Here is a 57,671-nt window from a genome sequence, read left to right on the forward strand (position 1 = left end):
CTTCCCCCTGACTTTATACAGATTCGAACGGAAGTGGAATGACTGCCGTTACTGTCGTTCCCTTACGGGAAGAACTCACTATTTCTAAGCTGCCTCCGAGCGATTGAGCCCGTTCCTTCATAATGGACAGGCCAAGGGAGCTTCCAGACGACGCTTTTGGCCTGTTCGCACCACCTTTTCCCCGATCTGTGACAGTGAGCACCACTTCATGATTACTTAACTTGAGGGTGACCTCAGCAGAAGGAACATCCGCGTGTTTCCGTACATTATTTAGCGCTTCCTGTCCGATTCGCCACAATGCTTCTTCTATATTACGTGGTAAAGACCGCATTCCCGTCCGATTCGTCACCACTTGAAGCCCCTGGCTTGTGCCGTATTCCTGTAGTGCATGGAGCAGCCCTGCTTCCAGTCCCGCGGGACGGAGTTGCATAATCAATGCGCGCATTTCCTTGAGAGCCTCCTGAGACAAAGCCCGAATATCCTTCAACGCTTCCGTTGCCGGGAGCAACTGCTCGGAGCCAGATAACATACTTTCCGCGCCTTTAGCCGTTAACGATAGTGAAAATAAAATCTGATTAACCGAATCATGCAGATCGCGAGCCAACCGGTTTCTCTCTTCCATTCGTGCAAGTTCGCGGCGATTCTCCGCCAGCTTCAGACTCTCCCATGAGGCCGCAATATGTTCGGCCAATGCCTCCAGCACTTCACGGTCCGCCTGCGCAGGACCTGATGTTCCTATTCCGATCACCAGAATTCCCGTTTCCCCTGGCGTATGGTATGGAAGGGGAGCAGCAATTCCCGAGGCAATGGAATTCGTAGTCTGGTCAGGCTTGCACAGAGTAAATATTTCAGCGATCTCTGTCCCAGACAGAGATGTTACACGATGACTATTGATTACATGGTTAATGTGGCTCGTCACTTCGGTAGATAACGGAGTACTTAATAACGTTCGAACCGTATCATTTGCATAGGCTGCCTGCAAAACGAACATTCCGCTTTTCTGCTGAATGATTGTAGCAAAAGGCCAATCATAATGCTGCCCAAGCAGCTCTACAACTTTTAAACAAAAAGCCTCAGAATTGGTGCATTCGTTCACTGCAAGACCCAAGGCCGTGCTGAACTCCCCCAGCTTGGCATACAGATCAGCTCGTCGCTGCTCCGTGCGATACAATCTCATCCGCTCTACCGCACTACCAATCTGGTACGCCACGCCCTGTAACAGCGCCAGTTCACTGTCGCTGAAATGTTCCTTGGCTGGCGCAGCCACGTTGAGCAGGCCAAGCATCTTCTCACCTGACCTTAACGGGACGGTTGCATGGTGGGTAATATCATGGGTATCTCCCCATTGGAATTCCACCGCATCCTCCAGCCGTTTACAGTTAATGATGTTAACCGCATGATTGAGTTGACCATCCTTAAAGCGATTCACACACCAGCAGGTACCCGTTCGCATGGGCTCCTTATCTTTACGCAGTAATGCCGGGGGCAGATTGTAATCCGAAACACAGGTGTATTCTCCACGTTCATTAATCAGAAACATCCAGCCTGCCGTTAATCCGGTCAACTCCAGTAATTTGCCGACCACGGTATCCAGCATTAAGTTCAGATCATTGGACGTATTGAGCGTTTCCGCGATTGTCTTCAACGTGATCATTTCCTGCATTCCAACTTCTTCCGACATGGCAGACTTCTCTCCTTTGGGTAGGGCGAGTCTGGAAACTCCGAAGGAGGCAGATTTTGCCGAATTTTCGTTCCAAGCAAGGAAATTTTTCGCAGGCGTGCCGGGGCACGTCAAGGAAAAGTGACGCAGCAGGGGGCGAAAAGGCGGTAAAAGATGCACTTCAGCGAGTTTTCAGACACGACCTAATGCCAACTGTGGTTTGTTCAACTATTGTAACCAATCCACCTTGGATATTAAAGGATCAACTTCTTACTCGTTTCGCTTAGCCCAGCTTCTGCCGCTCTTTACGGGACACGGACAAAGGCTCCATATTAATCAAACCTCGGTCCGACAGAGCTAGCGCCATTTTGTAGAAAGCACGCGTACGAATCTTCGTGTACGTATCCTTGCTGACAGGCGGATCAAATACATGGTTATACACTTTATAGTCAAACACATCATCGTCTTTCAAATATCGTTCACAGACGAGTACACGTTCCTTTTCACTCAACCGGGACACAACAAAATCAATCGTATCGCAGTATGCCTGACGCGCGCGCTGCACGTCCACATTATAGATCGCCGTTCTGGCCGTGGAATCCCCTGTCACATTGGTTGCACCGTGGAAACGCTCGGCATAACTTGCCGTCACCATAACCTCTCGTTCTTCAAATGCAATGGTCTTATAAATGCGGTATTTTTCCAGCGCAGCCTCAACAGCTGTTTGCGTTTTACGTCGGTCCAATTCGGGCAGCATCAATTCCATATTTATCTTCCTCCTTTAGTATTCTTTATAAAATAAATTTCTAATAGTTTCGCATGATCACTCCGATGACAGAACAGCCTTCCGATCACTGTTATCCCCCTTTTTTTTGATTCACTTAATCTGGGGATAAAGGCGAAGCTTATTCTTCCGATGCAGCTTTCTTTCAGAAAGTTTGTAGCTTCGCTTATTCAGGTTATTTCTGTCCTCTACGTTTTCGTGTAACTATATCGTTCACATCATATTGTTTTGCCATCGTTCTTTGCACGATAGCAAAATGCTCTTAATCATAGAGTTGTCCAGTTTTCTAAAAAAGTAACGACATTTCTTCATATTTCCCCTGTTGCCTTTTGGAATCACTCCAAACCGCTATAATCCGGGAAATTCCATTGTTCATAGGTTAATTCCCCAAACTATAAGCTGTATCAAGTTTACATTTTGTTCGTATAGTGTTCGTATTTCTATTTGAGGATACCACTTTCTGGAGATCGGAGTAAACCTCCATTTTGGTTCATTTTGACGATAAAATAAAACCTTCGCTCTCATTTCCTATGCCTTTTGGCATAATTGTTTCATATCTCTTTACCTAATGGTATATATACGTTATAGTACTGTTTAATTAATGAACTTCCGTACAAGTCATTTGATTTTTAATATTAAGAAGCTCCCCTTCTCCTTAATGCCGTTAAGGTACATATCAAGCGCATACGTAGTGAAGGAGACGGAATCGATTCTGAAGAAGCAAAGCGTTCGCCTTTATCAACGGATTTCACCCTTTAGGAAAGGGAAACAGGAAATCCGGGGATAACAGCGATCAAAAGAACGATCCGAATCCGGAACGGCGCACCCGCAGAGGTTTAGGAGTTGTCGCATTCAACTTTCTTCTTAATATTAATTCAAGCACTTGTACGAATCGAAGGAGTTGGCATAAATTGTGGAGCACGCTTTTGGTCCTTATATGAAACAACTGCGCGAGCAACAAGGATACAGCATCAATCAGCTCGCCGAAGCAGCCGGAATAAGCAACTCACAGATTTCACGCATTGAGAATGGGGTACGGGGTGTGCCCAAACCTGCAACCATTCGCAAGATTGCAGATGCACTCTCGGTTCCCTATACAGAGATGATGAAGCAAGCCGGCTATATTGAACCAGGGAGTTCAACTGAACTTCAGGACGTACCGGAATGGGCTACATACAAAGACCGTCGTGATTTTAAAAAGATGCTGGAGGACGATGATGATCTGATGTTTGACGGCATTCCACTCGATGAAGATGACAAGAAACGAATCAAGGATGTGCTGACAGGTCTGTTCTGGGAAGCCAAACAGATGAACAAACGTAAAAAGACAGATGAATCGGACAAGCGCCCATGAGGCACGACGAACTGAATTTAATGAGGCAGCAGGTGAGATCATATGGATGACATCGTAACAAAGCTGATTCGAAAACACCGGACCAACTGCCCGTTCAGCATTGCCCGCGCGGTTGGAATACAGATTCGCTTCACCAATTTGGGGAAATCCACCAAAGGACTGTACTTTCGCAAGCTCCGGCGCAGGTTTATCGTCATACACAATGATTTGCCGCCGGAATGGCAGCGGTTCGTGTGCGCCCATGAGCTTGGCCATGACCGGCTTCACAAAGGAATCAATCGATTCTTTCTGGAGGAGCATTCCTATTTTGCTCCAGGCAAGCTGGAAAGACAGGCCAATCGTTTTGCCATTCAGTTGTTAACGTCAGGAGTGATGCCTGAACCGGATGAATCTCTGGAGAAATTCTGTTTACGTACCGGACTGCCGCGTGAAGCGCAGCATTTTTTTTACACCATTTAAGAACATATGTTCTTTCTAAGGATTATTTTTTCTCTATTTTCCAATAGCATAATCACATGTCACTTTCAGGTTACTTATTTTTACGTAAATCGCGAGATTTCCTAATAATAGTCTGTTAAAATACTATTTGAGCTGTATAAACGCTCAAGTAGATTATTATTTTGGGAGGTTTCGGATTCATATGAAAATCTGGAAGAATTATGTTTCACTTCTGCTAACGGTCTGTTTGCTGTTTGGCAGTGTAGGTATTGCCGCGGCTGCAACGGACACCACTCCGGGCACAGGCAAACACATTACCATTCTACATACGAATGATACGCATGCCCGTGCAGTTGAATCTTCACCTGCTATGGGTTTTGCCAAAGTAGCTGGAATCGCTGACAAATATCGTAGCGAAAACCCGAACACGCTCTTGCTCGATGCTGGAGATGCTGTGCATGGTACAACATTTGCCACTCTTGTGAATGGTGAGAGCATCGTGAAAGTCATGAATGAAATGGGATACCAAGCCATCGTACCGGGTAACCACGAATTCAACTATGGTTCGGATCGCCTGATCGAACTGGCAGACATGATGAACTTCCCAATGCTGAGTGCCAACGTGAAGAAAAAAGACGGAACACGTCTCTTCGATCCTTATCTCATTAAGGAAGTCGATGGCGTGAAGATTGGTATCATCGCTTTGACTACACCGGAAACGTTGTACAAAACGAATCCGAAAAACGTAGAAGGTCTTGATATTACAGATCCATCTGCGGAAGCTAAAGTTCTGGTGAACGAAATCCGCAGCAAAGTAGATGTTGTTGTTGTTCTCGGACACCTTGGACAAGACGCGTCCAGCACCGATACTAGCTTTAAAGTCGTTAAAGAAGTTCCTGGCATCGACGTATTCATCGATGGTCACAGTCACACAGTACTGCAAGATGGCCTTGTATCCGATAACGGAACATTGATCGCAAGTGCAGGAGAATACACCAACTATGTAGGTGTCATCGATCTGTGGGTAGATGGTGGTAAAGTAACGAAGAAACAAGCAACATTGATTGATGAAACTGAAGCAAAAGACATCAAACCGAATGAGAAAGTTGCGACTCTCGTGAACTCCATTCAAAAAGAACAAGAGCCTATCTTGAAAGAAGAAGTAGCCAACACAGCTATTCTGCTGGATGGTAAACGTGAACAGGTACGTGCAGGTGAAACCAACCTGGGTGACCTGCTTGCAGATGCAATTCGTGATATCAGCAACGCAGATATCGCACTGACTAACGGTGGTGGTATCCGTGCTTCCATTGAAAAAGGTATCGTAACCAAAGGTGATATCATCACAGTGCTTCCTTTTGGTAACCAAGTTGTAACGCTTGAAGTGAAAGGGTCCGATATTCTGGCAGCCCTTGAAGTCGGTGTAGCTTCCTATCCGGAACCAAGCGGTGGATTCCCGCAAGTATCTGGAATCAAGTTCAAAATCGATACTTCCGCTGCTGAAGGTAGCCGTGTACATTCCGTAATCGTTGGCGATAAAGCCCTTGATCCGGAAGCAACATACACGCTGGCAACCAATGATTTCACTGCTGTTGGCGGTGACGAATACACCATGTTCACCAAATATGCTACAACAGGTATGTACGGCGCATTGGATGAAGCGTTGATCAACTACATGCAAAAGCTTGGCGCTGTAGACATCAAAACAGATGGTCGGATCAGTGAAGCGAAGAAACCTGCAGTAGAGCCGGAAACTCCGGCAACCGAAACACCAGCTCCAACTACGCCAAAACCAGAAACACCAAAACCGGAAAAACCGGTTAAACCAACACCAAGCAAACCAGCTCCAGCCAAACTGCATGTTGTGAAATCCGGAGATTCCCTGTACTCCATCTCCAAACAATACGGCACAACTTGGCAAGCATTGCAAAAGCTGAACAATATTAAAAATCCACACTGGATCTATCCGGGTCAACAATTGAAATTGCCTGCAGCTTCTTAAGATCAATACAGAGCAGCAGCATAACGGATCTATCTTGTCATAACAAAAAGGGTGTCCCCGTAACCAGTAAACTGGTTACGGGGACACCCTTTTGTATGTTATTCTTACACGACAATCCACATCAGGTACATGAACATTCCCTGTGGACATATCCTGCTGATCTTGGCAATCATCTGAGATAAAAATAAATCCCAGTGAGGGCTTCATGGACCAACTTTATCATGAGCCTTCGACAACGAACTATATAAAAACTCTCTGGAATTACCGTGTTCATGCGGTTATTGTACATTTAATTTCGACATCTCTGTCTTCTCAAAATTGCATACTTGCACATAAATCTGCCTGAGTATGCTCATCTTCAAATCCTTAATCATAAAATCATTTGTATACTGAATACAAATATTCCAATTTAGTTATTTCGTATGATATTACTCTTATAATCCTACCAATTTGTATGCCTATAGCCCTCTTTTTCATGCTCTCATTGGAATTTCAGCAATCAAAATCAGTTACCGCATCATATTCGGTACTATTATATGAACTCATATAATTAACGAATCCCCTGAATTTAGGAAGTAAGCTGTTCCTTCACATAAAGCACAGCCTCCTGTGCCGTCAACCCGATTCGTTTCGATTCACCTGATGCTGCAAGTGCGTGTGATCCCAGTTCGACCTGCCCTTCTGCAGCTCCTCTGCCAACAACGATCTGTACAGGCAATCCGATCAGCTCGGCATCCTTGAACTTCACACCTGGACGTTCATCCCGGTCATCCACCAATACCGTGTAACCGCCATCGACTAATTGTTGTTCCAGTTCGAGGGTAAGCTGACGTTGCTGCTCATCCTTCCAGCTCACTGTAATCAGATGCACATCGTAAGGCGCAACAGCCGCCGGCCAGCGAATGCCTTCATCTCCTGCATATTGTTCAGCTATCGCAGCCATCAGGCGGGATACGCCAATTCCGTAACATCCCATGACTGGCGCACACTGGCGACCATTGCGATCCAGGAATGAAGCACCCATGGCATCACTGTATTTCGTTCCCAATTTGAAAATATGTCCAACCTCAATACCTTTGGTAAACACAAGTGGCGATGCACACGTTGGGCAAGCATCCCCTTCGGCAGCAAAACGAATGCGCTCTACTCGCTCCAATGCAAAATCAATGCCTGGACGTACGCCGGAAACATGCATATCCACTTCATTGGCTCCTGTAATTGCACTCTTCATCCCTGCCACGTCAGCGTCCACTACCATCGGTACATTCAGTCCAATCGGACCCAGAAAACCTACCTTCAGACTCGGATGTGCCGCAATGGCTGCATCGTCTGCAAGGATCAGTTCCTCTGCACCCAACACCTGCTTCAATGCGATGTCATTCAGTTCATGATCTCCACGTACAAGGGCAGCGACGAGCTCACCATCTGCCACATAAAGCAACGTTTTGATCATATGTTCAGCACCTTCGCCCACAAAGGAACTTAACTCTGCAATCGTACGAACACCAGGTGTCGAAATTCGTACTACGCTTTCCACTCCTGGCTGCTCTTCCAATTGAAACGCAGAGTCTGCGTTCACAGAAACAGCCGAAACTTCAGAGCTTCCTTCTTTTTTCCCAATATCTACGGAAGTCTGATAATCAGCTTTCTCCAGATTTGCAGCATATCCACAATGTTTGCAGGTTACAATCGTGTCCTCACCCACGTCAGCAAGAGCCATGAACTCATGCGTTTCCCCTTGACCGCCAATCGTTCCCGCGTCCGCCTCAACACGGATATAGTCGAGACCACAACGTTCCAGAATGCGGCTATACGCTGTGTTCATCGCCTGATAAGTACGATCGAGCTCTTCCCAATCCGAAGCAAAAGAGTACGCATCCTTCATGATGAACTCACGACCGCGCAGTAATCCAAATCGAGGACGGCGTTCATCCCTGAATTTAGTTCCGATCTGATACAAGGTGAATGGCAGCTTACGGTACGAACTCACCTCGTCCCGCGCTAACGCAGTTACGACTTCCTCATGTGTTGGTCCAAGAGCAAATTCCCGTGCATGACGATCCTTCAGACGCATCAATTCAGGACCATACTGTGTGTATCTTCCGGATTCTTCCCACAGCTCAGCAGGCTGCATAATCGGTAGCAACACTTCCTGACATCCGGCACGATCCATCTCTTCACGAACGATCCGTTCAACGTTCAACAATATGCGCCGTCCGAGGGGCAGGTAACTGTAGATCCCCGCCGCCAGTTGGCGAATCATACCGGAACGTAGTAACCAGCGATGTCCCGCTGCATCTGCCTCCGCTGGCGCTTCACGTAATGTTGGAACAAGCATTTCACTTTGACGCATCTGAACACACTCCTAATCTTCCTCATATTTATGATCTTGAGTTATAAACAGCAAAAAGACACATCCGTCAAGGGACGAATGTGTCGTGGTACCACCCTTGTTTAACTGCAATTTATATCGTTCGCTCGCAATCTATGCGATCTGTGAAATGCAGTCCTACGGGGCATAACGGGCCCTTCCGGCGGAGGTTGCAACCCTGGATGGGTATTCTCTTCCGCAGCTCGCGAGGTAGGAATTACGAAGCAGCCACAGGAACCTTGCACCACACTGTTCCCTCTCTGTTGAAGCTGACCAACACAATCATGTCCTCGTTATAACGCTGTTATCATTTTTGATCACATTAGTTCATTTACAAGAAATTGTCAACCATACCGAGTTAACATAAAGTACAATGAATTCCGTAACGATGGCTGACATGACAGCGCGTTCCCTGTAATATAGAGGAATAGAAATATACCCTTGGTATTAATCGATAAAGGAGCTTGTCCTATGCCATATATTATATATGATCTTGAATTCACAGTAAGCCGTAATACTCGCTATTCTTCTGAAATTATCGATATCGGCGCCGTCAAAGTTACGGAAAATGCGGATGGATTGACCGTTACAGATACATTCCATACGTATGTTCGTCCTTCCAACAAGTCCGTTCTGTCCACCGACACGATTCAGTTTACAGGTATCACGCAGAAAGATATTGATGCAGCACCTCTTTTTCCGGCAGCACTGAATCAATTCATCGCCTGGATGGGAACCGAATCCTATTACATGTGTTCCTGGGGACCCGACGACCGCAGCAAATTAATCTCTCATTGTCGTACCCATGAGCTCGATGTAGCCTGGATCACCAATCATAACGATCTCCAGCAGCAATGGTCCCGCACCGTTCGCAAAGAAGGCAAGTTCCGTCAACTCGGACTCGCGCAGGCTCTTGAAATCTGTGGCATCGAATTCGATGGTACCCAGCACCGCGCATTGGATGATGCCATCAATACAGCCAAGGTGTTCATGCATCAATTTGACCGATTCATGCTGGAAAACAACTGTGCAGCGGATGATGAGGGCATTGCATCCAAGGTCGTCTATTCCAGCTCCACAGAAGATGAAGAGAAAGAATCACCTTTTGGCAATCTGGCGACCCTTTTCAAAACCAAAGAGTAGCCGTCTACAGCATGGAATTTATTGGATTTCTAGCTTCTGTGTTCTAGCATCCGTGTTTTTGATTCAGATTGCATGCAAATCTCAACTTCTATCGTACATTTGTTGCCAACAGTTCAGGCGTTCTTTCATCTTGATGCGGCAGATCTCAGGTTCAAGGATCTCCGCATCAGGTCCATATTTAGAAATCCATACGAGAAATTCCTCAACATCACTTAATATGGCTTCAAATAACAGGCTACCTTCTGGCTCTATGGTCAAGATGGGGCGTATAAAGAATTGCTCCTGCATCACACGCTCCACAGCATGGGGTGCAAATCGAATTTTGAACGCTGTCCACTCCGTACTTCCCTCGTATGCCCAAGGAATACGGAAGTGCGATTGGATCAGATAATCCTCTTTGCGAAACGTGCGTGGCAATATCCGTATCTTTTGCAGCCGGCTCACCTGAAATATTCGAAGTTTCTCCGACAGGTGACAATACGCTAACAGCTCAAATCTGTATTCACGAGGGATAAGACAGTAAGGATCTATACGTACGATCCCTTTTTTACCTTGAGACAGATACTCCCCTTCAATGGTGTTCTGTGAAATGCCAGCCTGAAGCAAAGTAATCAGGGATTGATTCTGTAGATCGTTGCTCTCATTTTGCCATGCAGGCAACCCCATTCTAAACAACCCACTAATCTGCTCCGACCATTCCACTCGTTCTGTTTTGTTTTTCTGACTCGAAGCAACCACTTTCTCATAAGCGCTCTCAAAAGCAGGTTTCAGCAAAGGACGAATGTTCTCCATAACTTCAGCAAGATGCATGAAAGCTTGGGCTTCTTCATCAGACCAATTTAGCGGATACATGGCAAAATGGCTGATGAACATGTACCCTTGCCCGTGTCCCATATTGGCGATTGGGATATGCATTGCACTGAGGGCCTCCATATCGCGGTATATCGTCCTTTCCGTCGTCTCGCATCGCTGGGCGAGCTCACGTGCCAAAATACCAGGCTTGGCCTGCACCAGCGTTATAATGCGCATTAATCGGATTAGTCGGTCTGTCATTTTGCCGGACCCTCCACGATGTTGTTTCAATAAATTTGATACAACTCCATCCATTGTTTAATATGATATTGATACATACATTCGACCTTCTCCTAAACTTCACCTTCAAAATATATGTAGACTCGTTCTCTCTATACCGTTACCATCTGAAATCAACCCTATTCGCCTAATATCTTTTTTTTACGATCATGATATCCGGTTGTAAACGTGATCTCATAGTGATAACGAAGCTTTTCAATGATCTCGGCTTCCGCGTAATAATCCAGATCCTGCTTCCTCGCAGCTTCAATTAACAGCGCATCGGCATGACGACGCAACATATTACTTCCCTCTTGAACCCGGCCTCTTTCATAAGCGCGCAGGGCTTGTTTGATCAGCGGTACGGTTTCACTTAATTTGATCGTCTTCTCCACCTTGGGATCTTCCGGCTGTCGCAGCATGCCGAGATGACTGGTGTATTGAATATACAGCTGTTCTCTTCGTAACAATACGCGTTGACTTTGTTTCAACTTCCTTGTGCTCCAGTAGGCTGAACATACGGCTGCTTTTCCAGATACACGGGGTCCCATGACGAATTCAAGCAAAATTTGTTTGCTTTCCCCCTTGTACATATCGCCAAGCCTCAGTAACCAGCCAATATCCGTTTCTTTGGAACGACATCCATAAATGCCTTTTAGCTGTACTCCAAATTCCGGTTTGAGCAAAAGTTCCAAATCTCTTGATACAATTTTGGGTGCTATTTTCCTAAGTCTTTTGGCAGGGGCACCGTTACGCCACTCTACCATCATATATACGGGGTCGGCTCCCCCTGTCGGTATGGCCTCTTTATTCCACGAATAAGATACTTCAAAGACTGAGTTCACTGGTAGTCTCTCCCCCGATTTATATGTATTATCTTCTAAGTTATCAGGGTGAATGGACACTATATTGTCACGGAACGCATGTTCGTATTAAATTTTTCCAATATATTAGTTTTATACCCCTAAATCCGTCTCAATACGACAATAAACGACGAAAAAGCCTGGCGTTATGCCAAGCTTTTCAATCACTTCTCTATGACAAGGCCTAAATTAAACAGTAGGATGATCGATTCCCATTTTGTGTAAAAAATGTGTACCATCTGCTTCGGTTACCGGAGCATAGGTGACACTGTCAATGACCAGCTTCCGTCCCACTGGCTCTCCGTTAACAGTGATCATAATGGTTTTGGTTGATGTGTTCTGATCTGCTGTATACATATGTTTCTACTCCTTCATGTTCACGATCTTATATTCAATCGGATATATTAGTATCGTTCATTAAATTGCGTATTTGTGAATAGCATGCACCCGGAACTGAAGTTAAAGATCTGTAAGAACGGTCCGGTGTGCTTGCCTATCGTACTATTACCCCACAGTTTTATAAGCTAAACAGCTCTTACTATAAATAATTTTAAATATTTCGGGTAATAAAACGATATCATGTTGAACCCATCGTCCCGGTTTTGACGTATAATGTAAGAGCGTATTTCAACAATAGACGACGAATTCGGCGATCTATATTATTTACCGAAGAAAGAGGTGTTAACAATGCCAAAATCCATTCAGGGTTATTTCATTCGGGTGTTATTCACCACATGCATTCTATTTACCGTTTTAATAGCTTCCACAGTAAGTGCAGCCAGTGCCAATATTTTCACGGATATATACAGCGGATGGGAGCGAGTCTCCGAACTGCCCGGAGAAGTGAACGCTCTGCAGGAAAGCTATAAGCAAACGATGGAGCAACTAAATCAAACGTCCGCCCAGTTGGGACAAGCCCAGGCTAATGTCGAAGCATTCAAGACCCAGAACGAACAGTTACTGGCTCAGAACCAGAAACTTACTGAGATGGTAAGCAAGTTGCAGGATGACCAGAATGCCAAAGCAGCTACCACCAAACGAATTCAGACGATGATCATCACTGTCGTTTCTCTCATATTAGGTTACTTTATTCTGATTCGTGTGATGCGCTGGGGAATGCGTCGCCGTTCGGGCCGAGTATAAAAGAACAGGAGCAACTGCATGAACATACACCTGAACAATGCTGAAGCAGGCGGAGCTGGACAAGTCGTCACATTCTCGCTGATTAAAGACGACCGCCTTCATATTTTGCATCCGCAGCAAATTGTGGCCTTCCGCGGTCCAAGTGGTAGTCGCAATGATAAATTCATGAATATCACGGGCATATATCGCAAAAAAAAGCTGATTAAATCCGAAATTACCGGACCTTGCCAATTTGTGGCCGCCCTGCCTCCCGGATTCACCATGAAAGAAGTAGAGCTCACGGAGGACAGTGATCTGCTCTATGACTTCCGCCACCTCTTCTTCTACTCTGATGGTGTAACCATGCATACCAAAATTCAGAAAATTAAAAACATGCTGATCACCCGCGATGCAGTTAAAATGAAATTTTCCGGCAAAGGCAAAATCGGATTGCTAACCCAAGGTCAGGTCTGCCAACAGGAACTGCATCCGACAGCTCCGCTTTATGTAGATGCTGGCAGCATTATTGCCTATCCCGAAAATGCACATCTGGAACTAACCGTATATGGTAACAACCTTGCCAGTCAGCATATGAACTATCATTGGAAAATGACGGGACATGGCTCAGTACTCTTTCAGGCAGGGCGTGAGAATCACCGCTTGGAACAGGATCTCAACGATGAGGGACTGTTCAAACGAATTCTGAAAGAAGTTATTCCTTTCGGTAATGTACTGATCAAATAAGCTGTTACATGATGGGGCCGTCTGACCAGCTGCCACTATGCTCCAGTGGGGTGGTCACCACGCGGTTTCATGTTATAATAGTTCAGACAATTGAAGAAGAAAATCCATGCCATAGGACGTGTCTGAGAACTCCGAAGTCAGCGAGTTTTGAGACACGCCCTACGGCATGGGAGAGGTTCGCGAACTCCCTCTATAAGACTTGACCATCTGATGGTCAGTATAAGTCTTGCGTACACGTTGCTTAACGGAATGTACGTAAAAAACTAAGGACACTTACTCATGCCTGCTTTTTTTAAAGCGGTTATCGAGAAGGTGTGTTTTTTGATGGATGCCAGTTCATGAACTTCTCTGTTCTTCCGACACTCTATGCCTATGTGCATGGTTTGATCTCAAGAAGATGGAGAGGTTTTTTTATGTTGAACGAAGAAAAAGCAGTCGTTGTATTCAGCGGCGGTCAGGATAGTACCACGTGTCTGTTCTGGGCCAAACAAGAGTTTGCCGAAGTCGAGGTCGTTACGTTTGATTATGGTCAGCGCCACAAGCTGGAGATTGAATGTGCAGCAGAGATCGCTCGTGATCTGGGCGTCCAGCAAACGGTACTGGATATGAGTCTGTTAAACCAGCTTGCCCCCAATGCGCTCACTCGCACGGATGTGGAGATTACGCATGAAGAAGGTGAACTGCCGAGTACATTTGTAGATGGACGGAATCTGCTGTTCCTCAGTTTTGCAGCCATTATGGCCAAGCAAAAAGGAGCACGTCACCTGGTTACAGGTGTATGCGAGACGGATTTCAGCGGATACCCGGATTGCCGGGATTCATTTGTGAAATCGATGAATGTGACGCTTAACCTGTCGATGGACTATCCATTTGTCATTCATACCCCGCTCATGTGGCTGGACAAAGCCCAAACGTGGAAGATGGCCGATGATCTCGGTGCCTTTGATTATATACGCGAGCGTACCTTAACCTGCTATAACGGCGTGATCGGCGATGGATGCGGGGAATGCCCTGCCTGCAAACTGCGCAAAGCCGGACTGGATCGTTATGTACAGCAACGTACTGCTGCTGAATCGGCGGGAGTGGATGTACGATGAGAGAGCCGGGAACATTCCGTATTGTAGAGCATCTGCAACGCATCGGAGAAGATATTCTGCCCACCCAGCTGCGCTATCACCGCAAACGTGTGCTCGTCAGCAAAGAGTTTACTTTTGACGCGGCACATCATCTGCATTGTTATGAAGGCAAATGCAAGAACTTGCACGGTCATACGTATAAAGTTATTTTTGGCATCAGCGGTTATCCGGGTGAAACCGGGCTGACGGTTGATTTTGGACATATCAAGGATATATGGAAAACTCAGATTGAGGGATATCTGGATCATCAGTACCTCAACGAGACGCTTCCTTTAATGAATACAACGGCTGAAAATATGGTCGTTTGGCTGTTCGAACAGATGGAAAATGCGTTACAAACGGCGCCCTATGCCGGGCTAACGGACGGTGGACGGACGGAGTTTGTCCGACTCTTCGAGACACCAACCAGTTACGCGGAAGCGAGACGGGAGTGGATGATCGATGAGTAGTGTGACACAAGAGGTGAATGAGACGGGATCTCGCAAAGAAGCTCGTATTCCCGTGATGGAGATTTTTGGACCGACAGTTCAAGGCGAAGGCATGGTGATCGGGCAAAAAACGATGTTTGTTCGCACCGCGGGCTGCGATTATCGCTGCTCCTGGTGCGACTCGTCCTTTACCTGGGACGGCAGTGGCAAGGACCAGATTCGAATGATTACGCCGGAGGCCGTATGGGAAGAATTGCGCCGCGTTGGCGGCACCCGTTTCTCCCATGTCACCATCTCCGGCGGTAATCCCGCCCTGCTCGCTTCGCTGGGCGGCTTGGTTGCCCTGCTGCGGGAGAACGGCATCCGCACCGCGGTGGAGACGCAGGGCTCCCGCTGGCAGCCTTGGCTGGCGGACATTGACGAAGTCACCGTCTCACCTAAGCCACCCAGCTCCGGCATGGACACCGATTGGGCCGTGCTAGATGATCTGATCGAACGGTTGGCCGCTGGCCCGGTAGAACGAAGTCATAGTCTGAAGATCGTGATCTTCGATGAGACAGACCTGGACTATGCCCGCCGTGTGCATGCGCGGTATCCGGGCACGGATTTATTTTTACAAACTGGGAACCCGGATGTGACTTCCGCTGATACGCCAGATCTGGCGTCCTCGCTGCTTGCTCGCTATGAGTGGCTGATCGACCAAGTCAGTGCCTCCGATAAGCTGAACAATGTCCGTGTGCTTCCACAGCTTCATACGTTGGTATGGGGCAACAAACGCGGCGTTTGATGGGCAGTATGGGTGGAATGGGCGGCATGATGTAAGGATGAGGACAACACGTCCTTAGAAAATAAGAGAATTCAACAGGCAAAAAAAATTGCCTATTCATATATACCGCGAGGCTTTGGCTTTGACGGAAACAAGGAGCGTTTACGAACCGATGAGACAACCTGAAGAGATGCAAGATGTGACGTTGCTGGGTAACCAGAACGTAAAATACACGTTTGAATATGATCCGGGCATCCTGGAGAACTTTGATAACAAACATCCGTACCGCGATTATTTTGTAAAATTCAACTGCCCGGAGTTCACTAGTCTGTGCCCGATTACGGGTCAGCCGGACTTTGCAACGATCTATATCAGCTACATTCCGGATGTGAAAATGGTCGAGAGTAAATCACTCAAGCTGTACCTGTTCAGCTTCCGTAACCATGGTGATTTCCACGAGGATTGCGTGAATATCATCATGAACGACCTGATCAAGCTGATGGACCCCCGCTACATCGAAGTATGGGGCAAATTCACACCGCGCGGCGGCATCTCCATTGACCCGTATACGAACTATGGTAAGCCGGGAACGAAATACGAACAGATGGCCGACCATCGTATGATGAATCATGATATGTATCCGGAGACGATTGATAATCGTTAAACTGGCGGGTGAATCAACTCTGCTATAACTGAAATATTATAGGACACAGAAAAGCCGAACTCTTCAAAACCTGAAGATGTCCGGCTTTTTCTTTGGTTAGTATAAACCTTTATGAGACTAAGTGTCTCAACGCAATTGGATCGCAGCGCATTCAAGTAGACTAATCCTCCTTTAGTTCTTTGACTTTTTTAATGTAATGTCTCAACATCAGCACACCAATCGATTGAAAGATGATAAATATGACGATAGCCACAGACAAAGATGCTGGGGAAACATATATAGCCTGAAACGTTATTACAGCCATATACAAAATAGTCATCACCAACTCACGTTTGGCGGATTCATAAGGTGATAAGGATTTCATATCCATCCCTCCTCTATCCTTCTTACACATAAATATGGGTCTTCTTACAGTAGATGCTAAAGTAATACGTTTCTTTTGTAAATGTACGTTTTCTCATGTTCCCCTTGTCGGTCCAATCAATCTATCCTATTATGTAACAATATGCTTACACGCATATATTACAACATCAGGCGCTGATCCCTCGTGACCGCGACCAAAGGAGAATTGTACATGTCCACTCAATCCACTTTAACCAAGGACGCCGCAGCGCGTTCGAAAGCCCCACCCGGATCGGATGCCCAAAGCACCGTTTACCGGATACTCATTGCCATCAGTTTGGTTCATCTCTTCAATGATTCGATCCAGTCGGTTATTCCAGCCATTTTTCCGATTCTGAAAGATTCTATGCATCTCACGTATACTCAGATCGGATGGATCTCATTTGCTATTAACTTTACCGCATCCATTATGCAGCCTGTCGTAGGCTGGTTTGCTGATAAAAAACCGACACCATCTATCCTGCCCATTGGCATGGGCTTTACATTTACCGGCATGTTGCTGTTGGCTTTCGCTGACAGTTATATGGCTGTCCTGATCTCCGTTATCTTTGTCGGTCTGGGTTCCGCTGCTTTCCATCCGGAAGGTTCACGTGTATCACACATGGCTGCCGGTCAACGCCGTGGACTGGCACAGTCCATCTTCCAGGTTGGTGGTAACGCTGGGCAATCCCTTGCCCCATTGCTTACACGCTGGATCTTTATCCCGTTTGGACTGTTCGGTGCCATTGGATTTACAGGCATTGCTGCCATGGGGATTGCAGTTCAGATCTACATAGCCCGTTGGTATGGACGCATGCTGCAATCGGGAGGATATCTGCGTAGACAGGCTGCTGCTCGTCGTGCACCCAATCCTGCTTTGCGCAAAAAGATTACTGCCGCCATTACGCTATTGATCTTGCTCGTCTTTGTTCGTTCCTGGTATATCGCTTCCATCGGCAGCTTCTATGCGTTTAATCTGAAAGATACTTTTGGATTGTCCACAGAAGACGCGCAGATCTATATCTTCTTGTTCCTGGCTGCTGGAGCACTTGGCACGTTCTTCGGAGGCCCCTTGGCGGATCGATTCGGCAAACGTAACCTGATCTTCCTGTCCATGGCTGGAGCTGCTCCACTGGCTCTGTTGCTGCCCTATGCGAATCTGTTCTGGACAGGCGTACTGCTAACCATTATTGGTTTTATCATGTTATCCAGCTTCTCGGTTACGGTTGTATACGCGCAAATGCTGATTCCGGGCAAAATCGGAACGGTCTCGGGCCTGATCACAGGTCTGGCATTTGGTATGGGAGGCTTGGGCGCACTCGTGTTGGGGAACTGGATTGACGTCTTCGGCGTATCACCGGTAATGCAGATGTGCAGCTTCCTGCCACTGCTCGGAATCTTCACGTTCCTGCTTCCATCCGATAAATTACTGAATATATGGGCCAAAGAAAACGGTAGTGAAGAGTAAAAAATACATCAACAGGTGTCCACTTTTTATTCTATATTAGATCCAATCCTTACGTGGCAGCATCGCCCTTATAAGACGTTATCTTGCGCTAACGAACATGACAGCACTTATTTGAACAAATACTGCTGGTTCCCCAATCTAAAGAATCTGAGCAACGCTATTCCCGAGAAAAAGTCCGAAAACCTTGGAATGTGCGTGTGAGATGCAGAACTAACGTGTCTGAGATTCTTTAGAAATCGGGATTAGTGAACTATCGCCGAATAGCGCCTGTTAAATTCGTTAGATTCCACTTTGTCACCTACATTAGCAGTATGAATAAAAAGTCCAACTATAACAAAGGGTTCCCACTAACTCTGTACTTACAGAGCGGTAGGAACCCTTTTGTTATATTATTTTTCTGCTTTCTAGCTCAAACCCGTTTTATTCCACGTCACACATGACAACGCTGCTGCCATGAGCTGTAATCAATTCCTTCACATCTTCAAATTCAAGAAATACCGTCGCTGTATTTTCCATGGGATGAATTCCTATTTTTTGACCGACTAGATCCTTGTCAAAAACTACGGTCACGTTTTTCTGTATGTTATTAAACACTCCCATAGGGTTGACGTGCCCTTTTTCCAATCCGAGGAATTCCAACAAATCCTTTTCACTCGCAAAACTTAGTTTGCGGCTAGGTATCTTTTCGCCTAAACTTCTCAAATCAACTGACTTCGTTCCAGCAATCGTTACCAGATAATAGTTGCGCTTCTTGTCATCACGCAGAAACAGATTTTTAACGATATGTTCTGTATGTGGAATCTGATAAGAGAATATTTCCTCCATCGTATATACTGCGGGATGTTCAATACTTTCGTAAACGATATTGTTGCGATCTAAAAGATCATAGAAACCCTGTTTGTTTAACATATCAGATTCATCTCTTTCAATATAAATATTCTTCTATAAGACTACTTCTTCTTTAACCTTATTTCAAACGCTGAAGGATCAGCCGTTTTTTGTACAGCATTTTACCTGCTTCGGCTACATCACGGATCGTATTTTTGTTGCTCACTGAACCAAAGACCATGCCGGCAATCGGCACGAGTTGGAACAGCTTCTTCCAACCAAAGGATTCACTGTAGGAGTTAAAAACTTCCCGCCAACCCTGCATCTGCGATACCACTTCAATAGGCTTGTCTGGATCATCGTAAGCTGCCAATTCTTCAATGATCGCTTTCTTACCTACGATATCGGCGGAAGAGAATTGCAGACATTTGACAATAAAGATGCGCTCCAGCGGTTCATCGGGATCATAGCCGTAACATAGTGCCATCTCCTGTAGTACCTTCAAGGAAAGCCCCATCACCATGGGAATATCTGCTGCAATGGTTACAATGCCACCAAACCCTGTAGCTGCTCCTTGAGCCGCGGCAAACTTCGTTCGACTCTCGGTAATGTTATCGGCTACCCGGTCCAGCACCTGAAGTGGCAGATTTTCTACACTATGAATCTTCGCTGTCCCCTCAGCTTCAGCATCCTGTTCCAGCTGATCCGTCGTATCCGTCATGGAATAACCGGATTTCTCAGCTTCCTCTTGCAACAGCTTGGCTACTTTTTTCTTCTGTACGAGGAACTTGCCCCCATTTTGTACATACTGACCGACGTCGTTCAGGGAATCTCCGATTTTCTGTTTCAGTGCTTTAGGCATCACTTTATCCAACATCGCAAACGGCAACCGCCCGATTTTATCCCATATAAACAAGTCCTTCTGTTGTTTTTCCCATTTCAAAATCTGTTCAAGTTCTTGGTCCAATGTTTCGCGTGAATCCATATGTGATCCTCCTAATAGGTTGTGTATCGTAATCCGTATCTTTCTCATACGCAAAAATCATCGTTGTGGTTGCTTTGTTTTATATCCAAGACATCGATACTTAGGCCGTTCTATCTTATCGTTCACATACAGAAGAGCCCTTAATCAGCATCACTCGCTAACGAAGGGCTCTCGTATTTAAGGTTTCACTATCTCTTATTTCGCTTCTGCTACTGCTTTTCCATCTGGAACGGGAACACCGAAATCAGGTGTGCCATCTTCCCGCCAATGAATCACTTGAGCACGGGCGTGACGGTTCGGATCATACAAGGGGTCACCCTCGATGTCTTTGTAATTACGCGCATGATAAATCATAATATCGGTCTTGCCATCCGGTGACACCGTAAAGCTGTTATGGCCCGGACCGTATTGGCCGTTCGCTTCACAAGTCTGGAACACCGGCTTTGGTGATTTTACCCAACTAGCCGGATCAAGCAAGTCGGCATTTTCATCTGCGGTGAGCAGACCCATACAATAGTTGTAATCGGTCGCGCTGGCTGAGTATCCAATAAACAATCGCCCATTTCGGTGCATCACGGCTGCTCCTTCATTAACCTTAAAGCCGATGATTTCCCAATCGTACTCTGGCGTTGAGATCATGACCTGTTCGCCGCGTAGCGTCCATGGGTTTTCCATTTCGGCAATGTACAGGTTCGAGTTACCCACAATATCAGGATCTTTCTGCGCCCAGACCAGATAGCGAATTCCCTTATGCTCAAAGGTCGTTGCATCCAGCGCAAATGATTCCCACCGGGTGTAAATCTGTCCTTTCTCTACCCACTCCCCTTCGAGTGGATTGGCAGAATCGTTCTCCAGAACATACATCCGATGATCGAACAGGCCTTCGTTGGTCTCACTGGTGTGAGCCGCAGCGTAATGTATGTACCATTTGCCATCGATAAAATGAATTTCCGGTGCCCAGATGTTGGCACTCATCGGCCCAGTATCACGCTTGGTCCAAGCCGTTACCGGCTCAGCATCTCTCAACGCTTCCAACGTCTCTGCTCGCCTGATCTCAATCCGATCAAAGGCTGGTACGGATGCGGAAAAGTAATAGTAACCGTCCGTATGACGGTACACCCACGGATCAGCGCGCTGCTCCAGGATGGGATTAGTAAAGGTAATGGAATCAGTCATGGGAATGCTCCCCTTTCAAATGTGTGTGGTGGCTCGGAGTTGAGATATGTAACCCAATTGCTAAAACAAACGAAAACCTTTTTGGGTGGTGCACAGCGGACGTTCGGGGGTGGTAGGGCCTTGGTGCTCTCTTGTCCTCCGATTTCTCTTTTCACCGCTCCTGGCGGTTGAAATCGGATGCCAAACTCGCTCCTGCGGCTCCTTCCTCCCCCTCACTGCTTGTGCACCCATCGGCGCAGTAGCTCGCTCTTTTCGCGCTCGCTGGATTACAACCTCACTCCGAGCCTTTTTGTTGGCTCGGTCTTATGGGGTTGACCGCTTCGCAGGGTCAACTCTCCCCATGTAATGCAGAGCTGGCCGCATAGCTATAGGCCAGCTTTGGGTGCACAGCGGACGTTCGGGGGTGGCAGGGCCTTGGCGCTCTCTTGTCCTCCGATTTCTTTTATCACCGCTCTAGGCGGTTGAAATCGGATGCCAAACTCGCTCCTGCGGCTCCTTCCTCCCCCCTCACTGCTTGTGCACCCTTAGAGCAGTAGCTCGCTCTTTTCGTGCTCGCTGGGTTACAGCCTCACTCCTCAGCTGCGCTGATCTGCTTGCCCCAGACCGCCACGCCATGGTCATCGAGGCCTGTCACTACGAGTGCCGGCTGACTTCGCTCCCAGTCCCAGGACGGGAGCAGCTTCAGCTCTTCCGTGGAAGCTCCGCCCCATGGGCTTTCTTTCCATTTTAGTGTCAATGTTTGTTTACCATCAAACGTCCAGGTTCCTGAACCGTTTTCGCTTTGAATTTTACCGTTGCCCGTTAGGGTATATGGCACGGCCTGAATTTGCCCGTCTACGGACGGGTCAAGCGCCATGCCTTCCCACTCCCCGGCAATCATGGACTTTGGAATGTCCTGTGCTTTCTCACCGGCGTAACGTTCGGGTGAAACCACAGGCCATCCGTCCTTGGTCCATAACATTTTGCGTACATGCAGATATGGCCAGTTTTTATCCGTCTCACCCCGCGCATGATGCACGATGTAATAATCGTCCCCGTCCTTCAGAACGGAGTTATGTCCGGGCGCAACCCAGCCCTCGCCTTCCGTGAAGCGATACCCCCCGAGAATTTTGGTGCCGATCTCATATTGCGGCAGATGCTCGGTATCCAGCATGTTCATGCCGTTTATGTCCGTATACGGTCCTGTGATTGAATCAGCACGCGCAACCCGCACGTTATAGTCCTCGAATAAGGAATCATAGGAGACGAACAGATAATACTTTTTGAACTCCGGGTTATACACAATGTAAGGACCTTCGACTGCACCTTCTTCGGTAGCACGATCCCGAGCGGCAATACGGGTACCATAACCCTCGTTCTTGAATTTCCCGGTGTCCGGATCGAGTGGCTCAATATAGATGCCATCAAAAAATGAACCGTATACCATCCATGAATTGCCCTCGGCATCTACGATGGGATTGGCATCAATGGCATTTAATTTGTCCTGTTCATTCGCAGAAGTTTTCACAACCAGTCCTTCATCAGTCCATGGACCTTCGGGAGATGAGGATGTCTGAAGACCAATGGCCGACTGGGTACTGCCAAAAGAAGAAGCCGAATAGTACATCCGATAGGTATCGCCAGCCTGGATCACATCCGGTGCCCAAAGATTGACTGCACCTGTCCAATCCAGCGCTTCTTGCGGAATACCTGGCAGAGCCTGACCTACCCATGTCCAGTTAATCAGATCATCTGATTTTCGTACCATGACACCGGGTTTCGCTTCTCCTGCTACACGAACGTCTGTGGAATAGACGTAGTAGCCCTGATCGGTTTTGATAATAGCTGGATCATGCGCATTGTTTACCGTCCAACGGGATTCATCATCCAGTATGGATGTGTCATACAGCTGAGTATCTTGAGGAGCTTCAGGAAAGACGGGACGGGACACCGTTTCTCCTGCTCCTTCTCCAGAACAACCCGTAGCTCCAACAATCAGCATCAGCAACATGGAAGCAACAACCCCTCTCTTCGAAAATGTCCACCGTCGGAATTTCTTCCGCTGATTCATCCCTTCACTCCCGAAATGGCAACCGATTCAATAATCTGCTTCTGGAAGATCAGGAAGATGATTAATACCGGCAACAGGGCTACAATGGACGCCGCCATAATAAGTGGGTAATCGGTTTGAATCGCATACGTCGCGTTGAAGTTCGCGATAACCAGCTGTAACGTCTGCTTCTCCGGTGAATTCAGATAGATAATCGGTGCCAGATAGTCATTCCAGATGCCCATGAACCAGAGAATCAGCTGTGCAGCAATCGCCGGTTTGATGAGTGGGAACGTAATACTGGAGTACAGACGGAAATAGGAACTTCCATCAATCTTGGCCGCCTCAATAATCGCATCAGGCACACTAAGCAGATATTGACGAAGGAAGAAGATCATGATTACGTTACCGAACAGGCCTGGAACGATCAGTGGCAACAAGGTATCCACCCAGCCCAGCTTCGCGAACATGATGAATTGCGGGATCATGACTGTCGGATAAGGAATCATCATGGATGCTAACAACGCGAGAAACAGCTTGTTTTTGTGCGGGAATCTTAATTTGGCAAAGGCAAAGGCAGCGATACTGGACGTAAACGTACCCACCACCGTCACACTCACCGCAACAATAAGGCTGTTTTTGATCCCGCTGAGCAGCGGACCAGCTTCCCAAATTTCTTTATACTTACCAAATTGGAATACTTCAGGTATCCACACAGGCGGAAGCGCGAACACATCTTGCTTCTCCTTCAATGAAGTGGACAGCATCCAGATCAGTGGTGCAATCATCGCAATCGCACCGATCGCGAGTACGATAAAGATGATCGAGTTCGTTAATTTCCTCTTTTGACTGTAAGACATCTCTGGTTCACTCCTTTCCTTGACAATCAATCCCCATCATAGGCTGATTTTTCGTTCATTTTGAATTGCACCAGGGTAATGACAAAAATGAAAATACCCAGAATCATGGCCATCGCTGAGGCATAACCCATCTGCAAGTTACTGAAGGCTTTCTGCCAAATGTAGAAGACGATTGATGCCGAAGAATATTCAGGACCACCCGTAGGCGTCATAATGTTCATCTCAGTGAAGATCTGGGAACCACCAATGATATTTGTAACAATGAGGAAAAAGGTAACTGGCTTCACCATAGGCCAAGTGATGTTGCGGAAGATCTGGAATCCATTGGCTCCATCCAGCTCAGCCGCTTCGTAGTATGTACGTGATACACTTTGCAGTGCCGCCAGGTACAATAACATCGTGTATCCGAGACCTTTCCATATCGTCATAATAATTAGAGCGGGTTTGACCGTGTCTTTATTCGCGAGCCAGTTTGGACCTTTAATCCCAAACAGGTCAAGGAACTGGTTCACCAGACCGTAATCCCCGTTGTACGCCCAGTTCCACATGATGGACACCGCAGCGAGGGAAGAAATAACCGGAATGTAATAGATCACACGGAATGTCGTTGTGCCGGGAATTTTACGATTCAGACCCATTGCCAGCAACAGCGCCAACAACAGACCAATCGGGATACCGAGCATCAGGAAGAATGTATTAAACATCGCTTTGTAAAAGAGGTCATCCGTGAGCAGATCCTTGAAGTTGGCCAAACCGATAAAATTCATCTGTCCCAGTCCATCCCAATCGGTAAAGGAACCATAGAGGGAATAGAGGAACGGGAACATGACAAAGATCAGCAACCCAAGAATCGGAGGCAAAATAAACAGATATCCGTACAGCATCTCTTTGCGATACAAACTCGATTTCGTAATCACAGCGTTCACCCCTGTTTCTAGTATCAGCATGTGGCATCCGTCGATTGAACCTTGTCGATCAACGAATGCCACATGCCCGTATGGAATCCAATAAGCTCCAATAAGAACGATGCCAGCAGCATGATTGCTGGCCGCCGGCATCGCCTTTTCCTATCTACTTATTCTGAGATTTCTTTTCCTGTTCAACCGCTTTGTCGAGCAGCTTCTGCATTTTCGGCTGCTGCTGCTTCACATAATCTGCGGCTGTAATCTTGCCATCCAATACCGGCTGGATGTCAGTGAAGAACAGGTCATACCATTCCGCATTGTACGTGTAGTTACCTGGCAGAGCCCGGCCGTAATCCTCTACGATGTCAATGAATTCTTGCTTGTTGGCTGGTTTCGTGGATGTATCTTTGGCCCACTCATCTGCCATATCAAGCAAGTTCGGGATTTGTACCTTGGCATCCACCAGTTGTTGCATGCCTTCCTTCGAAGCCGTAAGGTAGTTCACCAATGCTGCCGCTTCTTCCGGATATTTCGTTTTCGCCGATACCCCAATTCCCAGAGATCCGATCCACGTTGCCGATTTGCCAGTAGATCCCGCAGGGAAAGGTAACAAATCATAATCGAAAGGCAGTTTCTCAAATGTACTCATATCCCATGGACCTACAGGGAAGAAAGCCATTTCACCTTTCATCCAGCGTTGGTACGTATCCAATGTTTGCGCTTCCTCAATAGAAGGTGTGATTTTGTATACGTTTTGCATATCCGCGAAGAACTGCAATGCTTCAGCGAATTTCGGATCGTCAATCGTTACCTTTGTTTTGGTTTCATCCAGCCAGTCGCCACCGTTGCTCCATACAAAGGATTGCAGGGCCCACTGTACGTTGAATCCAGTACCGTATACATCCGGTTTACCATCTCCATTGGTATCCTTGGTCGCTTGCTGGTTCACCTTAATGAACTCTTCCCATGTATATGGTTTATCCGTGTCAGGGAATGGAATGCCCTCTTTTTCAAACAAAGTCTTGTTGTAGCCCAGTGCAAATGGCCCCAGATCTTTCGGCATACCGTAGATATCACCTTGGCCTGCCATTTGGCCGTCATAGCGATACAGATCCACGCCGTATTTCCAGATATTATCGAGATCGACATCCGGGTTATTTTCAATATACGATGTGAGGTTCATGAGCACATTGCTGTTCACATACGCTTTCACATCGCCCGGATTGATGTAGAATACGTCAGGCAAGCTGTTGCCTGTAATTGCCGCTCTCAGTTTGGTTGCATATTGATCCGCAGCCGTTACGATGATTTTGACTTTCACACCCGGATGATCTTCTTCGAATTTCTTGACCACCGCCTGGTAAGCTTTCTGCTCGTCTGTACCTCCGCGGAACATAAACGTTAACTCCTTGTCCCCACTCGCGCCGCTGCTACCTCCACAACCTGCAAGTACCAGCGCACTTACCAGCATAAGAAGCATAAATGTGACCCAATTCTTTTTCTTTACCATCTGAACCCCTCCTGATCTGGATTTGTAACCGTATTCAATTGGATGAAATAGGATTTCTGTTGTTAAATTTATCAAATCCAGATCACTTTAGTCAACACTTTTATAAAACATTTTATATTTATCTAAAATAAATTAATACATCGGCCAGCCATTCGCGTCCCAAAGCAAGTCATTAATCAGCAATTTCGGATTGCCATTATCCTCTGCATCATAGGCGTGTCGTGCAATGACATTGCCGTTGTACACGTCCTGACCACCTGGACCTTTCCATTTCACATTGCCTGTATCCAATATCGTTCCGCCGCCATTCAGCATGTTCACTCCGTTTTTATCCACATAAGGGCCTGTAATACTCGTCGAACGCCCATAGACCATTTTGTAGGTACTGTTTACCCCTTGGCAGCAAGAATCGATTGAAGCAAACAGGTAATAGTATCCACCACGATATACAACACTTGGTCCTTCAATAGCACCCCCGTTATTCGGACGCGAAGCAATGGAAGTTATGCTTCCTGTCGGTTTCATCGTGTTTTTGTCCAGCTTGACAATTTTCAGACCGCTCCAGAAAGAACCGAAGGCCAGCCATGGGTTGCCTGAAGCATCAATGACTAGATTCGGATCAATCGCATTATAATTATTGGCAGTCGTGGTCTGAAGCACCAATCCTTCGTCTTTCCACTGCCCTGCTCCAATGCTGTTGGCAGACGCAAGACCAATCGCAGACCGATTGGAGCCAAAGGTGGAGATCGAATAATAGAGCCATACTTTTCCGTTATACTGCTCTACGTCTGGTGCCCATACATCCAATCCACTTTGTCCGGGAACAGCAGAGGCCCACCAGAACGGTTTACTTAAAAAGATTTGTGGAACACGATACCAGGACGATCCATTATCCGATTTCAATACCTGGATGCCCGGGCCGGTTGAGAAGGTGTACCACGAGCTTCCCTCTTTGATAATTGATGGATCATGAACGGCGGTATCTCCGCTCAGATTCCAGAACGCTGCCAAAGCTTTTGACTGACCCGCCAGTAGTAATACCATCACAAGTAATGCCGGTAACGCCAACCGCTTCCACTTAAACCTCTTCACATTGCTCAACTTTTCCAAACCGAACTCCACCTTTCCGAATCAAATGGTTAATTAGGTTCATGAAGTAATGAATCAATTTAGGTATAATAGGATTATAAAAGCGGTTTCATGACATTTCAATGGTATATTTCAAACATATGTAAACTGATTAACACTTATTTTAACCGGAATAGTGAACAAAATATAGTTTATATTTTCATATTTGCGCTATGTACAGTGGTTTTGGCTTCCATTTCTCCGCCCTTCCCTTCCATGAAGGAATGATTTATAATTATCTGAAATAAAACATATAAATGTGCAAATGTCTGCAATGAAAAGAGACTTTGTTCAGAACGGGGAAAGGAATCCACCTATGATTTATATTAAAGATCTGATGTCGGGTGTGAATATCTTCAAAGCGCTCAGTTCGGAAATCCGGATTCAGATCATCGAGCTGCTGGCCAAGAACCAAAGTCTTAATCTCAATGATCTCGCAACTAAGCTGGGTCTCAGCAATGGCGCTATCACAATGCATATCAAAAAGCTCGAAGAGAGCGGATTGATTGAGATCAACACCGCTGTTGGTAAACATGGCATTCAGAAGATATGTTATCTCAATGAGGAAAAATTAATGGTTGATCTGCGTTCACAGGAGATTAACAATCGTTACGAGGTGGAAATTCAGGTCGGTCATTACAGCGATTATCAGGCTGCGCCTACATGTGGTCTCGCTACCCGGGACAGCATTGTTGGAGAGTTCGATGATCCGCGTTACTTTGCTGATCCACTGCGAATTGATGCGGAGATGATCTGGCTGGCTGAAGGTTATCTGGAGTATCGGATTCCCAACTATCTCAAGCCGAATCAGTCGTTTAGCGAAATTCAGTTGTCGATGGAACTGGGTTCAGAGGCCCCTGGCTTTTGCGACAATTATCCTTCGGATATTTATTTCTACATTAACGGTATTGAGATTGGCTGCTGGACGAGTCCGGGGGATTTTGGCAATACACGTGGTACCTTTAACCCAGAATGGTGGCCTCCCCATCTGAATCAGTACGGCATGCTGAAGCTGATCCGAATCACGCAGGAAGGTAGCTATATTGATGGATGTCGTATCTCGGACGTAACGCTGGACCAGATTGGTTTGGATTACAAAAGCGATATTCACTTCCGCATTGCTGTAACGGACGGACCTTTGAACAAACGCGGCTTAACAATCTTCGGCAAAAACTTTGGCAATTACGGACAGAATCTGCTTGCTCGCGTACTCTATAACGTGCAAGAGGAATAGAGCCCAACCTGACATAAAGCTTGAAATGGCAGTTCAACACAGGATTACCAAGATAACTGTTCAACACAACAATAATGTACCTTAGAAAGAGTGCGATTCAGCACTCTTTTTTTGTTGTTTCATCCTGACCATTCCCTTGTTCATTCCAGCTGGAACAAAACATAGTAGGTTATATAAATTATGTTGAACAGTTGTAGCCTTCCATCTTGTTTGCTATGTCGTGATATAATAATGGCCTGTAATGACAAAATGGAGTAACGGGCGGGGATACCTTTTGAAACTGGAGCGATTAATCTCAATCATATATAAACTGCTGAACCACGAAGTGTTGTCTGCTTCCACTCTGGCGGAAGAGTTTCAGGTGTCCCCAAGAACGATCTATCGGGATATTGATGTAATCTGCGCAGCTGGCTTTCCGGTTGTCTCCCATCAGGGACTTAAAGGCGGATATGGCATGATGGATGGATATAAAATGGATAAGAGCCTGCTCGGTTCTTATGATGTGAATGCCCTAATTACGGTCCTTAGCAGTCTATCCACCGTATTCGAAGACGCGCGTGCACAGGGAACCATTGAACGTCTACAGACGATTGGACCCGAGCATCAGAACCCAAGTCTATCGGTGGATCTGGAGACTCGTCGAACGGAACCCGACGCCCTTCCTCATCTCCGTACAGGGATTACGAAGCATCAAGTTGTGCGTTTTGACTACATCAATACGAAAAATGAACATATAACCCGCCATCTGGAACCAGTAAGACTTCATTTTAAATATCGTAATTGGTACGTTTATGGATTTTGCCAGACAAGGCAGGATTATCGGGAGTTTCGACTGTCCCGGATGATGAACGTGCACCTGACATCGGAACACTTTCAACCACATCTGGAGCTTCCTCAGGCGACTGTTGTGTCAGATCCATCATGGCAAGACCAGATCAGTGATGTTATATTTCGGGTGAAACCGGAAGCACTCGCGGAAGCTATGGATCATTTTCAACAAGCGGATAAGCAATTTCACGAGGATGGAAGTATGACGATGCGTATCCGGGTCCATCAGCCGTTACATGCCAAGTGGTTATGGTCGTTTCTACTTAGTTTGGGCAGTGGCGCCGAGGTGCTTGAACCGATTGAATTACGTGGCATTCTGAAAGAACAACTTCAAAACGCACTCAAGCTCTATGAAGAAGTATGACACGCTGTTGTCATACTTCTTTTTTTATAATCGTCTCAGTAAGTAACCCAATCCACCGCCAAATTAAAGGAGACGATTATTAATGAATCATCCGGAGCAGATGTATAACTACCACTCATGGGCCACTCAAACCATCTTGAGCAGAATCAAGGAACTGCCCGCTTCTGTACTGAGTCAGGAAGTGAATAGTTCGTTTGCAACCATCGCTCATGCCCTCAGCCATATCTATGCCGTGGATAAGATGTGGTACCTGGTGTTAACCGGCACAGGTATGCCCGAGGCGCTGCAAGCATGCATACCTCTCAATAGTGAGATACACGGTTCAATAGATGAGTACATCCAATGTTTTGCCGACTTGTCGGTACAATACAGGGAATGGCTCCAAGGTCAGACTGATCTGGAGAAAACTATTCTGCTCGATAACCCATTTGCCGGAGTACGCGAAACCAGCTTATCGGAAATGGTATTCCATCTGGTCAATCACGGGACCTACCATCGGGGCAATGTATCTACTATGCTGCGTCAATTGGGGCACGCCTCCATCATGAATGACTATTCTCTATTCTGGTATCAAGAACCGGCTCAAGTATAGACAACGATTCGATGGAAAATGTACATTGTATCCCCGTGACATCGAGGGAAGAATTGAGAAATTGGTTGCAAGAGCACGGAAAAGTCCAGAAATCTTGCTGGGTCATTGTGAGCATGAAACCAACTTCGGATACCCTGCTGTACTTGGACGTGGTTGAAGAGTCGTTATGTTTCGGATGGATCGATGGTGTCAAAAAGAAAATATCCGAAACCCAATTAGCACAGAGATTATCTCCCCGAAGCACACGAAGCTCTTGGACTGAATTGAACAAGGAACGTGTCCGTCGTCTTGAAAAGTTGGGCTTGATGCATGACGAAGGTAGGAAGGTTCTTCCTGTGATGGACCTGAATGCTTTCATTATCGATGGTGTGATCGAACAAAGGCTGAAAGAGGACCAACGGGTTTATACGAACTTCCTGTCCTTCCCTGCCCTGTATCAAAACGTTCGGATGGATACGATCCAAAGTGTGAAACAGCAGCCCGCATTATTCCAGAGTAGATTGGACAAATTCATAACCAACACGAAGGAAAATAAAATGTACGGTCAGTGGCATGATAACGGACGACTTTTGGACTATTAAAATGTCTCTGAGACAGTAAACAGGACCTCCCTATAAGGAGGCCCTGTTTTGGTTTTTTTATTCAGTCATGTATTAATGATTCTGCCTGTATGTTTTGGGAGACTTGCCATAGGCTTTCTTAAACTGGCGGGTGAAATAGTTACTGTCGTTAAACCCGCATTCATATGAAATTTCCGTAATGGACAGGTTCCCGTTTTTCAACAAATGACATGCCTTCTCCAGACGCAACTTCTGCAGATAAGAGATCGGAGTCATCTGATAATAGGATCGAAAAATCCGATTCAGATGCCTTATCGAGATATTCGACTTCCCCGCAATGTCCTCCAGCGACAATGGCTCCAGATAATGATCTTCAATATATGAAATGGCATTCGCCAGATGCATCAGATTATTGCCCTCAATGCCCTTTTCCTGCGTATCATATTGCCTCGACAAATATACAACCATCTCCGTAAGACGTGAGATCAGCATCGTCTGATAGCCTTGCTGTTTACTGTGATACTCCTCAATCATGAACGATATCAGCGATTCGACATACTCCAGACTGGAAATGGATAACGCCAGTTTACTCGGAAATGAGTGGGTATTACGATAGAACGGTTCCAAAACAAACAGTGCCTGGAAGCCATTGGATTTCCTGAGATCAGGCCCAGCCGAAGCAAGCATCTCTGGACTGAACATCACGTTACAGATCCTAAAATCATGAGGATCTTTGTACGCATGATGGGTGTCCCCATTGATCACAAACACGTTTCCTTTTTTAATAAAAAATTCTTCGGTGTTCACCACATGGGTTGCATGACCATTCAGGACAATCACAAGTTCCGTAAAATCCATATGATTATGGAGCTCCATGTCCTCGACATGTCCACCGTACTGAATAAAAAACGGAAATTGTTGATGATCTGAAGTAAACCATCTCAAATATGCATTACTCAAAAGTATTCCCCCTCCGCAAACATAGTTGGGTTGAATGTCTATATCATGCTATTCCAGGACCGAAAAATCAAGGTTCCATATACTAAAAAGCGTTATAATTCGCCTTGTAGCAGGGATTTTCAATGTGTCCAGATTCGTACTAAACTCTCACAATGAATAGGAGTATAACATGATGAAATATACCAATCCGGTGATTCCGGGTTTTTATCCAGATCCAAGTATCTGCCGTGTAGATGAAGACTTTTATCTGGTGACTAGTACCTTTGAATATTTCCCGGGTGTACCCCTCTTCCACAGTAAAGACCTTGTGAACTGGCGTCAGATCGGTCATATCCTTACTACCCCAGAACAACTTCCTCTAGCGAATGCAGGCAGCTCTGGCGGTATTTATGCTCCAACACTCAGGTATCATGATGGCTGGTTCAATATGACAACAACCAATGTAAGCGGCGGCGGAAATCTATATGTACGCAGCTCCCAACCCGAAGGGCCATGGTCTACTCCCATCTTTGTCGATCAAGATGGTATAGATCCCTCTTTTCTATTTGATGAAGATGGTCGTGTGTATTTTCAAACGGCCTGTAATGGGGATGAAGGCGAGGGCATCTATCAGTGCGAGATAGACATCACAACCGGAGCCAGACTAACCAATAGCCGATTGATCTGGACCGGAACCGGAGGAGCAGCCCCCGAAGCTCCCCACCTGTACAAAATAAATGACTTCTACTATTTGATGATCGCCGAAGGTGGAACCGAGTATGGTCACATGGAGACCGTTGCTCGAAGCACAGATCCATACGGACCATTTGAACCGTGTCCTCATAATCCCATTCTGTCCAATCGAAGCATGAAATCCAGTATCCATGCAACGGGTCATGCAGACCTTGTCCAGATCCAGGATGGAAGCTGGTGGGCCGTATGTCTGGGCCTTCGTCCAGCAGGTTACCCCATGCGACACCATCTGGGACGCGAGACCTTCCTGGCCCCTGTCACGTGGACAGAAGACGGTTGGCCGATAATCGGTGTGGACGGACATATTGAGCCGGAGATGACCGGACCTTCGTTGCCTGAGCACCCTTGGTCACCTCAGGCTATACGGGATCATTTTGACGAACCAACATTGAACATGAACTGGATCTTCTTGCGGAACCCGGCTCCGGATAGTTGGACGCTCACAGAAAATCCCGGGCAACTCATCCTGCGGGGTCATTCAGTTTCGCTCGATGATGGACAAAATCCAGCCTTTGTCGGGCGTCGCTTGAGCCATTTCTTATGCAACATGGCTGCCGAGCTGCATTATGAGCCAGGTGCGAGCGGCGGTGAAGCCGGATTAACTGTATTTATGAATAATAAATATCATTATGACTTGGCTGTAACACAGATCGACGGCCAGAAGAAAATCATCCTACGACGAACTGTCGGCTCTCTACGAACTGAACAGATGCTTGACTGTGAGCAGGGTCCCATTGTTTTACAGATCAAGGTCGACCGGAATCACTTTACGTTCCTCTACCAGCAAGGCTCATCCGATGCCATCGAAGTAGGTTCGGGTGAAACCCATCTGTTGTCTACCGAAGTGGCAAGTGGCTTCACAGGTGTGATTATAGCCATGTATGCCTACGATCCATCGGGGGAACGCACACCTGCAAGTTTTGATTGGTTTGACTATACACCGTTGGAAGAATAACCCTCAGCAACGGAAAACCCACCCTCCATGTACGCATGAAGGGTGGGTTTTTAAGTTAAGCTATATTCTGTTCAGAAGAATAGATTACTTGCCAGAAGGCTGAGCTTCTGCCGTATAGCCTGTTGGGATATCCGCTTCTGCAGTCACATTCGTGATGACCATCGGATACATCATGTCCGGATCAGGTTGAATAATGGAATAGAGTACGATGGCACGTCCATCCTTCTCCAATTTCACATCATCAATCTTCAGTCCATAACCAGGGTGAGGCATTTCAGCACTGAGTTTAACTTTGGTTGTTTTGTCATCAACCTTCGTCGTTGTCACTTCAGGTACAATCGCTTGCTGGCCTTCACCTGGATTGGTTGGAGCTGGCTCTGCTGAGCCGCCGTTGCCGTGTTTATCCACAAATTCAAGTGCATTGAAGATCATGCTTGCAGCCTCCATACGGGTAAGCGACTGATCTGGACGGAAGTTACCGTCCTTATCCAGTTCAATGATGTTCATGTTCAGCAAGTTCTGGACTGCAGATATGGCGTCCTTACCGATTTTATTTTCGTCCTTAACAAGATTATACTTCATGATGACCGGATAAGTCCCAGTTGTGTTGATACCTTCATGAAGCAAAACAACAAATTGCTCGCGTGTCATCTTGCCTTGGGGATTCAATTCTACCGGAATGGACAATCCATTTTGCGTAGCCGCTTGAACAGCATCAGCATACCACGTGTCTGGACTAATTTTATCCTGAGCGGAAGATGCAGCGTATGCATTTTTCAGACCAAATGCATTCACAATCAGTTGAACACCCTGAGGCTCGGACAATGCAAGATCTGGACGGAACAGATCCGCCGTTACTCCGTTAACAATGCCTTTTGATTTCAAAGAATCCACAACCGACTTCTGTCCTTCATCCTTCACATCTGAAAAAGCGAGTACCGATGCACCTCCTGCTGTCAAAGAAACGCAGAGCGCAAGTGTTGCAGCCAATCCTTTTTTATGTTTCATTTCCTGGCACCTCCATATGATTAGTAAAGCCTATTTTTTACCTCTTCATTCCTACAGACGGGATACCCTTAGAAAATGTTTCAGTAATTTCGACATCTGGTGAATACAACACAGGAACACGGCATACATCTCTTCTCCGCGTTCACTAGTCCAAGCCACCAGCTTTTGCTAAGTGGCTTCGTTGACATCCATTCGGATTAGCGCAAAAATAAGAATAGAGAAATCCATCGGATGACGGATAAACTGCAAACCAGATCGCATACAGTAAGAGGGCACGACGCGCTAATAACAGGTGTCGGCCCTTTTCTTGACTCCACCTGCTGGACTGACTTCACCTATACCAAAAGGAGAACAATGCTTATGTCCAAGAAAGGATTACTTCGCGGTTACGTTGTATCGAACTGGCCTGTCTATCTGGTTGCTGTTCTTCTAATTATTGCATCCAATGTCGGGCAGGCATCCTTGCCCCGCATACTGGGCAGTTTCACGGATCAGTTGATGCAGAATACGCTCCAGATGCAGACTGTCGTAGGGTACAGCCTTTCCCTGCTGGCTATTGCCATCGGGTATAATCTACTGTTCGGCACCGGACAATTCATGATTATGAAGCTCGGTCGACGCTTCGAATTCATGACGCGTGAGCGTATATTCAGTAAGTTTTCCGAACTCAGTGAACACTATTTCTCCAAACAGGGGAACGGAAAGCTGCTCAGTTATGTCATGAATGACGTGACCTCTGTACGTGAAGCGATATCTAACGGCGTTACGCTCATGACCAATGCAACATTCCTGCTGTTGTCCTGTATTGTCATGATGCTGCTTAGCGGGATTCCGCTGACGCTCATTCTGATCAGTGTTGTACCCTTGCTGGCGATCCCATTTCTGGTCGTGTTTTTCGGTCCACGGATTCGCAAACGCTCTCGTGACGTACAGGAAGCTCTTGCAACCATGACGGAATCCGCAGAAGAACAGTTGGGCGGCATTCGCGTAACCAAGACGTTTGCTATTGAAGATAGTGCTCGTGCACGCTTTGGAACCACCGTCGATGCGATCAAGAGCAAACAGCTTCGACTCGTTCGTCTGTCTTCCTTGTTTCAAGCTTTGCTCCCGCTGCTCGGAGCGATCTCACTGGTCGTTTCTTTGCTTGTCGGTGGTATTATGACCATGCAGAATTCCATTACGCTCGGAAGTTTTGTCGCCTTGACGTTATATCTGCGGATCATCATGGGACCACTTCAGCAGATCGGTAATGTCATCAATACCGTCCAGCGCTCAGGCGCATCCCTGGAACGGGTGAATGATCTGCTGAGCGAAGTAGCCGATGTGCGTGAGCTTCCTGAAGCCACAGCGCTCCAAACCGTACAAGATATCACCATGGAGAATCTAACTTTCTCCTACCCTGGCAGTTCATCTCCTGCTCTCAAAAACATTCAACTGAATATCCGCGCGGGACGAACGGTCGGCATTGTAGGCAAGACCGGCTCGGGTAAAAGTACCCTCGTTAAGCTATTGCTGCGTACATATGAACCACCTGAAGGAACGATCCGCATCAATGGTACAGATATTCGGCAGCTGTCGCTGGAAAGTCTAAGATCGCGCATCGCCTATGTCCCTCAGGATGGATTCCTGTTTAGTACCACCATCCGGGATAACATCGCATTCAGCGACCGAGAAGTATCGCTGGATACAGTGGAGCATAGTGCGCGCCAAGCCATGATCTATGATAATATTGTCCGTTTTCCCGATCGGTTCGATACCCTACTTGGCGAACGAGGACTCACGTTATCAGGTGGACAACGGCAACGTACAAGTCTGGCGAGGGGATTGATCAAGCAAGCACAGTTACTTATTCTGGATGACAGCATGAGCGCCGTTGATGCTGTCATCCAGAGTGGCATTCTGCGCAGCCTGCGCGAGATCGGCAAAGGCAAAACCACGCTGATCATCTCTCATCGCATCAGCGCGGTCCGTCATGCAGACGATATTATCGTTCTGGATGAAGGGCGAGTTGCTGAACAAGGTACACATGCTCAGCTGATGGCTGCCAAAGGATTGTATGCGGCAACCTACCGTTTGCAGGAGGAGGGATTACATCATGTCTAACGATAACGCTGAACTTCACCCAGATGCAGAGGCTGATCAGAGTAAACGAACTTCGTTTAAGGCCATGATGGCATATGCCAAACCTCATAAATGGGCTTTTGCCGGTATCTTCTTCTGCTCACTGCTTGGCATATCGGCAGATCTGCTGCAACCTTATCTGGTGAAGATCGCTATCGATGATCACCTGGCCATAGGCCAGACCAGCGTAGGCTTTCTCGTTCAGCTCGCAGCCATCTTTCTTGGGCTGGCTGTCATCAGTTTTATTTTTACCTATATCCAAAACAATCTGTTGCAGCACGTAGGACAGAACATTGTATCCCGGATCAGAAAGGACCTGTTCAAGCATATCTCCAAAATGTCCATGTCCTTCTTTGACCGTTTTCATATCGGCAGTCTGGTCACGAACGTATCCAGTGATACGGAAACCATCAGCAGCTTCTTCACCCAGGTGCTGCTCAGTCTGATTCGAGATGGCATGATGCTGGTGCTGATTATCGTCTTTATGTTCCAACTTGATCCGGTGCTGGCGAGTTACTCCCTGATCGTTCTGCCTGTCATTGCGGTGGTTGCGGTATTATTCCGTAGTCGACTGCGAAAAGCTTATCAAAATGCCCGTACGCGTCTCTCCCGTCTGATCGCATTTACGGCGGAGAACTTGTCCGGCATGTTCCTGATTCAAGCTTTTCACCAGGAAGAAGAACAGAAGAAACGCTTCTCGGAACAAAACGCGCACCATCTGAAAGCCAACATTGCTCAAGCCCGCTCCAATGTCATATTCAACCGGACGTTTGATATCCTTGGCAATGCGGCACTGGTCATGATGGTCTGGCTTGGGGGTCGCGCCGTACTGGGCGAGTCCCTGCAAGTCGGTGTACTGTATGCGTTTATCAGCTATATCCGTCAGTTCTTTCAACCGATTAACCAGATTACGATGCAATGGAATACATTCCAGTCCACGACCGTATCGATGGATCGCATCTGGAACATTCTGAATACGCGGCCTGAAGTTGCCGATCCCGAACCTCAACAGGCTTCGTCACTGGAACCTCAGAGTGTAATGGGCCAGATTGATTTTAATGATGTATCGTTCGGTTATCGGGCAGACCGGCCCTTGATTCAGCAGATGAACTTGCACCTCTATCCGGGCGAAATGGTAGGTATCGTGGGCACAACAGGCGCTGGTAAAAGTACACTGATCTCCCTGCTCAATCGCTTCTATGATGTAGACAAGGGCAGTATCGAGATTGATGGCACCGATATCCGGCATCTGCCGCAGGCCAAGCTTCATCGGATCGTGGGTCTGATTCAACAGGAACCCTTCCTGTTCTCCGGTTCCATTATTGATAATGTGAGAATGTTTCGTGAGGATATTACGCGAGAGCAGGCGATTGAGGCCTGCCGATTTGTCGGAGCACATGCGATGATTTCACGTTTGCCGCAAGGGTATGATACACATTTGTCGGAACGCGGAAGCGGTCTGTCTGCCGGGGAGCGGCAGTTGATCTCATTTGCCCGGATCGTGGTGTTCCAGCCTCGCGTGCTCATTCTGGATGAAGCAACAGCCAATCTGGACTCACACACGGAACAGCTCGTGCAGCAGGCGCTGGAATCGGTATCCAAGGGACGCACCACCATTGTCATTGCCCATCGCCTGTCTACGGTGATGCATGCCGATCGAATTCTGGTGATGGAGGATGGTGAGATTATGGAGGAAGGCCCACACCAGGAACTGATCGCAGCCAAAGGTGTGTATGCTGACTTGTACACCCATGCACGTGATGCAGGTAAAAATTCAGCTATATCAGGGTAATGAACCTGAGTTATAGTAAACAAAGAACGTTGAACATGCCGCTCTGCTCATGCAGGCGGCACGTTTGGCATATCGATCAGCAATGTGGATGAGGAGGAGTATCTTATGCAACAACCTGTAACATCTGAACATAACGGTCAGCAGATTCGTTACCGACGCAGCACGGCTCTATGGAAAGGAAGTTTATGCTTCCTGTTCCTTCTCTTGTGCGTGATCCTGTTGTGGATCATCGTGGATGGACAAGCCGAAAGACTGGAGACCATATACTATTCTATCGCAGCCGTACTGGGGATGTGGTTGATCGGTCCATTGTTCTTCATGTTCCTGTCTCGACTAACCCGAAACCCTGCCGTGTTATTGTCTTGGGATGATGAGTCTATACGTACTGGCAAACGGAAAATTCCATGGAGCCGGATTCGCAAAGTTGAACTTGCCTCACCTGCCCGCAGTAAGTGGCTCCTGTCTGCCTCCCCCATGTTCGTCCTGTACCTGAAGGACGGCACACGATCGCACGTTCAGACTGATCACCTACTCAGCAAAAAAGAGCTGAACCAGGCTTTAGCTTTGCTTCAGAGGACTTTACAGGAACAGCAGCAGGATCGTTGAGCATCAGGATGAATGAGGACAAAGCTTCTCGCCACATATCACTGTGATTTCTCAACACCTATGGACAGGCTGACTTTGTAATTGCCGTAAGGCAGCAATGCTTCAAGAAGTAGGCCAAGCTGCTCTGTGGTGCCAGTCTGTACCCGCATCAGATAACAGCCTTCTCCGCTGACACGGTGGACTTCAACGATGTCCTCACGTTCAGTGATGAATGCACGAAAGGCGGCATGTCTGTCGCCGGAGTTCAGAAAAACCGTAACAAAAGCCTGAAGGCCGCGGCCTAGGCGTTCCGGGTTCCATTTTACCGTATACCCTTCGATCACACCCAGATCTTGCAGCTTGCGCACTCTTGCACCGACGGCCTGTCCTGTGAGATGCACCTCTTCACCAATCTCTTTATGAGAACGTTTGGCATCCTCTATCAGGATCTGCAGAATGCGTATATCTGTGTCATCTATCGTTTCATTCATGTGGCTTCAGCAATCCTTTCACAGTGAAATTAGAGTGGCCTAATTCCGTTCATCATGTTATGTACGACGTTAAACGGGTTGTATACCATATAGGGTAATACTATTAAACAACCTGAAGGAGTGCAAATATAATGAAAATTCAATTGATTCGCCATGCTACACTCTGGCTGGAATTCGGAGGGCTGAACATCCTCGTCGACCCGATGCTGATGGACGCTGAAGTCATGCCTGCTTTTCCAAACACACCAAATGAGCTGCGTAACCCAAGAGTCGGTCTGCCTGAACTCGAAACGGATTATCTGAATCCGGATCTGTTGATTATCACACACACCCATCTGGACCACTGGGATGAAGCCTCAGCGAAGCAGTTTCGCAAGGACATCCCGCTGATCTGCCAGCCTGGGGACGAGAACACATTTCTGGAAGCTGGATTCACGGATGTAACAGCTGTAGATGAGAAGCATGAGTATCACTCTGTTCGATTCGCCCGCACTTCCGGGCGTCATGGTACGGGTGAAATCGGCGAACGTATGGGCAAGGTGTCCGGCTTTGTACTCGAAGCAAATGGAGAACCTGTCACGTATATCGCTGGGGATACCATCTGGTGTGAAGAACCCGCCGAGGCTATTCGCCAATACAGCCCTGAAGTCATTGTCCTAAACGCCGGAGGAGCTCGCTTCGTGGAGGGTGATCCCATTACGATGGACGGGCCTGACATTGTCGCCGTGAAGCGCCATGCGCCGTCGGCTCATGTCATCGCTGTGCACATGGATGCGATTAACCATTGTGTGGTGTCTCGCACCGATCTGGCTACTTATCTGGCATCCGAGCAGTTGGATGGTCAGGTGCTCATTCCACGCGACGGCGAGAGTTTTGAATTTTGAATTTAGCGCGTACGCACCTCCCATGCTTTCCTTTTCCTATAAAACACAACGAAAAAAAGCTGGATGCGATGAACTCGCACCCAGCTTTTTTGGATTCAAGGAAGACGCTAATCCATTACTGCACTTTCAAACGAATCACGTTCCATGATGCTTTTGCCAAGCTCGCCGTGATCAGGGTATCGGATATAACTGCACCTCCACGGTTATGAGGAGCGACACGGTTCGGTTGTGCAGCTGTATTAGTTGCTTTGAGATCATCACTTTCCAGCACGATATGCTCGATCACGGTACACTTCCCGAAGCTGCGCAGATCCACTTCCAGCGGAAGGGATTCTTCCAGATGACGGTTGACTGCGAATACAGTCACTTCACCCTGCTCTTCGTTATGAACCGCAATAGCTTCCAGATAAGGAACATCTGTGATTTGTTTTGTATCGTATTTTGGAGACTGGATCAATGGCACCAATGCTGTTCCACGTCCGAAGAGGGACGTATGCATGAATGGATAGAAGATCGTCTGTCTCCATGAGCCACCGCCCGTATCTGTCATGATCGGTGCAATCACGTTAACCAGTTGTGCCAGACAGGCCATTTTGACCCGATCCGCATGTTTGAGCATGCTGATAAGCATACAGCCGACAAGCAGTGCATCCTCGTGGTTGTAGATATCTTCCAGCTGTGGTGGAGCAATCTGCCACGGGTCCATCTTCGAATCATTTTCATTGGAGTGATACCATACATTCCACTCATCAAAGGACAGATACATCGTCTTCTTACTGCGCTTCTTCGCTTTGATATAATCACAAGTCGCCTTCACGGTATCGATAAAACGATCCATTTCAAGCGAGCGTGCCAGGAACGTTGGCGTATCTTGCTCCTGGTTGCCGTAGTACTGATGCAAGGACAGATACTCAACGTGATCATACGTATGATCGAGCACCGTTGCTTCCCATTCCGGGAACGACGGCATATTCAGGTTCGAACTTCCGCAGGCTACCAGCTCAATCGTCGGGTCCGTCCACTTCATGACTTTTGCCGCTTCAACAGCTAATCGTCCATACTCTTCTGCCGTTTTGTGACCGATCTGCCAAGGACCATCCATCTCATTGCCCAGACACCATGTTTTGATCGCATGAGGCTGCTTGTATCCATGCTTGATGCGAAGATCACTATAGTACGAACCTTCCGGATGGTTGCTGTACTCCACAATGTTGCGAGCTGCATCCGTACCCCGTGTTCCCAGATTGACCGCCATCATCACTTCAGAATTGGCCTGTTTCGCCCAGTCCACGAATTCGTTGAAGCCAAATTCATTGGTCTCAATCGTTCTCCAGGCCAGCTCCAATCTGCGTTTGCGTTCTGACACCGGTCCAACCGAATCTTCCCAATTGTAACCGGATACAAAATTACCCCCAGGATAACGTACAATCGGTACTTGCAGCTCCTTCACCATCTCCAGCACATCCGTGCGAAAACCCTGTTCGTTCGCAGATGGGTGTCCAGGCTCATATATTCCACCGTACACGGCACGTCCGAGATGCTCAATGAATGAACCGTATAAACGCTTATCAACTACGCCAATTGTAAAATCCTTGTCTACCGTCATTTTTGCTTTTTCCATAATGAATTTCAACTCCCTAAGATTAATATAAAAATTAATTGATATTCTATGGATCAACGTTCATATTTATATTAAAATCGATTATAGCGTTAATTTCAACAGGAATTTTGCAAAATGTTATTCTTTTCACTGAATTTATGTTTAACTTAATTCAATACGCGAAAATGGAGGAACACTTGTGATCAGAGCAAATACCGATGCTGAATTTCTACCCCTATATGAAGCACTCGCCAGTGAAGTTCGTCTACAGATCATCCGCCTTGTTGCAGAGACACCGATGAATGTGAAAGACCTCGCTGCTTCACTGGGTCTGAGTAGTGCCATCGTGACCATGCATGTCCGCAAACTTCAAGATGTGGGTATTATCCAGTCCAAAATGATACGCAAAGACGGCGGCACACATAAAATGAATAGCCTTGCTGTAGACTGGATTGGCATCTCGATGCCTCAGGAAACCGGAACATCCCGCAAGCTTCATGAGGTTTCTATACCTGTTGGGCACTACACTCATTTTGACGTCTATCCGACATGTGGTCTGGCAACATCCACTCAGGTCATTGGGCAGTACGATGACCCTCGTTATTTTCTCGACCCCGAGCGCATGCATGCCCATATTCTGTGGTTTGGTCGTGGATTCGTGGAGTACAAAATTCCAAACTATATCTTATCCGGACAACAGATCAATGCCATTGAATTGTCTCTAGAGATCGGATCAGAAGCCCCTTCGGTGAATCCGAATTGGCCCTCAGATATTACATTTATGCTTAATGGCATCCGATTGGGGGAATGGACAAGCCCTGGAGATTCAGGCAACGGACGCGGCATGTTCACCCCCGAATGGTGGAGTGACAGTGTCAATCAATATGGCATGCTTAAGGTGCTTCGAATTACGAATGAAGGTACGTTTATTGATGGACAGCACTTGTCCGAAATCACACTCGCGGATATTCCGGTGGAACGAAACCAATGGACCTTGCGTCTCTCGGTGGAAGAAGACGCCCAGCATGTGGGCGGTCTGACCTTGTATGGTGAGGGATTCGGCAACTACAACCAGGATATCCTGTTCCGACTGTACTATCAGGATTGAGTTGATCGGAATATTAAATAACACCAAAAACACCTTCCACTCGCCCGTCAAAGGCAGAATGGAAGGTGTTTTATATGCATAATTCATATGAACATACGCGGAATATCTAAGAGGGTTCTTGTTCTAACCTACAGCGCACTGCCACCAAACAGGAAGCGGTACTCCCAGTGTTTGCCGGAGATATCACTAGTTGTTACACCACCGCCAGCGTTTGAATATGTGTGTAATACTTTTCCGTCGCCCAGGTAAATCCCTGTGTGGGTAATGGTTGCGCTAGATTTATTAACGCTGGAATACGATGATGCAGAGCTACCTTTATACGACATGAAATACATCAGATCGCCGCGTTTCAGGTTTTTCCAGTTGGTCTGAACCGCACCCTTTTCCTTCACATAGGCTCCTTGTTTGCGAGAATCCGCTGGAAGCTTGATGCCAAGTGCATCGATGAAGGCCTGACGTACAAAGCTGGAACAGTCAAAAGTAGCTGTACTGCTGCGACTAGCGCCGAATTCATACGGTGTACCCCAATATTTCATTCCCGCCGCAATCACTTTTTCCACAGACGCATTGCCGGTTTCCGATGTACCACTATTTGAACCCGATCCGCTTGTGCTACCACTAACAGCTTGTGTGTATTTGGATGAAGAAGATATGTAGCCTGTCCGGTTAGCAGAATCCTTAATCTTATACCAATCCGAACCGGATTGCTGAAGCACCGTTACCGTTTCCCCTTTAGCGACCATGCGAACAATCTTCGCAGAAGAAGTAGGTGATGTGCGCAGGTTTACGCCCCAGATTACTTTTACTTGTGAATTGTTAACAGCAGCTGCCGATACCTGTGCCGTTAGTGCTCCTGTCGTCAGACTTCCCATCAGCATCGTTGCTGTGACACTTGCCGTAATAATGGTTTTCTTCCAGTTCATGATGTCGAGTTCCCCCTGATGTTACAGAATTTTAACCTGGCTTGGTTCTCCCGGGCTTGCCTCATTGTAAACGGGCTATCCATAACGTTCATCAGTCGAAAGTCCTGTATTGATATAGGCACACTTGAGCACTAAGTATCAGGGTCTGTCCATCAGATGCTGGTAAAAAACACTGCTGATCCCTTCTTTTTCAAAGGTTAAATTATTGTAACTATTTGATATACTTCATTTTTCCACGGTATAAGAGCTAGGCCAATTCTCATCCAGGACATGCGTCATAAGAACTAGTTTTTAATGTTTAATATCGCAAATATGGTAAACATTACTATGGTTCATTTACCGATTACGGTTCCCCGTGTTCACATTTTTGCTTCCACCCTCGATACTGATCGATTTGCCAGCGGTGTCGGTTACATTATTTCGGATCTCATTGTTGCTAGATGCAGTGGTACGTATGCCAATCCCGGAAAACCCAGCGTTCGTCGTCATCTCGTTACCAATGAGCTTGTTGTTGTTGGCATTAGCCAGTCGAATGATTGCATCGGGTTTCAGCGCAGCGTTTCTTTGGAAAATGGTATTGCTCGTGAATGTATTCTTGTTCGATTCAACCAGAATAGCCTGCAAGGATGCATTAATGATCGTATTTTCGTATACTTGGTTACCCGTCGCACCCGTTAGTACAAAGATTCCACGTGGATAATTCTCAATGACATTGTTATTAATCGTGTTGTTGGCACCTTCATTGGGAATGCGAATACCTGCGTATCCATCCGTTTGATGAGTTTTATTAATAATCTGATTCCCGGATACCGTTGTGAAGGTTGCACGTGACAGATTGATGCCACTGCCCCCACCTGAATTGGTAATTTGGTTATTCATAATTTTGACATTCGTGAACTCACCTGCTGGATAACTCTCGTGTCCTGTCGCAATGGCATGTCCATTGTTTCGGTCAAAACGGCTATTGATAATCTCCGAATCCTTCGTTCTGCGAAGTAGTGCACCAATCGTTGTATCCCGAATCTCGATACGATCCAGTGTGAGGTGAGAGACAGCCATATCCATAATGATTCCGCCTACCTGACTCTCCCCACGGGCCTCGCGATTCGTACGATCTGCGTCGATGGTGATATCGGATAACTTGATGTTAAGCCGTGCATCATTGTTGCGCAAAATGGGATTACCAATAACATATTGGCCCGCTGATCCGGTTTTCTTAAATATCGTTTGCCCTATTCCGTCACCGGACAGACTTACTCCTGCATATAGACGAATGGATTCGTCTACCAGATATGTCCCTTTTGGAAAATGAACCGTTCCCTCTACGCCCCGGTCATAGAAATACTTCAATGCATTTTGAATTTCCTTCGTTTGTGAAGATTTGGAGTTGACCTTCACGCCTAAGTCCGTGGCTTTAATGACGTTACCCGCTGCTTCCGCGACGTGGATACCTCCTGTGAAATCCTGAAGAACAAACGTAATAACAATGGTAAGCAACAAGCTGATTCGAATCTTTTTCCCAAAAACATTAAACATACTCAACCTTCCTCTCATTTAAAATAGTTGAATTACTTACATAATTACCCTTTATATTCTTCGGTCAAGATCATTCAAATTTGAAGTATTTTATAAAAAAAAAGAAAAAGCCAGGGATTTCTCCCCGGCTTAACCTGTATCGTTCGTATCATTACCCGACTTCTTCTAGTCGAACAGCTCGTTTAAGGTTCAATCCCCCATACCTTGGCGCCATCCTGATAAGCTGTCACTTTCGTCCAGGCACTGAAGGCCGTTTTGGTGGAATCAAAGGAATAATCATTCGTTTGATCAAAATTCGTCCAGTTGTTTTTCGAAAAACGTCCCTGGATGATTCCAGTCTCGGCACCCGCAGCCAAGCTGCCAGCACCCGGTTTGAATCCAATCTCCAGATACGTATCTGCCGTGCCCTTGGCCGGATCTACGGAAACAAAATGTCCTTCCACGTTACCACTGCCAATCTGTGCATAATCACACCAGAAACTCAGATCAGCGGCACTGTCCTTCGTGAAATAATACCGGACCTTCACTTTGCTCAAGTCCACAGCCGTTGTGCCCGTATTCTTCACGTTAAACTGTGGTGTAATCGCATTGCCCGAAGTTCCTGAACTACCATTACGGTATTGTACTTCAAGTGTTCCCGTTGTAACTGGAGGTGCCAATGGTGTCAGCACCAGTACATTCGAATTTGTCTGACCACTCGTATTAATGGCAACAACTCTGTAATTGTAAGCCGTACCATTCACCGCTGTAGCATCGCTATACGTCAGTGCGGTCAAACCTGTTGCCAGATCCGCATATGGTCCGCTACCCACCGAACGTTGTACTTTGTAAGTCGCTGCTCCAGTCGATGCTGTCCATGTCAGTACTGCCTGAGCATTACCAGCTGTTCCTGAAAGGGTGAGAGCGCCTGGCACAATGATACCTGCCAGTGGTGTTGCAGATGCCTGTGTTGACGGTGCGGACTCACCTACGGCATTCACCGCCGTGATGACATAATAATATGTTGTGCCGTTGATCAAGCCTGTGTCCGTGAATGTTGATCCTGTGACCCCTGTCGCTACAGGCGTATAAGGACCACCGTTCACTTCTGCACGTTTCACGGTATACGAGGCTGCACCAGCGGCTGCGTTCCAATTCAGAACCACTTGCTCGCTTCCTCCAGTTGCTGTTACACCAGCAGGAGCAGCGGGTACTTCCACTTCCGGACTATCAGAATCTCCGAGGAGACGATCATACTCGCCGTACGCTGTAGCCATATCCACCTGTGACCAGAAACGGTGATACGTAAAGGTGGGTGCGCCATTTTCCCATGTTTTCGTTGTCGGATTATACGACGTTTTGTACAGATTATCCAGGTAAGCCCATGCCGGATCTTGCTTGATAGCTGGACGCAGATCGGAGTATCCAATGTATACGCCGTTGCCACCTTTTGCCGGATCAGAAGGTACACCTGCTGTACCTGGAATCGTGTTGCCTTGACCAAAGGTTCCAGACCAGTTCGCCGGGATATAGATCTCCTTCGCGAAGAAGCGGAAGTAGTCTTTACGCACTTCTTCCGTTACAATCCCCACGCCATCATTGTAATCCCACGCCGTATCCAGCAGTGTCTCAGCCAGATCCTTCGCTTCCTGACCTTTGGCACTGAGCGTTCCATTCTCTGCCTGGGTTCCTGCGGCAAAGAAAGTCAGTGCCTTAATGTAACTTCCCAGAACCCCTGTATCCTGCGCAGGATCTTTGGTGACCACACGGAAGTTCGGATTTTCCGTAAAGGAACTGAAGCCATTCCATTTATCCGGTTGACCTTGCCACTCCTGACTGCCTGGAATCCAGAACTCTCCTGGGGCTGGAGTTGTCGCCACCTGGGCATTCAGACCACCAAGAATTCGCCCTCCTGCTGCGTTCAGATAGTACCCTTGGGCATCCGTCACTGGACGCTCATCTACAAATACATAATCCTTGGACCAGTCGATCCACTTGGTAATGACTTTTTTGGCCATCTGGAAGTTCTCGGAACTCAGATCTCCACTCTCAGCGAGAATATAATACATTTCAGCTACACGTTCCAGCGACCATGCCTGGAATCCAAACCATGTGTTGGAATCCGGGTCACGATATACAGGTGCCTCCTGATAAGCCATATCATAGAATGTACTTACGCCTGCCGGATAGGCTTTGTATGAACCATCCAGACTGTTCGTTGCTCCCCCGCCAATCGCTCCTTCATGGGATTGTAACCATGTGTAGAACTCCAGTTGACGCTTCAAGGATGCATTCCAGTCTGCCTTTGCTGTAGCTGATTTGGGTATCAGGCCACCTGCCGGATCAGACAAGGCATATGCCGCGACCGGATTTTGATATGCCTGATGCGTATGACTCGCACCAATCCGCCAAGCCCAATCCCCACCTTGACCCAAGCCACCGCCCCATGACGTATACCAGGCCATGAGATACATGTTGGAATCCTTGCCTGTGCCCGGAGTTGGTGTACCGTTCTTCGCACTGCCGATCTTCTGGAAGTACTTGTCGTGCATCCCATATCGCAGATAGTCGCCCATCTTCTTCGCCTTATCCAGATACGCCGTATTGGTGTATCCCATCTCCTTCGCCCAGTACAGCACCTGTACTGCACGTGCATCTGCATCGGTTGCATTTGTATAACGCCACTGCGCTGATGGTACCTGCGTTTCTTTCGTGAACAGGCTCATGAATCCTTCGTTCGGCTTCCCAAATGTTTTATTATCCTGAGACGGATGCGGAATCGCTTCCCACACGGACTCCTGCTCCCCACGCTGGAACGTATTCACATAGGCAGCCGTATGAGATGGATTCAACAGGTTCCCATACCCGTACCAATTATCCACATCCAGCAACCAGTGCATCAGATAGGTCTGATTGTTCCCATAAGCTGCTTTAAACTCCGCATCCAGCGGGTCCTTCCCTGCTGCATATTGTCCATTAATCGCCGATGGATATTGATCCGGGAAAGGTTTTTCCGCTGCATACGTGGCAGGGCTATTCGGATTGTAATAACTCATGGTAGGTTGCTCTTCATTGCCATCGCCTTCATTGACCGGGATAATATATTTTTCCATACTATCCCATGCCGCTTCCAGTTTGGACCAATCCCCCGTGTAGTGACCGTACATTGTCTCCAACCATAGCCAGTAACTATACGCCTCTGATGTCGTCATGTGCCCATGATCCGGAGCCTCGCTGAGCAGCGTTTCAATGGAGTGATAAGGAATGCCCTCTGGAGAAAAATATCCGTTCGCCGGATATTTCAACTGATCATACAATTGCAAAAACCGGGCTTCATTGATGCTGTCTGACTGAATCTCGATGGCCTGGTCTGCGGCATGTGCCGTTTGCGGCCCTGCCCAGAGTCCGGTGTATCCGGTCAACATGACGGTTCCCGCCAGCATGGCTGTTAAACTTTTTTTCGCAGCTGATTTCAACATGGATATATACCTCCCTGGAATAGTGGAAATTAAATATAAACGCTGTTGCTGTTGGTCTGCCCATGCTGCTCTTCGACTTATGACATTCAGTCAGTTACGGCTCCAATCCCCATATTTTGGTACTTCCCTGATACCCGGTTACCTTGTTCCAAGCGGTAAAGGCCGTCTTGGTAGCGTCATAGGAATAGTCATTACTTTGATCGAAATTGCTCCAATTATTTTTGGAAAAGCGTGCCTGGATCACGCCGGTCTCTGCTCCCGCGGCCAAACTGCCCGCTCCGGACTTGAAGCTGATCTCCAGATACGTGTCTGCTGTACCCTTCGCCGGATTCACTGCGACAAAAGTCCCTTCGATATTGGCCGTACCCATCTGGGCATAATCACACCAGAAGGTCATGTTCTCCGCACCATCCTTGGTGAAATAATATCGGATCTTCACGGTACTGAGATCAATCGCCTGTGTTCCGGTATTCTTCACATTGAACTGCGGGGTCACTGCATTGCTCGAATTCCCGGACCCTCCGCTGCGGTACTGCACTTCGAGTGTACCGGTCGTCACCGGAGGTGCAGAAGGCGTCAGTGCCAGGACATTGGACAGCGTCTGTCCGTTCGCATTCACTGCTGCAATCCGGTAATTGTACGTGGTACCATTCACGGCTGTCGTATCGGCGTAAGTCAGCACGGACAATCCGGTTGCCACATCCGCATATGCCCCGCCTGCCGCCGAACGTTGCACCTTATAGCTAGTAGCACCCGAAGCTGCTGTCCAGGTCAAGACTGACTGCGCATTGCCAGCCACTCCACTTAAAGTCAGTGCTCCCGGCACCGTCGTTGCTGCTTGCGGCGTAGCCGACACCTGTACAGAACCCGGTGATTCCCCGGCAGCATTCACGGCGGTCAACACATAATAATAAGCCTTCCCGTTCGTCAGTCCCGTGTTCGTATAGGTCAATCCACTGACACCGGTCGCGACAGATGTATACGGTCCTCCACTCACCTCAGAACGTTTCACCGTATATGATTCGGCCCCGGATGCAGCAGCCCAGGTCAAGCTAACCTGATTGCTACCTGCCACAGCCTGCACACCAGCAGGTGCGCCCGGAACCGTGACCGGTGTAACACTAGGCTCCTGCCCATACACCTTCACCCCTGCATCATAGACTGGAAGGTATACGCTCTTCACAGGATTGCCTGTAGTCAACGTCTGGAACGAATGATCATTGCTTGCATTCCATGCGCCCTGCGGGCCTGTAATACGAAACTGCACTTCTTTACGATAGTTCCCCTCTCCACCCGGATAGATCTTCGTATTACCGAAGTTCGCCGTAATGGCATAGATATGCTGGGCTGCATTCACCACAACCGGTTGGGATACCATCGCCCCCTCTGTATAGGAGGTTGTAACTTGCACGTCTGATACAGTACGTCCAGCAGCATATACCTCGCTCAAATCAAGGAAATACTTAAAGGACAGTTGATCTCCCATACGGGCAGACCAAGCGGAACGATTATTAAGCTGTGCCCTGATTTCCGTATAATTGGAACCGGATGATTTAACAGCAGCCTCTACAAAGAACTCATCACCCTTCACCTCAGGTGCAGGGAAGTTCGCAAGGGGCTGATGATTCTGACCAAATAGCAGATTCATTTTGGCCAGCGCACCAGTGAATCCGGCGTTATAGTCCGTTGCCACCTCATTGCTCACATAATCCCCGATATCATCGGTATACCCATCCGATGCATCTGGGCCACCTACCATGGCACCATACAGAATATGGCGGTGATTCGTCGGGACATCCTCATTGTTCACCCAAGATCCGTGAGCGGTCCGGTGATGTGGATGCTGGGGTGCATTTTGCCCGTATCCCACCACATAACTGCTCTGACGTGGATTATCGCCCAGAATGTAGTTCATTTGTGAGACGGAAAAATCCTGATATCTTGCTTTTTTCACAGGGTCACTAACCCAGTCGGAATAGACAAACGAGATAAAAGATGCATTGGCGGCATACCGGAGCGAGCCCCACTGATCCAGCCACGCCAGACCTCCTGGTGTGTATCTGACTCTCTGTCCATTGGTTCCGACAGACCAATAATCCAGGTTACGCTCGGTAGATTGAATAAAGCTTGCAGCTTCCGGCATGTTCAGACTGGACGTAATACGCGCCAGCAAAATCTGGGCACCGTAGTTTTTGGTATCCCAGCCTTGTGTCCAGGTATATGGCCAATTGGCGGCACCTCCACTGGAAGACCACTGATTGGTGGCCGCAATGGCTTTGGACAAGTAAGCGCTATCATTAGTGGCTAAATAAAGCCATGCCCCACCCCATGCCAGCTCATCATAATATCCGGACCACGAGTTATAGAACGATTGTGCATCAGTAATACAATCGGAGTATTTCCCCCGGTAAGTATCAGCAAAGTGATACAGTTCCTTCGCATGTTGAAGCAACTTCGCAGCATACACAGGATCATCATCGGCAAATACAATCGAAGCAGCTGCCAGTGATGCCGCAGTTTCTCCCGCCAGGTCACTGCCCGGACAGGAAGCATCAATCTTAAAGGCCGGTCGGTTCATCTGCATCACTTCAGCCGGGCCCCACCAGGCGTGATCCGTATTCCCGGCTCCGACTTGTCCCCATAATTCATTTGGTTTCGTATGCGCTTTCATAAAATAGTCTGTGGCCCACTTGATATTATCCTTAATCTCCTCCAGTTGCCCTGCCTGCTCATATCCTTCGCGGTATTCCACGACGGACCAGGCTAGCATGGTAGCAGAATACGCCATCGGTAATCCGAATTTCACATGATCTCCGGCATCATACCATCCCCCGGTCAGATCAACACCTACATCAGCCCCATCCTGCATGCCCGAATTGCCACGCCATTCGACTCGATTGTTCGCTGGTAATGGACCCGAACGCTGCGCCTCATAGAAATAGATGGCCTTTTGCAGTGCTTCAGCATAGTTCTGGTTTCCGGCGGCCGCATCCGCCTTACGAAGTCCAGTACCCATCGATAAACTGCCTGCTAGTAGTCCTGCCGATAACGCAATCATAGCGACTCGTCTCCACCAGCTCCCCTTCATGTTCAACTATTCATCTCCTCTTCATGAATGTTCCGTATGCATTACTCTGGACTGCGAATGGTATCCGCTCCTCCCCATGGTGTAACTCCGCGTAACTTCCACCATTAATTACCATTATAGTCTTTTGTTTAACTTGCAATATAAGCGTTGGTGACTTCTAAAATAACATTGTTGTGACCTGCTCGGCATCATGCGACAAAAAAAGCTGCTTCTCTGACGCATATGCGTGTTAGAGAAACAGCTTCTTATCATTGCTATAACCAGCACCACAAACCAAATGGCATTTCTGACCATCCAGCCTGTGCATCCCTGCACATCACCATGTGTCAGGACATCTCATTGGTTACACTTTGAATTTGTTAATTTGCTCCTGCAGTTCTTCAGCCATCTTGGATAAAGAACCTGCGGATGATGCAATCTCTTCCATCGAAGCCAGCTGCTGTTGGGTTGCGGCAGATACATTATGCACCCCGCCTGCTGCTTCTCCGGCAATGTTGGAGATCTGACTCACATATCCTACAACCTCAGTTGTACTCGCCGACATTTCCTCTGAACCTGCAGATACTTCCTGAATCTCACCCGCTACTTTGTTGACCGCATCCGAGATCTGTTCGAATGCTTGTCCTGCCGCAGTAACCATCTCGATTCCGGCTTCCGTCTCACTGCTGTTCACTTTAACAGCCTCAACAGCATGATCCGTATCTTTCTGAATCAATTGTACGAGATCCGTAATTCTTTGCGCAGAAGTGGAGGATTCCTCAGCCAGCTTCCGTACTTCTCCCGCAACGACGGCGAAACCACGTCCATGCTCTCCCGCTCGTGCGGCTTCAATGGCTGCATTCAGTGCAAGCAGATTGGTCTGCCGGGCAATGTTGTTGATCACTTCGGTAATCGTGCCAATCTCTGCTGAACGTTCCCCCAGCCCTGTAACCAGCTCTGTCAGCGAAGCAATGGAGTTTCGAACAGAACCCATCTGTTCCACCGCTTGTTGAATAATCATGTTTCCTTCAGAAGATTGATTCGCCGCATCTACAGCCGATACCGATACACTCTGAGCAAGCTCGGCAATCTGTTCTGATCCGAGAGCCATCTCATTCATCGCCTGTGAAGAACGCTTCACAATATCAACCTGATCTGACGTGCCCACAGCCAGTTCCTCAACCGTTTCTGAAATCTGTTCCGAGGCTTGAGTATTTTGCTCTGCACTTGCAAGAAGCTCTTCCGATGAAGCCGCTACCTGCTCAGAGGTTACTGATACCGATTCAATCATCGAGCGCAAATTGCCACTCATGGTATTGAAAGAAGCCGCCAGCGTTCCTAGTTCATCCCTGTTCTTCAGTACAATTGTCTCACCCGTCAGATCACCATTGGCAATAGCCATGGCTGCTTCATTCATTTTTTTGATTGGACGTGAGATGATGCTTGCAATGAAGAATGCAATGAATACAGCAACCAGGAATGCAAAAATCGTCACTGCCAGAATTACATTAAATGTATTCTCTGCTAATACAACAGACTCATTCGTTGCCGCGTCCGATCCTGCATTGCTCAAGTTAATCAACTGGGCAAGTGTGTCGTTAGCTGTGTACCACATTGGATAAGCCTCGGTATGAAGGCTGCTTGCTCCCGCATAGTCGTTGTCCAGACCCAATTCGATGAATGCAGGCATTTTTTCCAGATAGGCATCATAATTCGCACTGAAGTTCTCATTGTACATCTTAAGTGCTGCTTCATTGCCTGTAAGGTACGTTTGCAGTTGTACTCTTTCATCTTCAATCTTGGTGAGGAGTAGCTGTAACGCTTCATTTAACTTAACGTTTTCGTCTTCGTCCTGTTCAACGATAATCGCCAGCGCCAAACGCTCTACATCCGAAACATCACCATTCATCATCCCCAGCAGGCTTACACTCGGCATCCAGGTCTGATCCACTTCATTCGCTTTGCCTGACATATTATGGATCTGTATTAACGCATAACCACTTACAATAATCAACAATGCCACGACTATGAGAAAACCAGTCAGTAACTTGCCTCGAATCGTTAACTTCAATTTCCCCAACATATTCCCCCGCGTGTCTTCCATGTTTCCCACTCCTCAAAATAATACATATACATATAAATAGTATATCGACACCTATCGTCATGAATTGTAGATGTTAGAATTCTATTTCTATAAATTTCATGTAACTCCGCATATAACGCAAAAGAAGCCTCACATCTTTGGCAGAACCAGAGATAAGAGACTTCTTTATTGAACAAAACCATCACGTTTTCGCCACACATTACGTTCAGACGCTAACGAAAAACACGTCGGTGTATGTTAATGAAGAAGTTGGGAATCGACTTGGTGTAATTGCGGGTCGTAATCAAAATTACACTGATTAGACTGCCCAGAAGGAATCCGCCCAGAATATCTCCAGGATAATGCACACCTACATATACACGAGATACCCCTGTCAACACAGCAAGTAACAGCATCCATAACCCGAAGCGGCGTCCAATGAAGAATGAAGCAGCCGCAAGGGCAAATACAAAGGAAGCATGTTTACTTGGAAAAGAAGGATCGGGTACATGGGCTACCAGCTGATGTACTGGCCCTTCCACAAAAGGCCTCGGATGGCCCACTGCTGGTGATATGCCCCATTTGGCCAGGACTAGCGCTACAATGGACGCTACACAGGCATAGAAAACAATTCGCTGTTTCGATGGATCGCCGAGAAACCATACAATAACGAGCAGTGCGATCATGATCCAGACCGCATACTCGGAAGATGTAATCATAAACCAGTCCAGAAACGGAATTCGGTCTGCAAACTGATTGATCCAATTAAATATGGATTGATTCATAAGTAGCTTTTAATACCTCCATTACACAAAACAAGATTATTTTTTACATAATAAATATACACTAACTATTTGTCAAACAATCCACCTCTCGACCGAAGTTACGAAATCAAAGAGGACATTTTGCTTTCTTTTTGTTAAACTAGTTTGGGTTACATATCAGTTCAATCATAGAAAGGTGAAGATTATGCTTAAAAAATGGTTATGGGGTACAGCCCTGACCCTGGCACTTGCTGTCACAGGTGTCGTTGTATATTACGGATATTCGATTGTTCATTTTGCCAATAGCATCTCAACTGCTTCCGGGACTTCATCCGATTCTTCCTCTTCGGGCACAGGCAGCGATTCAGACACTCCAACGACAACGATTCCCAGATGGGAAGGCCAGGAACGGGTAAACATACTATTGCTTGGTGGAGACTCCAGAGGTGATGATGCAGGACGTTCAGACTCGGTCATGGTCGCTTCCATTGATCCGGTCACCAAGAAAGCCCACCTGTTCTCCGTACTGCGTGATACCTATGTCGCCATTCCCGGGCATGGCAAGAGCAGGCTCAATGCAGCCTTTTCCTACGGCGGTGCGGAGCTGACCAAACAAACCGTCAGTGATCTGCTCGGCATTCCCATTCAGCATTATGTCTACACAGACTTCACAGGTTTCATGGCTCTCGTTGATGCGGTAGGCGGTATTGAGATTGATGTGGAGAAAGACATGTATTACACCAGTAAAGCGGATAAACATATGTACGACATTGATTTGAAAAAAGGATTGCAACATATGGACGGCAAGACCGCCCTTCAATATGTTCGGTTCCGGCATGATGCCACCTCGGATTTTACGCGTACCGAACGGCAGCGGATCTTCATGACCGAGCTGGCCAAGAAGATGCAGAGCACCACGTCGCTCTTCAAAATCCCGGATATCCTGGAAGCCATCGCTCCCTACATTGAGACGGATCTTAGTCCAACACAAATGTTAAAACTCGCATCACTAGGCTTCGATATCCATGTGAACGATATCGATCAGCAGCAGATTCCACCGAACAAGCTGCTCACCAATGAACTGGTCGGCTCAGCTCAGGTACTGGGTGTTGATGTAACCAAACTCCAGTCCTATATTCAGAAACTGTTTGAAGAAGATGTCACGTCCTCCGAGACTCCATCATCAGAAGAGCAGAACTAAAACAAGCATGAATTATATCAACAGAAAAGACGGCCGAAGCCGTCTTTTTTTGTACCTATTTTCTCCATTTAATGCAGCCTTAATGTTTAACAGGTACCCTTATATGATGAACTCCGGTTCCTGGAGGGAGGATTACATGTGAAAAAACCGCGCATAGCGGAATGGACCGAGCTGCGGGGCATTGCCTTTCTGGCGATCGTCATGCAGCATAATATTGCTGAGTATATCTATCGTGCCGATATTGAGCAGCCGGATTCCATTATGCTGACTATGATTTATCATCTGACCCGATTCGGTACGCCAACGTTTGTATTTCTATCAGGTGTAATGCTGTTTTACCATCACCGTAATACCAAACCGGAATATCCTCGCTTCATTCGAAAGCGATTTGGCGATATCTATATGCCGTTTGTCGTATGGACACTCATCTACTGGCTTGCTGTCCGTATCTTTACCCCCCAGTTCTGGCTTGCAGGCATACCGGACTTTCGCAGTCTTGTTCGTGAACTGTTTGTCCCGCAGACGGGATATCATCTCTGGTTTGTCATTATGGTGTTTCAGTTCTATATTCTGTTCCCCTTGTTCCTGGCGGGAGCGAAAGCCATTCAGAAGCGTATTCAGAACGCCTCACGTTTCAAGCCCATGCAAGTCATTATGGCGCTAATTCTCTTTGCAGCAGCATTCTATGCTCTGCTTATGAAATGGTCTTACTATAATATGGGTGGCTGGACAGAATCACTTTCTGAGCCCTGGTCCGCGTTGCTACAATATCGATCCTATTCATGGATCATGTACTGGTTCTACTTTTTACTGGGTGCCGTGTGTGCCTGGTCAGTGGATAGCTGGAGGAGTTGGAGCACGAAGATATTGCCATGGACAATCTGTCTGTTTATAGGGATGTACATTTGGCTTGGATACGATGTGCTGCGTGGTTCCGGGGATGTTGTTAATTTGAATATCTCTACTTATTTGAAACCAACCACATTCCTCATCATTATGGCTCAGATGC

48 protein-coding genes (1 of these 48 running past the window's edge) are annotated in these 57,671 nt (G+C 47.2%); 23 read left to right on the top strand and 25 right to left on the bottom strand.

The window, feature by feature from the left end:
• Positions 1 to 13: 13 nt before the first annotated feature.
• Both HF638_RS10970 and HF638_RS10975 read right to left on the bottom strand, forming a co-directional pair.
• The gene (locus tag HF638_RS10970) at positions 14 to 1,681 is read right to left on the bottom strand and encodes a GAF domain-containing sensor histidine kinase (RefSeq protein ID WP_169480233.1); all 1,668 of its coding nucleotides are present in this window, start codon (positions 1,679 to 1,681) and stop codon (positions 14 to 16) included.
• Between the two features lie 262 nt (positions 1,682 to 1,943).
• On the bottom strand, positions 1,944 to 2,426 hold the full coding sequence (locus tag HF638_RS10975; RefSeq protein WP_017690187.1) for an ArpU family phage packaging/lysis transcriptional regulator: 483 nt from the start codon (positions 2,424 to 2,426) through the stop codon (positions 1,944 to 1,946).
• A gap of 928 nt (positions 2,427 to 3,354) precedes the next feature.
• Here HF638_RS10975 and HF638_RS10980 point away from each other — a divergent pair.
• The 3 genes from HF638_RS10980 (at position 3,355) to HF638_RS10990 (ending at position 6,238) form a co-directional block, all read left to right on the top strand.
• Positions 3,355 to 3,798, top strand: a complete 444-nt coding sequence (locus HF638_RS10980; RefSeq protein ID WP_169480418.1) for a helix-turn-helix domain-containing protein — start codon at positions 3,355 to 3,357, stop codon at positions 3,796 to 3,798.
• Between the two features lie 42 nt (positions 3,799 to 3,840).
• A complete protein-coding gene (locus tag HF638_RS10985; RefSeq protein ID WP_101314157.1) occupies positions 3,841 to 4,257 on the top strand; it encodes an ImmA/IrrE family metallo-endopeptidase in 417 nt (138 codons plus the stop codon).
• A gap of 181 nt (positions 4,258 to 4,438) precedes the next feature.
• On the top strand, positions 4,439 to 6,238 hold the full coding sequence (locus tag HF638_RS10990) for a 5'-nucleotidase C-terminal domain-containing protein (RefSeq protein ID WP_169480234.1): 1,800 nt from the start codon (positions 4,439 to 4,441) through the stop codon (positions 6,236 to 6,238).
• A 568-nt stretch (positions 6,239 to 6,806) separates the two neighbouring features.
• Here HF638_RS10990 and HF638_RS10995 read toward each other — a convergent pair.
• Positions 6,807 to 8,591 carry a proline--tRNA ligase gene (locus tag HF638_RS10995; RefSeq protein WP_169480235.1) on the bottom strand — a complete coding sequence of 595 codons (1,785 nt, stop codon included), beginning with the start codon at positions 8,589 to 8,591 and terminating at the stop codon, positions 6,807 to 6,809.
• A 489-nt stretch (positions 8,592 to 9,080) separates the two neighbouring features.
• On the opposite strand from HF638_RS10995, the gene HF638_RS11000 reads away from it, so the two are divergent.
• Entirely contained in the window at positions 9,081 to 9,752 is a 672-nt protein-coding gene (locus HF638_RS11000; protein ID WP_169480236.1) for a 3'-5' exonuclease, read from the top strand.
• Between the two features lie 81 nt (positions 9,753 to 9,833).
• Here HF638_RS11000 and HF638_RS11005 read toward each other — a convergent pair whose 3' ends face one another.
• From HF638_RS11005 to HF638_RS11015, 3 genes are all read right to left on the bottom strand, one after another.
• Positions 9,834 to 10,805, bottom strand: coding sequence for a helix-turn-helix transcriptional regulator (locus HF638_RS11005; protein ID WP_169480237.1), 972 nt, complete (start codon positions 10,803 to 10,805; stop codon positions 9,834 to 9,836).
• 158 nt (positions 10,806 to 10,963) lie between these two features.
• A complete protein-coding gene (locus tag HF638_RS11010) occupies positions 10,964 to 11,668 on the bottom strand; it encodes a hypothetical protein (protein ID WP_169480238.1) in 705 nt (234 codons plus the stop codon).
• Between the two features lie 207 nt (positions 11,669 to 11,875).
• Positions 11,876 to 12,043, bottom strand: a complete 168-nt coding sequence (locus HF638_RS11015) for a hypothetical protein (RefSeq protein ID WP_169480239.1) — start codon at positions 12,041 to 12,043, stop codon at positions 11,876 to 11,878.
• Between the two features lie 330 nt (positions 12,044 to 12,373).
• Between HF638_RS11015 and HF638_RS11020 the strand changes: the two genes are divergently transcribed.
• The 6 genes from HF638_RS11020 to queF all read left to right on the top strand — a co-directional run bounded on the left by HF638_RS11020 (position 12,374) and on the right by queF (position 16,546).
• Positions 12,374 to 12,829, top strand: coding sequence for a hypothetical protein (locus HF638_RS11020; RefSeq protein WP_169480240.1), 456 nt, complete (start codon positions 12,374 to 12,376; stop codon positions 12,827 to 12,829).
• 18 nt (positions 12,830 to 12,847) lie between these two features.
• Positions 12,848 to 13,552 (top strand): AIM24 family protein, encoded by a 705-nt coding sequence (locus HF638_RS11025; protein WP_036668803.1) that lies wholly within the window; start codon positions 12,848 to 12,850, stop codon positions 13,550 to 13,552.
• Positions 13,553 to 13,968: 416 nt separating this feature from the next.
• Positions 13,969 to 14,649, top strand: a complete 681-nt coding sequence (gene queC / locus HF638_RS11030) for a 7-cyano-7-deazaguanine synthase QueC (protein ID WP_169480419.1) — start codon at positions 13,969 to 13,971, stop codon at positions 14,647 to 14,649.
• Positions 14,646 to 15,137 carry a 6-carboxytetrahydropterin synthase QueD gene (queD, locus tag HF638_RS11035; protein ID WP_169480241.1) on the top strand — a complete coding sequence of 164 codons (492 nt, stop codon included), beginning with the start codon at positions 14,646 to 14,648 and terminating at the stop codon, positions 15,135 to 15,137. The genes queC and queD overlap by 4 nt, the downstream gene beginning before the upstream one ends.
• On the top strand, positions 15,130 to 15,903 hold the full coding sequence (gene queE, locus HF638_RS11040; protein WP_169480242.1) for a 7-carboxy-7-deazaguanine synthase QueE: 774 nt from the start codon (positions 15,130 to 15,132) through the stop codon (positions 15,901 to 15,903). The genes queD and queE overlap by 8 nt, the downstream gene beginning before the upstream one ends.
• A 151-nt stretch (positions 15,904 to 16,054) precedes the next feature.
• Entirely contained in the window at positions 16,055 to 16,546 is a 492-nt protein-coding gene (gene queF, locus HF638_RS11045; protein WP_169480243.1) for a preQ(1) synthase, read from the top strand.
• A gap of 160 nt (positions 16,547 to 16,706) precedes the next feature.
• Here queF and HF638_RS11050 read toward each other — a convergent pair whose 3' ends face one another.
• Entirely contained in the window at positions 16,707 to 16,910 is a 204-nt protein-coding gene (locus HF638_RS11050; RefSeq protein ID WP_169480244.1) for a hypothetical protein, read from the bottom strand.
• A 210-nt stretch (positions 16,911 to 17,120) separates the two neighbouring features.
• On the opposite strand from HF638_RS11050, the gene HF638_RS11055 reads away from it, so the two are divergent.
• The gene (locus tag HF638_RS11055; RefSeq protein ID WP_036611474.1) at positions 17,121 to 18,395 is read left to right on the top strand and encodes an MFS transporter; all 1,275 of its coding nucleotides are present in this window, start codon (positions 17,121 to 17,123) and stop codon (positions 18,393 to 18,395) included.
• A 420-nt stretch (positions 18,396 to 18,815) separates the two neighbouring features.
• On the opposite strand, the gene HF638_RS11060 is transcribed toward HF638_RS11055, so the two are convergent.
• From HF638_RS11060 to abnA, 8 genes are all read right to left on the bottom strand, one after another.
• Positions 18,816 to 19,304, bottom strand: a complete 489-nt coding sequence (locus tag HF638_RS11060; protein ID WP_169480245.1) for a prolyl-tRNA synthetase associated domain-containing protein — start codon at positions 19,302 to 19,304, stop codon at positions 18,816 to 18,818.
• Positions 19,305 to 19,362: 58 nt separating this feature from the next.
• Positions 19,363 to 20,208 carry an EcsC family protein gene (locus HF638_RS11065; protein WP_169480246.1) on the bottom strand — a complete coding sequence of 282 codons (846 nt, stop codon included), beginning with the start codon at positions 20,206 to 20,208 and terminating at the stop codon, positions 19,363 to 19,365.
• A 195-nt stretch (positions 20,209 to 20,403) separates the two neighbouring features.
• The gene (locus HF638_RS11070) at positions 20,404 to 21,384 is read right to left on the bottom strand and encodes a glycoside hydrolase family 43 protein (RefSeq protein WP_169480247.1); all 981 of its coding nucleotides are present in this window, start codon (positions 21,382 to 21,384) and stop codon (positions 20,404 to 20,406) included.
• Positions 21,385 to 21,952: 568 nt separating this feature from the next.
• Positions 21,953 to 23,374: an arabinan endo-1,5-alpha-L-arabinosidase gene (locus tag HF638_RS11075; protein WP_169480420.1), complete on the bottom strand. Its 1,422-nt coding sequence runs from the start codon at positions 23,372 to 23,374 to the stop codon at positions 21,953 to 21,955.
• A gap of 56 nt (positions 23,375 to 23,430) precedes the next feature.
• On the bottom strand, positions 23,431 to 24,273 hold the full coding sequence (locus HF638_RS11080; protein ID WP_036611483.1) for a carbohydrate ABC transporter permease: 843 nt from the start codon (positions 24,271 to 24,273) through the stop codon (positions 23,431 to 23,433).
• Positions 24,274 to 24,299: 26 nt separating this feature from the next.
• Positions 24,300 to 25,190 carry a carbohydrate ABC transporter permease gene (locus tag HF638_RS11085; protein ID WP_062835910.1) on the bottom strand — a complete coding sequence of 297 codons (891 nt, stop codon included), beginning with the start codon at positions 25,188 to 25,190 and terminating at the stop codon, positions 24,300 to 24,302.
• 154 nt (positions 25,191 to 25,344) lie between these two features.
• Entirely contained in the window at positions 25,345 to 26,688 is a 1,344-nt protein-coding gene (locus tag HF638_RS11090) for an ABC transporter substrate-binding protein (protein WP_145146366.1), read from the bottom strand.
• A 132-nt stretch (positions 26,689 to 26,820) separates the two neighbouring features.
• Entirely contained in the window at positions 26,821 to 27,732 is a 912-nt protein-coding gene (abnA, locus tag HF638_RS11095; RefSeq protein WP_211175610.1) for an arabinan endo-1,5-alpha-L-arabinosidase AbnA, read from the bottom strand.
• A gap of 400 nt (positions 27,733 to 28,132) precedes the next feature.
• Here abnA and HF638_RS11100 point away from each other — a divergent pair, with 400 nt between their 5' ends.
• From HF638_RS11100 to HF638_RS11115, 4 genes are all read left to right on the top strand, one after another.
• Positions 28,133 to 29,050 (top strand): ArsR/SmtB family transcription factor, encoded by a 918-nt coding sequence (locus tag HF638_RS11100; RefSeq protein WP_062832986.1) that lies wholly within the window; start codon positions 28,133 to 28,135, stop codon positions 29,048 to 29,050.
• Positions 29,051 to 29,324: 274 nt separating this feature from the next.
• Positions 29,325 to 30,242 (top strand): helix-turn-helix transcriptional regulator, encoded by a 918-nt coding sequence (locus tag HF638_RS11105; protein ID WP_169480249.1) that lies wholly within the window; start codon positions 29,325 to 29,327, stop codon positions 30,240 to 30,242.
• 82 nt (positions 30,243 to 30,324) lie between these two features.
• Complete coding sequence (locus tag HF638_RS11110; RefSeq protein ID WP_169480250.1) at positions 30,325 to 30,834, top strand: DinB family protein; 510 nt, start codon at positions 30,325 to 30,327, stop codon at positions 30,832 to 30,834.
• 11 nt (positions 30,835 to 30,845) lie between these two features.
• Positions 30,846 to 31,415, top strand: a complete 570-nt coding sequence (locus tag HF638_RS11115; RefSeq protein WP_169480251.1) for a YdeI/OmpD-associated family protein — start codon at positions 30,846 to 30,848, stop codon at positions 31,413 to 31,415.
• A gap of 72 nt (positions 31,416 to 31,487) precedes the next feature.
• Here the strand turns inward: HF638_RS11115 and HF638_RS11120 are convergent, their stop codons facing one another.
• Positions 31,488 to 32,354, bottom strand: a complete 867-nt coding sequence (locus HF638_RS11120) for a helix-turn-helix domain-containing protein (RefSeq protein ID WP_169480252.1) — start codon at positions 32,352 to 32,354, stop codon at positions 31,488 to 31,490.
• A 172-nt stretch (positions 32,355 to 32,526) separates the two neighbouring features.
• On the opposite strand from HF638_RS11120, the gene HF638_RS11125 reads away from it, so the two are divergent.
• The gene (locus HF638_RS11125; RefSeq protein WP_169480421.1) at positions 32,527 to 34,041 is read left to right on the top strand and encodes a glycoside hydrolase family 43 protein; all 1,515 of its coding nucleotides are present in this window, start codon (positions 32,527 to 32,529) and stop codon (positions 34,039 to 34,041) included.
• A gap of 84 nt (positions 34,042 to 34,125) precedes the next feature.
• Here the strand turns inward: HF638_RS11125 and HF638_RS11130 are convergent, their stop codons facing one another.
• Entirely contained in the window at positions 34,126 to 35,049 is a 924-nt protein-coding gene (locus tag HF638_RS11130; RefSeq protein WP_169480253.1) for an S-layer homology domain-containing protein, read from the bottom strand.
• A gap of 360 nt (positions 35,050 to 35,409) precedes the next feature.
• On the opposite strand from HF638_RS11130, the gene HF638_RS11135 reads away from it, so the two are divergent.
• The 3 genes from HF638_RS11135 to HF638_RS11145 all read left to right on the top strand — a co-directional run bounded on the left by HF638_RS11135 (position 35,410) and on the right by HF638_RS11145 (position 39,568).
• The gene (locus HF638_RS11135; RefSeq protein ID WP_169480254.1) at positions 35,410 to 37,152 is read left to right on the top strand and encodes an ABC transporter ATP-binding protein; all 1,743 of its coding nucleotides are present in this window, start codon (positions 35,410 to 35,412) and stop codon (positions 37,150 to 37,152) included.
• Complete coding sequence (locus tag HF638_RS11140) at positions 37,145 to 38,962, top strand: ABC transporter ATP-binding protein (protein WP_169480255.1); 1,818 nt, start codon at positions 37,145 to 37,147, stop codon at positions 38,960 to 38,962. The genes HF638_RS11135 and HF638_RS11140 overlap by 8 nt, the downstream gene beginning before the upstream one ends.
• Positions 38,963 to 39,067: 105 nt before the next feature.
• Entirely contained in the window at positions 39,068 to 39,568 is a 501-nt protein-coding gene (locus HF638_RS11145) for a hypothetical protein (protein ID WP_169480256.1), read from the top strand.
• Positions 39,569 to 39,606: 38 nt separating this feature from the next.
• Here the strand turns inward: HF638_RS11145 and HF638_RS11150 are convergent, their stop codons facing one another.
• A complete protein-coding gene (locus tag HF638_RS11150; RefSeq protein WP_169480257.1) occupies positions 39,607 to 40,038 on the bottom strand; it encodes an Lrp/AsnC family transcriptional regulator in 432 nt (143 codons plus the stop codon).
• 131 nt (positions 40,039 to 40,169) lie between these two features.
• Between HF638_RS11150 and HF638_RS11155 the strand changes: the two genes are divergently transcribed.
• Complete coding sequence (locus HF638_RS11155; protein WP_169480258.1) at positions 40,170 to 40,922, top strand: MBL fold metallo-hydrolase; 753 nt, start codon at positions 40,170 to 40,172, stop codon at positions 40,920 to 40,922.
• Positions 40,923 to 41,037: 115 nt separating this feature from the next.
• Here HF638_RS11155 and arfA read toward each other — a convergent pair whose 3' ends face one another.
• The gene (gene arfA / locus HF638_RS11160; RefSeq protein WP_169480259.1) at positions 41,038 to 42,543 is read right to left on the bottom strand and encodes an arabinosylfuranosidase ArfA; all 1,506 of its coding nucleotides are present in this window, start codon (positions 42,541 to 42,543) and stop codon (positions 41,038 to 41,040) included.
• 178 nt (positions 42,544 to 42,721) lie between these two features.
• On the opposite strand from arfA, the gene HF638_RS11165 reads away from it, so the two are divergent.
• Positions 42,722 to 43,630, top strand: coding sequence for an ArsR family transcriptional regulator (locus HF638_RS11165; protein ID WP_169480260.1), 909 nt, complete (start codon positions 42,722 to 42,724; stop codon positions 43,628 to 43,630).
• 128 nt (positions 43,631 to 43,758) lie between these two features.
• Here HF638_RS11165 and HF638_RS11170 read toward each other — a convergent pair whose 3' ends face one another.
• The 6 genes from HF638_RS11170 to HF638_RS11195 form a co-directional block, all read right to left on the bottom strand.
• The gene (locus HF638_RS11170) at positions 43,759 to 44,553 is read right to left on the bottom strand and encodes a C40 family peptidase (protein WP_169480261.1); all 795 of its coding nucleotides are present in this window, start codon (positions 44,551 to 44,553) and stop codon (positions 43,759 to 43,761) included.
• A gap of 336 nt (positions 44,554 to 44,889) precedes the next feature.
• Positions 44,890 to 46,089, bottom strand: coding sequence for a right-handed parallel beta-helix repeat-containing protein (locus tag HF638_RS11175; RefSeq protein ID WP_169480262.1), 1,200 nt, complete (start codon positions 46,087 to 46,089; stop codon positions 44,890 to 44,892).
• 182 nt (positions 46,090 to 46,271) lie between these two features.
• Positions 46,272 to 49,547, bottom strand: coding sequence for a glycoside hydrolase family 48 protein (locus tag HF638_RS11180; protein WP_169480263.1), 3,276 nt, complete (start codon positions 49,545 to 49,547; stop codon positions 46,272 to 46,274).
• A 94-nt stretch (positions 49,548 to 49,641) separates the two neighbouring features.
• Positions 49,642 to 52,563 carry a glycoside hydrolase family 9 protein gene (locus HF638_RS11185; protein WP_481856153.1) on the bottom strand — a complete coding sequence of 974 codons (2,922 nt, stop codon included), beginning with the start codon at positions 52,561 to 52,563 and terminating at the stop codon, positions 49,642 to 49,644.
• 415 nt (positions 52,564 to 52,978) lie between these two features.
• Positions 52,979 to 54,718: a methyl-accepting chemotaxis protein gene (locus HF638_RS11190; protein ID WP_248278110.1), complete on the bottom strand. Its 1,740-nt coding sequence runs from the start codon at positions 54,716 to 54,718 to the stop codon at positions 52,979 to 52,981.
• Positions 54,719 to 54,930: 212 nt separating this feature from the next.
• Entirely contained in the window at positions 54,931 to 55,482 is a 552-nt protein-coding gene (locus HF638_RS11195; protein ID WP_169480264.1) for an undecaprenyl-diphosphatase, read from the bottom strand.
• A 184-nt stretch (positions 55,483 to 55,666) separates the two neighbouring features.
• Here HF638_RS11195 and HF638_RS11200 point away from each other — a divergent pair, with 184 nt between their 5' ends.
• Together HF638_RS11200 and HF638_RS11205 are read left to right on the top strand one after the other, a co-directional pair.
• The gene (locus tag HF638_RS11200; RefSeq protein WP_169480265.1) at positions 55,667 to 56,662 is read left to right on the top strand and encodes an LCP family protein; all 996 of its coding nucleotides are present in this window, start codon (positions 55,667 to 55,669) and stop codon (positions 56,660 to 56,662) included.
• A gap of 138 nt (positions 56,663 to 56,800) precedes the next feature.
• Positions 56,801 to 57,671 carry the 5' portion of an acyltransferase family protein gene (locus HF638_RS11205; protein ID WP_169480266.1) on the top strand. Its footprint extends 383 nt past the window's final position, so only the first 871 of its 1,254 coding nucleotides appear in the window; the start codon lies at positions 56,801 to 56,803; the stop codon falls past the right edge of the window.

The organism is Paenibacillus sp. SZ31 (genome assembly GCF_012912005.1).
Lineage (GTDB): Bacteria > Bacillota > Bacilli > Paenibacillales > Paenibacillaceae > Paenibacillus.

What these genes read in the sequence shown, in the direction of transcription:
- HF638_RS10970 (WP_169480233.1), bottom strand. Translation starts at nt 1,681, where the DNA reads ATGTCGGAAGAAGTTGGAATGCAGGAAATGATCACGTTGAAGACAATC.
- HF638_RS10975 (WP_017690187.1), bottom strand. Translation starts at nt 2,426, where the DNA reads ATGGAATTGATGCTGCCCGAATTGGACCGACGTAAAACGCAAACAGCT.
- HF638_RS10985 (WP_101314157.1), top strand. Translation starts at nt 3,841, where the DNA reads ATGGATGACATCGTAACAAAGCTGATTCGAAAACACCGGACCAACTGC.
- HF638_RS10990 (WP_169480234.1), top strand. Translation starts at nt 4,439, where the DNA reads ATGAAAATCTGGAAGAATTATGTTTCACTTCTGCTAACGGTCTGTTTG.
- HF638_RS10995 (WP_169480235.1), bottom strand. Translation starts at nt 8,591, where the DNA reads ATGCGTCAAAGTGAAATGCTTGTTCCAACATTACGTGAAGCGCCAGCG.
- HF638_RS11000 (WP_169480236.1), top strand. Translation starts at nt 9,081, where the DNA reads ATGCCATATATTATATATGATCTTGAATTCACAGTAAGCCGTAATACT.
- HF638_RS11005 (WP_169480237.1), bottom strand. Translation starts at nt 10,805, where the DNA reads ATGACAGACCGACTAATCCGATTAATGCGCATTATAACGCTGGTGCAG.
- HF638_RS11015 (WP_169480239.1), bottom strand. Translation starts at nt 12,043, where the DNA reads ATGTATACAGCAGATCAGAACACATCAACCAAAACCATTATGATCACT.
- HF638_RS11020 (WP_169480240.1), top strand. Translation starts at nt 12,374, where the DNA reads ATGCCAAAATCCATTCAGGGTTATTTCATTCGGGTGTTATTCACCACA.
- HF638_RS11025 (WP_036668803.1), top strand. Translation starts at nt 12,848, where the DNA reads ATGAACATACACCTGAACAATGCTGAAGCAGGCGGAGCTGGACAAGTC.
- queD (WP_169480241.1), top strand. Translation starts at nt 14,646, where the DNA reads ATGAGAGAGCCGGGAACATTCCGTATTGTAGAGCATCTGCAACGCATC.
- queE (WP_169480242.1), top strand. Translation starts at nt 15,130, where the DNA reads ATGAGTAGTGTGACACAAGAGGTGAATGAGACGGGATCTCGCAAAGAA.
- queF (WP_169480243.1), top strand. Translation starts at nt 16,055, where the DNA reads ATGAGACAACCTGAAGAGATGCAAGATGTGACGTTGCTGGGTAACCAG.
- HF638_RS11050 (WP_169480244.1), bottom strand. Translation starts at nt 16,910, where the DNA reads ATGAAATCCTTATCACCTTATGAATCCGCCAAACGTGAGTTGGTGATG.
- HF638_RS11055 (WP_036611474.1), top strand. Translation starts at nt 17,121, where the DNA reads ATGTCCACTCAATCCACTTTAACCAAGGACGCCGCAGCGCGTTCGAAA.
- HF638_RS11060 (WP_169480245.1), bottom strand. Translation starts at nt 19,304, where the DNA reads ATGTTAAACAAACAGGGTTTCTATGATCTTTTAGATCGCAACAATATC.
- HF638_RS11065 (WP_169480246.1), bottom strand. Translation starts at nt 20,208, where the DNA reads ATGGATTCACGCGAAACATTGGACCAAGAACTTGAACAGATTTTGAAA.
- HF638_RS11070 (WP_169480247.1), bottom strand. Translation starts at nt 21,384, where the DNA reads ATGACTGATTCCATTACCTTTACTAATCCCATCCTGGAGCAGCGCGCT.
- HF638_RS11075 (WP_169480420.1), bottom strand. Translation starts at nt 23,374, where the DNA reads ATGTTGCTGATGCTGATTGTTGGAGCTACGGGTTGTTCTGGAGAAGGA.
- HF638_RS11080 (WP_036611483.1), bottom strand. Translation starts at nt 24,273, where the DNA reads ATGTCTTACAGTCAAAAGAGGAAATTAACGAACTCGATCATCTTTATC.
- HF638_RS11090 (WP_145146366.1), bottom strand. Translation starts at nt 26,688, where the DNA reads ATGGTAAAGAAAAAGAATTGGGTCACATTTATGCTTCTTATGCTGGTA.
- abnA (WP_211175610.1), bottom strand. Translation starts at nt 27,732, where the DNA reads ATGGTATTACTACTGGCGGGTCAGTCAAAAGCTTTGGCAGCGTTCTGG.
- HF638_RS11100 (WP_062832986.1), top strand. Translation starts at nt 28,133, where the DNA reads ATGATTTATATTAAAGATCTGATGTCGGGTGTGAATATCTTCAAAGCG.
- HF638_RS11110 (WP_169480250.1), top strand. Translation starts at nt 30,325, where the DNA reads ATGAATCATCCGGAGCAGATGTATAACTACCACTCATGGGCCACTCAA.
- HF638_RS11115 (WP_169480251.1), top strand. Translation starts at nt 30,846, where the DNA reads ATGGAAAATGTACATTGTATCCCCGTGACATCGAGGGAAGAATTGAGA.
- HF638_RS11125 (WP_169480421.1), top strand. Translation starts at nt 32,527, where the DNA reads ATGAAATATACCAATCCGGTGATTCCGGGTTTTTATCCAGATCCAAGT.
- HF638_RS11130 (WP_169480253.1), bottom strand. Translation starts at nt 35,049, where the DNA reads ATGAAACATAAAAAAGGATTGGCTGCAACACTTGCGCTCTGCGTTTCT.
- HF638_RS11135 (WP_169480254.1), top strand. Translation starts at nt 35,410, where the DNA reads ATGTCCAAGAAAGGATTACTTCGCGGTTACGTTGTATCGAACTGGCCT.
- HF638_RS11140 (WP_169480255.1), top strand. Translation starts at nt 37,145, where the DNA reads ATGTCTAACGATAACGCTGAACTTCACCCAGATGCAGAGGCTGATCAG.
- HF638_RS11145 (WP_169480256.1), top strand. Translation starts at nt 39,068, where the DNA reads ATGCAACAACCTGTAACATCTGAACATAACGGTCAGCAGATTCGTTAC.
- HF638_RS11150 (WP_169480257.1), bottom strand. Translation starts at nt 40,038, where the DNA reads ATGAATGAAACGATAGATGACACAGATATACGCATTCTGCAGATCCTG.
- HF638_RS11155 (WP_169480258.1), top strand. Translation starts at nt 40,170, where the DNA reads ATGAAAATTCAATTGATTCGCCATGCTACACTCTGGCTGGAATTCGGA.
- arfA (WP_169480259.1), bottom strand. Translation starts at nt 42,543, where the DNA reads ATGGAAAAAGCAAAAATGACGGTAGACAAGGATTTTACAATTGGCGTA.
- HF638_RS11170 (WP_169480261.1), bottom strand. Translation starts at nt 44,553, where the DNA reads ATGAACTGGAAGAAAACCATTATTACGGCAAGTGTCACAGCAACGATG.
- HF638_RS11175 (WP_169480262.1), bottom strand. Translation starts at nt 46,089, where the DNA reads ATGTTTAATGTTTTTGGGAAAAAGATTCGAATCAGCTTGTTGCTTACC.
- HF638_RS11180 (WP_169480263.1), bottom strand. Translation starts at nt 49,547, where the DNA reads ATGTTGAAATCAGCTGCGAAAAAAAGTTTAACAGCCATGCTGGCGGGA.
- HF638_RS11185 (WP_481856153.1), bottom strand. Translation starts at nt 52,563, where the DNA reads ATGGGTACTGGACTTCGTAAGGCGGATGCGGCCGCCGGAAACCAGAAC.
- HF638_RS11190 (WP_248278110.1), bottom strand. Translation starts at nt 54,718, where the DNA reads ATGGAAGACACGCGGGGGAATATGTTGGGGAAATTGAAGTTAACGATT.
- HF638_RS11195 (WP_169480264.1), bottom strand. Translation starts at nt 55,482, where the DNA reads ATGAATCAATCCATATTTAATTGGATCAATCAGTTTGCAGACCGAATT.
- HF638_RS11200 (WP_169480265.1), top strand. Translation starts at nt 55,667, where the DNA reads ATGCTTAAAAAATGGTTATGGGGTACAGCCCTGACCCTGGCACTTGCT.